The organism is Flavobacterium aurantiibacter, from assembly GCF_002251775.1.
GTDB lineage: Bacteria > Bacteroidota > Bacteroidia > Flavobacteriales > Flavobacteriaceae > Flavobacterium > Flavobacterium aurantiibacter.
In genome coordinates, this window is the sequence record NZ_NOXX01000197.1 from 1 (window position 1) to 46,431 (window position 46,431).

Consider the following 46,431-nt stretch of genomic DNA (forward strand, 5'->3'; position numbering starts at 1 on the left):
CCACTTTTGCGCAGCGACGACTCGTTTGCCGGCGCGCCCAAAAAATTAAAAACAAAACTTTTTAGTATACTTTTCGTGATTTCCTGCCGATTTTAGCGACAAGCCTCAATAAAACAAGTAGTTAAAATACTAAAATCTCGTAGCTTTTTAACATTCAGAGAACTATTTCTGCAAAATCTAATTTCGATCGGGGACAAAACTGCAATTACAACGTTTTCGCTTTTAACAGATACCGCTTTTCGTTACATTTGTTTTTTCAAGACCTGTGAATATGACAGCATTAGAACACGCTTCAACCCTATCTTTCGAAGATTTCAAAAAAGCCGTTTTAGACGATTACAAATTGGCCGTTACCAGTCGCGAATGCAGCTTGTTAGGACGAAAAGAAGTGCTGAGTGGTAAAGCTAAATTTGGAATCTTTGGCGACGGTAAAGAAGTTCCGCAGCTCGCTTTAGCAAAAGCTTTTCAGAATGGCGACTTTCGCTCGGGATACTACCGCGACCAAACGTTTATGATGGCCATTGGTGTTTTGAATATTGAAACTTTCTTCGCTGGATTGTATGGAAATACCGACCTAAACCTAGAGCCGATGAGCGCCGGGCGTCAGATGGGCGGCCACTTTGCTACACACTCGCTCGACGAAAACGGGAATTGGAAAAAACTCGCTGAACAAAAAAACTCTTCTGCTGATATTTCGCCAACCGCGGGTCAGATGCCGCGATTACTCGGATTAGCAGAAGCTTCAAAATACTACCGCCAATTAACCGACTGGGACGAAGCTTCGAAATTTTCAAACCAAGGAAATGAAGTTGCTTGGGGAACCATCGGAAACGCAAGCACATCGGAAGGTTTATTTTTCGAAACCATAAATGCCGCTGGAGTACTGCAAGTGCCTATGGTTATGAGCGTTTGGGACGACGAATACGGCATTTCGGTACACGCGAAACACCAAACTACCAAAGAAAGTATTAGCGAAATTCTAGCCGGTTTTCAGCGCACCGAATCGAAAAAAGGTTTCGAGGTTTTAACCGTTAAAGGTTGGGATTACGCCGCATTGATTAAAACGTACGAAGAAGCCGCACGCATAGCGCGAACCGAACACGTGCCTGTACTAATACACGTTCAGGAATTAACGCAGCCGCAGGGACACTCAACTTCCGGTTCGCACGAGCGTTATAAATCGGCCGAACGCTTAAAATGGGAACAAGAATTCGACTGTATTCGCCAGATGCGTTTGTGGATGATTGCAACCAATATTGCGAATCCTGAAGAATTAGACGCCCTAGAATCGGACATAAAAAAAGACGTTTTAGAAGGTAAAAAACAAGCTTGGAAATCGTTTTTAGATCCGATTAAAGCTGAGGTTCAGCAACTTTTAGAAATCGTAACGCAAATGCCTGGTTTGAGTCAGGAACTTATTGACAATATCGCCGATCTGAAAGCAACGCGCGAACCTATTCGAAAAGATATTTTAAGCTTGGCGCGAAAAATACTGCGTAAAACTGGCGCCAATAACGAGCAATTACGCGCGTGGACTGTTGCTTACGCAGAAAAATGCCAGTTGCTTTTTAGCAGTAATTTGTTTTCGGAAAGCGATAAAAACATTGCATCAGTCCCTGAAATTGCCCCGATTTTAGATGCTAATGCAGAAACTGTAGATGCACGAATTGTGCTGCGCGATAACTTCGACGCACTTTTTACAAAATACCCACAGGCACTTATTTTTGGTGAAGATTCGGGAAATATTGGAGACGTAAATCAAGGATTGGAAGGATTGCAGCAAAAGTTTGGCGAACACCGCGTAGCCGACGTTGGTATTCGCGAAGCTACGATTCTCGGACAAGGAATTGGTTTGGCGATGCGTGGTTTGCGACCTATCGCAGAAATCCAATACTTGGACTATTTGCTTTACGCGATTCAAATCATGAGCGACGACCTTGCTACCTTGCAATACCGTACCAAAGGAAAGCAAAAAGCACCTGTGATTATTCGTACTAGAGGTCACCGTTTGGAAGGCATTTGGCATTCAGGCTCACCCATGGGAATGATTATCAATGCGGTGCGCGGAATTCACGTTTTGGTTCCGAGAAACATGACCAAAGCAGCCGGTTTTTACAATGCGTTAATGCTCGCCGACGAACCTGCACTGGTTGTTGAATGTTTGAACGGCTATCGATTAAAAGAGCAACTTCCAGAAAATCCGGGTGAATACACAACACCAATCGGAATTGCAGAAGTATTACGCGAAGGAAAAGACATCACTGTTGTTTCGTACGGCTCGACCTTACGACTCGTACAAGCTGCAGCCACAGAACTTGCTGAACAAGGTATAGAAGTAGAAATTGTTGATTTACAATCGCTTTTACCCTTCGATTTAACGCACATTTGTGGAGCAAGTGTTTCAAAAACGAATCGTTTATTGGTTGTAGATGAAGATGTTCCGGGAGGTGCCTCGGCTTATATTTTGCAGAAAATAGTTGAAGATCAAAATGCCTATCGTTTTCTCGATTGCAAACCGCAAACACTAACGGCTAAACACCACCGACCTGCATACGGAACCGATGGCGATTATTTCTCAAAACCATCGGCAGATGACATTATCGAGAAAATTCTAGACATGTTAGCGGAGTAATATTATGAGACAATTTTTGCTTTTTGTTTTACTGCTTACTGGCATTTTTGGTTATTCACAAAATTCATTTCCAGAAAGTTGGATTGGAAATTGGAAAGGTGAACTAGAGATTATTGCGCCCGCGTCTGGTGCCGTGCAAGCAAAGTTTCCGATGGAAATAAAAATTGGAACTACTGATGAAGCAGGTGAATGGTCGTGGACAATTATTTACAATCACAAAGACGTGCGAAATTATCTGCTCCGCGCGAAAGATAAAAGTCGCGGTTTGTATGAAATCGATGAATTGAATAAAATCGTCTTAGATCTTGCTGTTTTCGGAAATACCACGATTAGCAGTTTCGAAGTTGATAAAATGCGTATTGTCGATTTCCACGAACTCAAAGACGGCAAAATGTACTTTTCTCTGATTTCCTACGATGAATCAAAAGCTAATTTATCGGGCAGCGGTACAGCCGAAATTCCGACGGTAAAAAGTAATGTGGTAACTGCGATGCAGCGCGCCGTTTTAGAACGAGAAAAATAGATTCAGTAGTAAGACGAGTCCGATTACTAGGATAATTAACGCCAAGATTTTCTTGAGGAAGAAAACGTCGGCTCGCGATTGAAAGCGCAATCCGATAAGCATTCCGACGAGTGTTAATGTCGTAAATGTGATCAGTAATTGCAGGTCGGGAATTAGCATCTGCGATAAATCGGCTATAAAACCGACTAAACATTGTACACCAACTAGCGTTAAGCTCATTGCTGTAGCTTCTTTGAATGTCAATCCTCCAAAGAAAAGTAAAGCGGGTACTATTAGAAATCCGCCGCCAGCGCCCAAAAATCCTGCTGTAAACCCGATTAGAAATCCGAGTACCAACAAAATTCGCGCTGATGTTCGCTGCGTTCGAGCGCCTTTATTATTTCGCAACAATAGCATAGCCGCTGCAAGCATTAACAACGAAAAGAGAAACACCAGCAAATCGCCCCGTTTAATGGAAAGACTTGCAAATAGCATGTTTTCAGGAATACTTGGCAAAACGTAAGACCGTGCAACAACGACACCTAAACTCGAAGGAATTCCGAATAAAAACAATTTTTTCCAAACGATATTTCCGGCAAACATTTGCTTGACACTTCCAACAATCGCTGGCACTCCAACGATAAACAGCGAATAAGTTGTTGCTAAAATAGGTTCTAGACCAAAGAAGAAAATTAGTGCAGGAAGCGATAGAATACTTCCGCCGCTACCGAGTAAACCTAAACTTACTCCGATTAAAACGGCGGCGATGTATCCTGCAATTTCCACTGTTAATATGCTATAAGCTCTTGAATTTGCATTCTAAAGCGCGATTTTGGTAAATACTGATCTTCTAACACTTTGGTGAACGGAATCGGCGTTTCCAAACTGCCCACACGCATTACGGGAGCGTCCAGATATTGGAAACAATTTTCCATAATCATTGCCGATAAATCGCTTGCAAAACCGCCAAAAATAGAATCCTCTTGAAGAATGATGCAACGAGACGTTCGCTTAACCGACTCGAAAATCGTTTTTGTATCGAGCGGCTGTAAGGTGCGTAAATCAATAACTTCAATATCTGTTAGTTGCAGTTCATCGATAATTTCCAAAGCCCAATGAACACCGGCGCCAAAACTTAAAACGGTAAGTCTGTTTCCGCTGCGGAGTGTGGCTGCTTCTCCGAAAGGAATGGTGTAATAGGATGTCGGTACATCTTGATAAACAGATCGATACAGTAATTTATGTTCAAAGTAAATTACAGGATTCGGATCAGCGATCGAGGTGTTTAATAATCCTTTTGCATCGTATGGAAAGGCAGGATACACCACTTTAAGTCCCGGAGTTTTTGTAAACCAAGCTTCGTTAGTTTGCGAATGAAAAGGTCCAGCCTGAGTGCCTCCGCCGCAAGGCATGCGCACCACAACGTCGGCATGTTCGCCCCAACGATAGTGCGATTTCGCAAGTAGATTCACAATCGGATTAAACCCTGTGGAAACAAAATCGGCAAATTGCATTTCTACCACCGCTTTGTATCCGTTAATACTTAAGCCCATGCCGGCACTTACAACGGCGCTTTCGCAGATGGGCGTATTTAAAATTCGTTCTTTTCCAAATTTCGCAACAAAACCGTCGGTTATTTTAAAAGCTCCTCCGTATTCGGCGATATCTTGTCCCATGATAACCGAATTCGGAAAACGTTCGAACGACTGCGACAAACTTTCAGAAATGGCATCTACAAAACGAATGTTTTTCATTTCAGCTTCCGGTGCTGTAACCGCCAGTTCAAATGGTTTGTAGACATCGTCTAATTCTTCTTCCAAAACCGCTTCAAAATCAGGTTCCGAAATAGCAGCTTGCCAATTGGTATCGATTTCAGATTTTAAAGCTGCTGTGATTTCTGCTTCTAAATCCGGATTTAAAACAGCATTATCTGTGAGGTATTTTTTAAAATTAGCAACCGGATCTTTCGCGGCCCAAGCATCCATTAGCTCTTGTGGTACGTATTTGGTTCCGCTCGCTTCCTCGTGTCCGCGCATGCGAAACGTCTTAAATTCGAGCAACACCGGACGCGGATTCTCCATCATCGAGTGCTTCAAATCTTTCAACAAATGGTAAATATCTAAGATATTGTTTCCATCGACAATGTAGCTTTCCATTCCATAACCTACACCGCGATCGGCTAAATGTTCGCAATTGTATTGTTCGTTGGTTGGTGTAGACAATCCGTAGCCGTTGTTTTCAATAACGAACATAACGGGAAGCTTCCAAACAGATGCAATGTTCAAGGCTTCGTGAAAATCGCCTTCCGAAGTTGCACCTTCACCGGTAAAAACTGCGGTTACTTTCTTCTCTTTGCGAAGTTTGTGCGCAAGAGCAATACCGTCGGCAATACCCATTTGCGGACCCAAGTGCGAAATCATTCCAATAATTTTGTGATCTTGCGTTCCGAAATGGAAACTGCGGTCGCGTCCTTTAGTAAAGCCCGAGCGTTTTCCTTGCCATTGTGCAAATAACTTTTGCAGCGGAACTTTACGCGTAGTAAACACTCCTAAATTTCGGTGCATCGGCAAAATGTATTCATCTGCATCTAAAACCGACGCAATTCCCACGGAAATAGCTTCTTGACCAATGCCACTAAACCATTTGGAAACTTTACCTTGACGAATAAGAATGAGCATTTTCTCCTCAATCATTCGCGGAAGCAATAAACTTTTATAAAGGGAAATTAATTCTTGATCGCTGAGCGTTTTTCTATCGAAGTGCATAGGGTTTTGAGTCGTTTTTTAACGAGCGTAAAAGTAGGTATTTTATCCACTTCAATCGATGTAGTTAACACGGTAAATTAGCGATTTTTTATGCTGACCGATTGAAAAACTCGGTTGCTGATGCTGCTTCAAATACTGAAAATACTATCTTTGTTTAAGAGCTTCGGCTCGATTATCGAAATTTTTAAAAGACTATGCAAAACATTCCAAGTGTTGACCTGCGTGATTTCCTTTCGGAGAACCCGGAACGCAAACAAAAATTTGTAAATGAAATCGGAAAAGCTTTTGAAGAAATTGGCTTTGTTGCCTTAAAAGGGCACTTTTTAGACGATCGTTTGGTAGACGATTTATACAGCGAAGTTCGACAGTTTTTTGCACTTCCCGTAGAAGTGAAAGAAAAGTATGAAATTCCTGGAATTGGCGGACAACGCGGTTATGTTTCCTTTGGAAAAGAACACGCAAAAGGAAGAAAAGAAGGCGATTTAAAAGAATTCTGGCACTTTGGTCAGTATGTCGATGAAACTTCACGCTGGAAAGATGAATATCCAGACAACGTGGAAGTTACAGAACTTCCTAAATTCAATGAAATCGGAAAAGAAGCCTACAAAATGCTTGAAAAAACAGGCGTTTATGTGCTTCGCGCTTTAGCTTTGCACTTAGGACTCGACGAAAAGTATTTTGATGAATATGCTTACGAAGGCAACTCCATTCTTCGTCCGATTCACTACCCACCTATTACTAAAGAACCTGAAAATGCGATACGTGCAGCTGCGCATGGCGATATTAATTTGATCACTTTACTGATGGGTGCGCAAGGAAAAGGCTTGCAAGTACAAAACCACAACGGCGAGTGGATCGACGCTATTGCAGAAGACGACGAACTTGTGATTAATGTGGGTGACATGCTCTCGAGACATACCAACAACAAACTGAAATCAACGATTCATCAAGTGGTAAATCCGCCGCGCGAATTGTGGGGAACATCAAGATATTCCATTCCGTTTTTCATGCATCCAGTTAGCGATATGAAACTGAATTGTTTGGAAAATTGCATCGATGAAAACAATCCAAAACTTTACGAAGATATTACTGCTGGCGACTTCCTGAATGAGCGTTTGGTAGAATTAGGATTGATCAAAAAATAATGTAAAACTTAATCGAAAAAGAGTGCGAATTAGCGTTCGCACTCTTCTTTTTTATGGACTTACAAGAACAACTCAAAAAACTGTTTCCCGATCACCAACCCTTACCCGAGGAAAAATCGGAACCTGAAAGCATAAGCATTCAATTACAAAAAGAACCGCTGATTTGTAAATACGAAAAGCGGAAAGGCGCGGCAACCACGCTCATTGAAGGCTATGAAGGCAGCGAAGCCGAATTAAAAATTTTAGCCAAAGAACTCAAAACATTTTTAGGCGTTGGCGGAAGTGTAAAAGATCATGTTATTATCGTTCAAGGCGATTACCGAGATAAGATAATGCAAAAACTAAAAGAAAAAGGATTTAAAGTAAAACGTGTAGGAGGATAATTATGATAGCAAACTCAGAACTAATATTAAATCCGGATGGCAGTGTGTATCACTTAAATTTACTGCCCGAACATATTGCAGACACATTTATTTTTGTGGGCGATCAGAACCGAGTGGAAAAAATTACACGGTATTTCGATCACATTGAATTCTCAACACAAAAACGCGAGTTTAAAGCACAAACCGGAACATACAAAGGCAAACGAATTACAGTTTTAAGTACAGGTATTGGTCCGGACAATATCGATATTGTGCTAAACGAACTCGACGCTTTGGTAAATGTCGATTTACAAACACGTACCGTAAAAACCGATCTTAAAAAACTGAAAATCATTCGCGTAGGAACTTCCGGCGCTTTGCAGCCTGATATTGCCGTGAACTCCTTCGTGGTATCGCGCTTTGCCGTTGGAACCGACAATATGTTGCGTTCTTACGTTTTGAATGATCAAATTTTGGAAGATTTATCCGACCGTTTCGTTCAACATACAGCTTGGGATTTGCAAAAAGGAAAACCGTACGCGGTAAGTTGCAGCGACGAATTGCTTTCTTGGTTCGATAATCCAAAGTTTAAAAAAGGAATTACGGCAACGGCAGGTGGTTTTTACGGACCGCAAGGACGCGAAGTTCGCTTAACGCCAGCCGATAAAACCATCAACGAAAAATTGCAAGGTTTTGAATATGAGAGCATTCCCATGACTAACTTAGAAATGGAAACTGCAGCGATTTACGGACTTTCGGCCTTATTCGGACATGAAGCTTTATCACTCAACGCCATTATTGCTAATCGAGCAAACGGTACTTTCAGTGAAAATCCGGAAGAAGCTATCGAAAATTTGATTCAAGAAGTTTTAGCCGTACTCGCCAAGCAATGAAAAAAGTAACGCTCGCTGGAGTTCCCGAACACTTTAATACGCCTATTTTATTGGCATTAGAAGACGGCGCTTTCGCAGAACAAGGTATTGATTTGCAATTTACTACTGTTAAAGAAGGTACAGGAAAAATGTGCCAAATGCTCGATTCACGAGAAACCGATTTGGCAATTCTTCTCACCGAAGGAATTTGCAAACACATTTTGAACGGCGGTGAGGCAAAATTGGTTCAGTGGTACACCAAAACGCCACTACTTTGGGGCGTTCATGTAGGATATGCATCAAAATTTCAAACGGAAACCGATTTAAAAGGAACTGTCGCCGCAATTTCTAGAAAAGGTTCAGGTTCAGAATTGATGAGCTTTGTACACGCCACAAATATGGGCTGGGATGAGACAAACCTGCGTTTTGAAATCGTTCATACGATAGACGGAGCCGTAACCGCTTTAACTGACGGAACTGCCGACTACTTTATGTGGGAACAATTCATGACACAACCATTGGTCGATCAAAAAATCTTCAGACGATTAGGTGTTTGCGCATCGCCTTGGCCTTGTTTCGTGATTGCCGTAAATACCAAATTTGCTGCTGAAAATCCAACCGATTTACAAACTGTTTTAGCTGTCATCAATCGTTATACATCGACTTTTAAAAATCGACCTACTGCTGAAGCAGATATTGCGAATCGCTTTCATTTAGATTTGGAACAAGTGCGCGATTGGCTTCAGGTAACCGAATGGTCGCAGGAGCAAATTACTCTCGAAACGTTAAACAAAATTCAAAATCAACTCGTTTCATTTAACATCATCGATAAAAAAGGTACATTTGAGGATATGGTAATTTCTTAAATCGAGCGCAGCTGATGTCCACTTCCGTCAACATCAATTTTCAACAACTGAAAAGCAAGCTGCAACTTCCCAAGCCGTGGGATTCGATTATTATTTTCGTGCTCAACATCTTACTCACAATTCCCGTGTTTATTATTGTGCATCAGAATATTATCGATCCGCAATGGCCGTTTCATCTCGATCAAGTTTTTCTCTTCCTCATCATTGTTATCCTTTTTCAATTGTTGCTTCGCGCGCTGCGAACCATCATCATTATTGCCATTTTTGTTTACTTACTTATTCTACTTTTTGGTACTGTAATCGGCGGTTACGGTTTTAACGCTGTTGCAGAAGATTATCGCGCAATGATGTACAGCATGGCCGATAATCCGAATCCGCAAGATGTGATTATCGCTAAACTTCTCCCCTTTCCAAATAAATCCCAGATTTTAGAATCCATTGAATTTAACAATCCGAAAGTTCGAAACTTCGCACTTTACGCCACCACGAAGCATTTTAAAGACGTGAAAGGATATCACAAAGACCGAAGAATGATTCAATGTTTCGCCGTTTTTAAAGAAATTCGAAACCGCTGGAATTACGTTAACGACCCAAAAAACACCGAGTACATTGCACGTGCCAGCGAATCGCTCGTACATTTTTCGGGCGATTGCGACGATCATGCCATTTTGATGGCGGCTTGCATTCGTGCTATTGGTGGAACACCGCGATTGATACATACTGGCGGACATATTTATCCTGAAATGCTTATCGGAAAAAAAGCCGATCTTGAGCAAGCGAACTATCTAATCAAAAATGTATTGTTTGCTGAAGAATCGCGAAATAAAGAAATCCATTATCACGTCGACGAACGCGGACAAATTTGGCTTAATCTCGATTACACGGCACGCTTTCCCGGCGGACCTTTTATGTCTGAAGAAATTCTTGGCGCGCTAACACTGAATTAAGTGCACTTATTGCACCCACTTAATTGGTTCTTTTCCGAGCGAAACCAAGATTTCATTGGTCTTGGTAAAATGCTTGTGCCCAAACCACTTGCCGTTATTTGCGCTTAATGGCGAAGGATGTCCGGCTTCTAAAACAAAATGTTTCTTTCGATCAATAAATTTGGCTTTCTTGCTCGCAAAGTTTCCCCACAGCAAGAATATAACTTGTTCCGTTTCCTCATTGATGATTCTAATGGTTTCATCAGTAAACTCTTCCCATCCTTTCCTAGAGTGCGAGTGCGCAGTTCCTCCGCGAACCGTTAGTGTGCTGTTGAGTAACATCACACCTTGCTTGGCCCAATGACGTAAGTTTCCACTTTTTGGAATGGGAAGTCCGGTATCACTGTGTAATTCTTTAAAAATGTTTACCAAAGAAGGCGGTGGTGGAATTCGATCGTTTACCGAAAAACACAATCCGTTTGCCTGACCTTCTCCATGATACGGATCTTGGCCGATGATAACCACTTTAATTTTGTCGATCGGACACAAATCGTAGGCCGCAAATATTTCTGCTTCAGGTGGATAACAGTGGTAAATTCGGTAATCGCGCTTGAGAAAAGTAAGCAACTGTACAAAATACGGTTTTTCAAATTCGTGCTCTAACTTTTCGCGCCACAGCGGATGTATACTCAACTTCATAATTTTGGTTTCCGATTAACTTAAACTGATGCTAATGCTTTCTTAAAAGAGCATAAAGTTATTAATTGCATCGCCGTATCTTTGTTAAAAAATACGAGGAAACGCGAATGCTATCTATAAGCCCAAAAACCATAACCGATTTACAATTTCCAACCATACTCGAAACACTTGCCGAGAAATGCAATACCGAGATCGGAAAAGAGAAAGCGTTGCAAGTTACACCAATTGCTGATAAACTCGAGCTGCTAAAAGCTTTACAACATACATCAGAATACCGCTCCTCGTTCGATAACAACAACGCCATTCCCAATCACGGGTTTGAAAGCATTGTGTCTGATTTAAAAATGCTACATATCGACGGCAGCATGCTGGAAGTAAGCAGCTTTCGAAAGTTTTTGTCGATTTCAGAAACAGCGGCAACATTAGTAACTTTTTTAAAGAAATTCGAAGACTATTATCCGGAATTAGCAGCAAAAGCCAGTGAAATAACTATTTCAAAAGACATCGCGAAACTTATTGATAATGTGATTGATAAGTATGGCGAAATTCGCGATAATGCTTCACCGGATTTGGTGGAAATTCGCCGGAATATGCAACAGGTTCGCGGAAAAGTGAATCAGAGTTTTGGTATGGCGCTCACCCAATACAACAGTTTGGGATATTTAGACGACATCAAGGAGAGTTTTGTGGATAATCGGCGCGTACTTGCCGTGTTATCCATGTATCGAAAAAAGGTAAAAGGTGCCATCTTAGGAACGTCCAAAACCGGCAGCATTTCTTACATTGAACCCGAATCGACTTACAAATACTCGCGTGAATTAGCCAATTTAGAATTTGAAGAACGCGAAGAAATCCGACGAATTTTACTGTTACTCACCGCTCAGTTGCGCCCTTTCGGGGAAGTTTTAGGTGCGTATCAAGACTTTTTGAGTGATATCGACGTGATTGCTGCCAAAGCCAAATATGCACGTAAAATCAATGGCATTCTACCCGAAATCGATAATACGAGTCGGCGTGTTTACTTTCGCGAGGCCTACCACCCTATTTTATTTCTGAATAATTTGGCTGAAAAGAAAGTTACGTATCCGCAAACTTTTGAGTTGACGCAAGAGAATCGAATCATCGTTATTTCAGGTCCGAATGCAGGAGGAAAAACCATTTCCTTGAAAACAATTGGTTTACTGCAATTGATGTTGCAAAGCGGATTTTTGATTCCCGTGCACGAACGCAGTTCTACATTTTTATTCGATCGAATTCTAACAGATATTGGCGACAATCAATCCATTGAAAACCATTTGAGTACGTACTCTTACCGACTCAAAAACATGAACTACTTTTTGCGTAAATGCAATAAGAATACGCTGTTTTTAATCGATGAGTTTGGAACTGGTTCCGATCCGGAATTGGGTGGTGCGTTGGCCGAAACTTTTCTGGAAGAATTTTACCATCGAGATGCTTTTGGAATCATCACTACGCATTATGCCAATTTGAAAATGCTCGCCAATGAACTTCCCGAAGCAACAAACGCCAACATGCTTTTCGATGAGCAATCGCTGGAGCCAATGTTCAAATTGGTTATCGGTCAGGCCGGAAGCTCGTTCACCTTTGAAGTAGCTCAGAAAAACGGCATTCCATACGGTTTGATCAATCGTGCGAAAAAGAAAATCGAATCTGGGAAAGTTCGTTTCGACAAAACCATTGCTACGCTTCAAAAAGAGCGCTCAAAAATGGAGCAAACTGCGCAGAGTTTAAAAGAAGTTGAATTGAAAAAACGCGAGGAAAGCGAAAAGCTCGAATCGATAAACGCGCGTATCAAACAAAAGCTCGAAAGCTATCAAGAATTGTACGACCAGAATCAGAAACTGATCTACATTGGTCAGAAGGTCGACGATTTAGCGCTTAAGTACTTTAACTCCAAGAATCGTAAAGAACTTATTGGCGAATTGGTACGTTTGGTTGAAGTAGAGAATTCGAAACGCAAGAAAATTGCGCCGAAGATTTTACAAGTCGAAAAGAAAAAGCAGGAAAAAACAGCCGCCGAAGTTGCCGTGAAAGTAGACGAGATTCGAAAGGAAAAGAAAGCGAAGAAAGAGAAAGAAATCGTTGAAAAACCAAAAGCTGTTTTAAAAATTGGCGATCGCGTACGTATGCACGACGGTCGAGCAGTTGGGGTAATAGACAGTATTGAAAAAACCAAAGCCACAGTAAATTACGGTGTCTTTACCTCGAAAGTGGCAGTTGATTTGTTAGAATTGGTAGAAGCAAAAAAATGAGCGAAAGTGTAGTTTCAAGAATTCCGCAAGGGAAAAAGTTAATCTTGTTTGACGGTGTTTGCACCTTATGCGATTCGGCTGTTCGATATGTCATTACTCACGACAAAAAAGATGAATTTCGATTTGCTTCGTTACAGTCGGATTTTGGACAACAAATTTTAAAGCACATCGGCATTGACAATCGGCAGATAGATAGCATTGTTTTATACGAGCCTCATGTGGCGTATTACTACAAGTCGGCCGCAGCGCTGCAAATCGCAAAAAATCTGGGAGGTATTTTCTCCTTGGCGGGAATATTCCGCATTATACCCACGGGATTAGCGAACATTGTTTACGATTACGTGGCCAAGAATCGATACAAATGGTATGGTAAAAAAGAAGTTTGCGGGATCGACGACGCCAACTTACGTTACAAAATAATAGCTTAAGGTGCGTTCGATTAATCCTTTTCCCATTTACCAACAACTGCTGTAGCTAGAGCGTTTCCTAAGACATTAGTGGCGCTGCGGAACATGTCGCAAAAGTGATCGATGGGTAGGATAAGTGCAATGCCTTCAACAGGAATATCGAACATACCACAGGTTGCTGCCACAACAACTAAACTTGCTCTCGGAACTCCCGCAATACCTTTACTGGTGAGCATTAACACCAACAGCATGGTTAACTGCGTGGGTGTATCGAGGTGAACGCCGTAAACTTGTGCTATGAAAATCGCTGCAAAAGTCATATACATCATGCTGCCATCGAGGTTGAACGAATAACCCAAAGGCAACATAAACGAAACGATTTTGTCTTTGATGCCGAAACGCTCGAGTTCTTCGGTTAATTTTGGAAAAACAGCTTCGCTACTTGTGGTGCCAAACGCAATAAACAAAGGTCCGGTGATGCGTTGCAGCAGCTGCTTCATTTGGGTGCCTAAAAACAAGAAACCGATTAGGAGCAATACTACCCACAAACTGCCGATTCCGACCATAAATGAGCCAAAGAACTTTGCATAAGTTAGCATGAGTTCGCTGAAATCGCGTACGGCAAATACGCCGGCAATCGCTCCAAAAACGCCGATTGGTGCGAACTTCATGACGTAGTTAACCATTTTAAGAACGATGTGTGAAGCCGTATCGAGTGCTTTGATGATCGGTTTTGAATAATCGCCCAAGGAAGCCGCTGCGAGTCCGAAGAAAATTGAAAACACAACGATTTGCAAAATTTCGTTCGTTGCCAAGGCTTCGAACAAGCTTTTTGGTATGATGTGTTCGATAAAGTGTTGTGCAGAGAAATCGGCTGTTTTTGCTGATACTTCGGACGCAGAAGCTGTATCGATATTTCCGAGTGTTAATCCGGCGCCGGGTTCGAGTACGTTAACCCAAATCATACCAATTAGCAATGAAATGAGTGAGGCAGTAAAAAACCAACCCAGTGCTTTACCACCAATACGACCAACCACTTTGATGTCGCCCAACTTAGCAATACCTACGATTAGCGTGGTGAAAACAAGTGGTGCAATGATCATTTGCACTAAGCGGATAAAAATCGTTGCCAAGATTTTGATGTAACTACTAAAATCTTTGGCTGCAATTGGATCGAAGTTTTGGTGAACGAAGATTCCCAAACCGATACCGGCAATCATTGCGATAAGAATTTGTACGGTGAGATTAGCGAAAACGCTCGGCTTTTTTTCTTGTGTCATGATAGTTTGGTTACGATTGCAACAGCCCCGATTGCAGCGAAAAGCGCGCAAAGCCTGTTTTTACAGCTTGCCGATTTTTGCGGGCGACCGAAGGAAGCCTAAAAAAAGCGCTGCAAGCGTAAAAAAGGGGCTGCGCACTTGTAGCGAAAAGCGGGAATAGCTGCCTCATTATATGGAAGATTGTATTTTTTGTAAGAGATAAAAATCGGCTAAAACTAGTGCGGTCATAGCCTCGACGATGGGAACGGCGCGGGGAACGACGCAAGGATCGTGGCGACCTTTAGCTTCCAATACCACTTCTTCGCCCAGGGCGTTTATCGTTTTTTGATCTTGCATGATGGTTGCAACGGGCTTAAACGCTACGCGGAAGCAAATATCCATACCGTTAGAAATTCCGCCTTGAATCCCGCCGGAGTGATTGGTAATGGTAGTTCCGTCGGTCAGAAAAGTATCGTTGTGCTCAGAACCAAACATGCTTGCTGCTTGAAAACCGCTGCCGATTTCGAATCCTTTTACGGCATTTATGGACAACATGGCGCGACCAAGAGCAGCGTGTAATTTGTCGAAAATCGGCTCTCCGAGTCCAGCCGGGACGCCCTTTACAATGCAATCGATGACGCCGCCAACGCTATCGCCTTTTTGTTTGAGATCGGTTAATAATTCGAGCATTTGTTGGCTTAGTTCGGGAACGGGGCAACGAATTTCGGACTGATCGACCAGGGATCTTGTGACGTAATTTTGGTACGAATCGGTTTTAATGGAACCGATTTGCGACACGTAAGCGGTTATCTGCACGTTTGGCAAGAGTTGTTCGACTAGGGCACCTGCGGCAACGCGTACGGCGGTTTCACGAGCGGAACTTCGGCCACCACCACGGTAGTCGCGAAAACCGTACTTTTTATCGTAGGTGAAGTCGGCGTGTGAAGGTCGGTATGCGTCTTTAATCTTGTCGTAATCAACCGATTTTTTGTCGGCATTAGGAATGATGAAACCGATGGGAGTTCCGGTGGTTTTCCCTTCGAAGATACCGGACAGGAAAGTAATGGCGTCGGACTCGTTTCGTGGGGAAACCCACTGGCTTTGTCCGGGTCGGCGTCTATTTATCTGATTTTGAATAGCTTGAAAATCGATTGTCAGACCAGCCGGAACGTGATCGAGAATACCACCGATGGCTTCGCCGTGCGATTCGCCGAAGGTAGTAAGCGTGAGCAGAGTTCCGAAAGTATTTGCTGCCATGTTGAAGATTTGGTCAAATATAAGGAATACGGTTGTGAAGTAGATTTGAGATTGGAATTTGGTAGAGAAATTACGGATAAAACGGGTGTAACGAACATAGTTGTTCTTGGTTGGATACCGGTCTTCACTCTTTTGCGTTCTTGAATTTTCTTCTTTTCCTACTTTCTCACCAACTTAGTTCCGTGGACCACATAGGCACAGAGGTGACATAGTTAAGTAGGGAAAGAATTTGCGGACTTTGCTGATGTGTGACAATATTAATTAGGTAAAGTTTCTTATTTCTATTTCCATTTTTTTACTTTTTTGAATTTTTTCACCCTTGCACTCTTTCCGTGTGAACGGGCGGAACGATATCCTTTTTGGCGATTGTAATTTCCACAAAAAATTTGCCAAAAAGATAAAGTGGAGCACGTGACGGCGCTAGCACTTTTTTTAATTAAAGTAAATCGTTGTGCGAAGCTGAAATCTTTTGACGTACAAAAATACGTTAAGCGCCGACACACCCAAAAAAACTAAAAAACTCTTTTAGACAAGACTGGATTTGTTAATTTTTTCTAATCCAAATTCACCAAAACGTCTAAAAAGTGCGTTTAAGTTGTATTTTCGTCGCATGAATGAAGCGCTTTTAGAGAAATTACGTACACAGCTCGCCAATCCTGGGAAAATTGGTATTGTAACCCATAAAAGTCCCGATGGCGATGCTATGGGCTCATCGCTCGGTTTATATCATTTATTGAAGCAATTCGGACATAAAATCGAAATTTTCACACCCAATCGCTATCCCGAATTTTTAGCATGGATGCCCGAATCGGAACGCGTAGTTGTTTTCGACGAACAAAATTCAGCTGCCACGGCACTGTTAAACAGCTGCGATACCATTTTTACGCTCGATTTTAATGCATTTCACCGTGCAGGCGATATGGAACACGCACTGAAAAACAAATCGGCGTTTTACGTGATGGTCGACCACCACCAAATGCCCGATACATACGCACAAATCACGTTTTCAGACACGGGTTATGCATCGACTTGCGAAATGATATACGATTTGGCTGTTGGATTAGGTTGGCAAGAATACGTGAACAAAGACGTTGCCGCTTGTTTATACACGGGAATTGTAACCGACACCGGTTCGTTTCGATTTGCTGCAACAAAACCTAGCACACATTTAGCCGTTGCGTATTTGATGCAAACCGGCATCGATCACGCTAAAATCTATTCGAACATTCATGATAATTTCTCGGCCGACCGCTTGCAATTGATGGGGCGCAGCTTGCAGAATTTAAAGGTATTTCCCGAAAAGAAAACGGCATACACGAAATTGTCGCAAGCCGAGCTAGATGCGTTTAATTATGTTAAAGGCGATACGGAAGGTTTAGTAAATTTGGCCTTGTCGATAAAAGGCATTGTATTTGCAGCGATTTTTATTGAACACACGGATGAAAAAATCATTAAAATATCGTTTCGTTCGCAAGGCGATTTTGATGTGAATCAGTTTGCAAGAGCACATTTTAACGGCGGCGGGCATATCAATGCGGCAGGCGGAAAATCGAACGTTAGCTTAGCAGAAACGATACAAAAATTTGAAGAACTGGTCTTAAATTTAGACATATAATCATGAAAAAATACATATTGAGCCTCCTAATCCTACTGGTTGTATCGGCCTGTTCGCAGCAACAAGCTCGAATGCCCGTTTCGCGAACTTCGGGAACTTTTATGCGCGAGTCGGTTGAACGCAATAAAAAACTCGTTGGTCGAGAGGAAGCGGCTATCGATTCGGTAATCAAAAGCAATCCGAAGATTAAATACCTCGCGAGCAGCAAAGGATATTGGTACTTTTATGAAAATAAAAACCAAAACGATACGCTTAAACCCAAGAAAGGCGATGTTGCGTATTTCGACTATTCTATTTCCGATTTAAACGGCAACGTGATTTATTCAGAAGTTGAGCTGCGTCCGCAAACATATGCTGTGGATAAACAAAATATATTAATGGGCCTGCGCGACGGCATAAAACTGATGAAGAAAAAAGAAGTGGTAACATTTTTATTTCCTTCGCACATGGCATACGGTTTTAGAGGCGATACCAAAAGAATTGGTCCAAATACAACCATTGCTTGTACCGTAATGCTACACGATTTTAAACCTGAAACACAAGTAAACACTAATCCAAATACTCCAAAACAGTGAAGAAACTAATTTCTTTTGCACTTTTATTTACGCTGTTTGCGTGCACTGATAAGTACGCTGATTTAGAAGACGGCATATACGCCGAAATTACCACTACAAAAGGCGTAATTGTAGCGACCTTGTTTTACAAAGAAGCTCCGGTAACTGTTGCTAATTTTGTGACTTTAGCCGAAGGAACCAATAAATTTGTTGTAGGCGACAAGAAGGGTAAACCTTTTTACGACGGACTTAAATTTCACCGCGTGATTCAAAACTTTATGATTCAAGGCGGCGATCCGCTTGGAAACGGCAGTGGCGATGCTGGATATATGTTTAAAGACGAACAAGTTCCGTTTAGTTTCGATAACGGTGGTTTACTAGCGATGGCAAACTCAGGACCAGGAACCAACAGTTCACAATTTTTCATCACTCATGTAGCAACACCTTGGCTTGATGGCAAACACACCATTTTTGGTAAAGTAGTTGGCGAAGGTATGGATGTCGTAAACAAAATTGTTCAAGACGACGGAATTATTGGGATTAAAATTATCCGTAAAGGCGAGTCTGCTAAACGTTTCGACGCCGTTTCAGAATTTTCAAAATACATGGCAAATGCGGGCGATGAGGCAAAAAAACGTGCCGAGTTAGAAGCTGCAAATAAACTTCGTTACAAAAAAGAATTCGCCGCCGTAATCGAGAAAACGCTTCAGGAATTCGCTAACGCAAAAGCAAAAGGCAAAAAATTACCTTCGGGCGTACAATATTACATTGTAAAATCATCAACGGGAGAGAAACCGAAAGCGGGCGACGTAATCAATATTCACTACGGTGCGTATTTCAGCGATGGCATACTTTTGGATTCGAGTGTTGAAGAGGTCGCAAAGAAATACGGCATGTTCGATCAGAATCGTAAAATCCAAAACGGCTATACTCCTATTCCGTTTCAGTACGGAAATAAAGTGGGCTTGGTTCCTGGCTTTATTGAAGGTGTGGAACAATTGAAGTACGGCGAAAAAGCAATTGTTTTTGTTCCTGCGGCTTTGGCATATGGAGCAGCTGGAAAAGATGTAGTTCCGCCAAATACCGACTTAGTTTTTGAAATTGAAATTGTAAAATAAATTCAACAACGGGACAAATCCTGAAAATCCCGGCAATCGCGAAAAGAGTAAGGGAGAAAATTAAACTATGAAATCAAGTATCTTAAGTTTATTACTCATTTTTTCATTTAACCTTTATGCTCAAAAAGGTGGTAAACCCGGCGTAAAGAAAGCACCTGCAAAAACAACGGTTGCTAAAAAAGCAGTAACTCCGACACCAGCCGCTGGCGATGGATTATTTGCAGACATAAAAACAAACAAAGGAACAATTACCTTAAAGCTTGCCTACGATAAAACTCCCGTAACCGTAGCTAATTTCGTAAGCCTTTCAGAAGGAACGAATACTTGGGTAACCGACGAAAAACTAAAAAATAAACCTTTTTACGACGGACTTAAATTTCACCGTGTTATTAAGGATTTTATGATACAAGGTGGCGACCCGACAGGAACGGGTAGCGGAAGTCCGGGTTATAAATTTAAAGACGAAATCACCGACTTAAAGCACAACAAAGCGGGTATTTTATCGATGGCAAACAGCGGACCGCGCACTAATGGAAGTCAGTTTTTTATTACTCACAAAGAAACGCCTTGGCTCGACGGAAAACACACGGTTTTTGGCGAAGTTCAGGTTGGACAAGACGTTGTGAATAAAATCGAACAAAACGATATTATCGAAAAAGTAAAGATTCGTCGCGTTGGAACAGCTGCTAAATCATTTGATGCCGTTAAAGTGATGAGCGATTATTTTGCTTCGAAACCCGACGAAGATAAGAAAGCTGCGGAAGCCGAAGAAGCAGCTCGCAAGCAGCAAGAAGAAATTCGCAAACAAAAACAGGCACAAGAAGACGAGAAAAAACGCGTGTACCGCGAGCAATACAAAGACTTGATCTCGTCGACAGCACAGCGTTTAACCGCTTTGAAAGCAACGGGTTCTAAAACCGAAAGTGGCGTAACCTATGTGATCACTAAAGGGAACGGCACAAAACCCACGGATACTGAAAGCGTTTTTATACCTTTTACGGGTTACTTACCCGACGGGACTATGTTTGAGTCGAGCGACGAGCAAACAAGTAAAACTTGGGGTAAATTCGATGAAAATAGAGCTAAAATGAATGGCTATCGTCCGATTGAACTCACCTTAGCGCAAGGCGGACTCATCCCAGGATTGATGGAAGGTTTGAAAATGATGAGTTTTGGCGATAAAGCCACATTCTTCATTCCAGCAGAATTAGCATACGGAAGTCGTGGTGGCGGAAACGTTATCCCTCCAAATAGCGAAGTAATTTTTGAAGTGGAATTACTCAAAGAAGCTCCAAAAAAATAATAAACACCACATTACAACGAAAAATGGCTGTCGGTTTTTTCCAACAGCCATTTTTTATTCGCCAAACCGAATAGCTTAACGCTTCGGAAAAACAAATTCATCGTTATCACTAACTGCAACGCCGATTTCTAATTTAGAAACCGTACCAAATTCGGCTACCAAATTAAAACTCACTCCCTCGAATACAAGTAATTCGGTTAAATCCAAACGTTCTGCAAACGGCTTTACCTTAGTTTGTTGCTGTAATAAATCGGTTGCTTCTTTCAAATTCATACCTATAAAACTGATTTCATGAACTACAGCTTTCGGATTTGCAGTAATTACATAACACAATTTGAAATCTTCCAGTTCGTAAAATGCCAAACGCAACTGCAGCTGATTGTAGATGTAAATTAAATCATTATCGTCGTCGGTGTAACTGTAATCGGGCGTTCCGTAAAGATTTTCCACTTCTGCGGGAAGCATCCCAAAGACCAAATCGCCTACTTTCTTTCCTAAAATAATTTCCATATTCAATTGTTTTCACAAAGGTCGGTTATGATTTCTGTAATTCTCCTAAATTCTGGGAAAAATTAAGATCTAAAGTTCTATTTTTGGGCTTCGATCAGCAATCATATACGATGTCGTTTAAACATCCCGAATTTCTATACTTTCTCGGATTTTTAATTGTACCCATACTGGTGCATTTGTTCCAGTTACGACGTTTTAAGAAATACTATTTCACAAACGTAAAACTGTTGCAAGAACTTTCTATTCAAACAAGAAAGAGCTCTACTTTAAAAAAATACTTGCTTTTAGCGAGTCGATTATTGCTGTTGAGCTTTCTCATCTTTGCCTTTGCACAACCCTATTTTGAGAATGAAAATACGCAAGCAGCCGACAACGAATTAGTACTCATCGTAGATAATTCTTTTTCCAACGGAGCTGAAACCAAAAAGGGAAGCGTTTTAGAATACAACATCGCAGCCATTTTATCTGCTTTGGATGAAAATCGAAAAATATCTTTGATTACCAACGACGAAGCTTACTTTAATACCGATATCAAAACCATCCGAAAAGAAGTACAAAAAATTACCACTTCTGCCCTACCGTTCGACTTAAATGCTGCGATATCGCGCTCAGCCGACGAAGTAAAAGGTGCCAAAGACATCGTTGTTTTTACAGACGGTTTATCGGAATTGAAATCACCTAAAACCGACGGAAATCAGCAGTTGTACTTCCACATTCCAAAAATTGAATCGGAACAAAACATAGCGATTACTAACGTTGAACTTACCGAAACACAAGAAGACTTCTATAAAATTGCCATCGATTTGCAAAAATTTGGCGAAGGCGAAGCTTCCACTGCACTTCAAGTTTATAACGGAAATCTTGCAGTGGCAAAATCCGTTGTAAAACTCAATGCAAATACGCAACGAGTAAGCATTACTTTGCCTAAACTGCCCTTCTCCGGCTACGTTCAAATTACAGACAATGCACTGGCGTACGACAACAACTTTTACTTTGAAATTGCCGCGCCACAAAAGTTTAAAGTATTGCTGGTTGGCGAAACTGAACGTAACGTTTCGCTGCGCAAAATTTTTGGAACGACAGAATTCGACTTGACAGAAACCGATATTCGCGGTTTAGATTACGCCGTTATCGGAAAACAGCAGTTGATCATTCTAAACGAGATACCCGAATTCACGCCCACTTTAGTCGCAAATTTGTTAGAAGCCGTCGAAAATGGCGTAAATCTGAGTATTGTACCTCGAGAGACACTAAGTGTCGACGCTTACAAAGTAATTCTCGAAAAACTCCAACTTTCAGCGACTGTTTCCTCAAAATCCAAGAAATTAGTTACCGGAATTACCTTTGAAAGCGAATTATTCCAAGGTGTTTTTGAAAAGAAAATCGATAATTTCCAATATCCTTTCGCTAATCCGTCGTTTACGATCAGCGGACGAACTTTGCCGTTACTCACCTTTGCCGACGGATCTGCATTTCTACAAGCCGTTAAACTCGGTCAAGGACACGTATTCCTTTTCAATGCAGGATTATCGAGTCCGAATTCAAACTTTTACCAATCGCCTTTGGTTGTCGTAACGTTCGATCGGATGGCAACAGGCAACAACAGCGCGGGAATGCAGCAGTTTGAGATTTTTGGAGAACAGGAGAAAATTGTCGACTTGAATTTGGAAACCGATCAGGTTGCCCACATTTTGAATCGTGCCGAAAAATCGTACGATTTCATACCAAAACAACGCATTAACGGAAAAAAATTATATCTCAATTTTGGAGAAGCGCCAACAGTTGCAGGCAACTACGATTTATTGTTTGAAGGAAAAGCCATCGACAAAATGAGTTTTAACTACAAACGTAACGAAAGTGATGTGAGCGCTCGGTTCGATATTCCGGCCGCTGCAAAAGAAATAGATTCGTTTGAACAATTGCTGTCCGAATTTTCTGCAGCTCGCGATAACAGCGGTTTTTGGCGTACTTTGGCACTACTTGCTTTCTTGTTTTTAATCTGTGAAATATTGATTCAAAAGTTTGTAAAATGACGATACTTCTCAAAAATGTTACCTGTTACGATTCGCGAAGCTCGTTGCACTTGAAACGCACCGATATCCTTATCAAGGAAGGAATAATTCAGCAGATTAGTTCGCAAATTGATGCTTCCGCAGACCGTGTCATCTCAGGCGATAATCTGGGAGTGTCTGTGGGTTGGTTTGATACTTCAGTTCAGTTTGGTGAGCCCGGTTTTGAAGATCGCGGAACCATTAAAAATGGTTTACAAGTCGCTGCAAAATCTGGATTTACCGGAATCTTGTACGAACCAAACAACAATCCGGTCATAGATACACAAGCGCAGGTACTTTTTGCTTTGGGTAAGTCGGCTAACGAGCTTACGCAAATGTATCCGATTGGTGCGCTTACGGTTGAGCAAAACGGGAGAGATTTATCGAACATTTACGAAATGCATTTGGCAGGAGCTGTAGCGTTTGGCGATTACAAAAAAACACCCGACGATGCCAACGTACTTAAACTAGCCTTGCAATACACCAAAGATTTAAACACTGTGGTAATTTGTTACTCACTCGATAAGAAATTAGCAGGTAAAGGTTTCGCTTCCGAAGGTGTGGCGGCAACGAAACTCGGCTTAAAAGGCATTCCTGCTTTGGCAGAAAGCGTTGAAATTAGTCGAAATATAGAAGTATTGCGTTACGCAGGAGGCAAACTGCACTTCCCTACAATATCTACAGCAGAAAGCGTAGCGGTAATTCGTCGGGCTAAAGCAGCAGGATTGGCTGTAACGTGCAGTGTTTCGATGAATAACATCATGATGACGGAAGATGATTATTCCGACTTCGACAGCAACAAAAAAGTAATGCCTCCGCCACGAAGTTCTGCAGATCAAGCGGCACTTATCGATGGGTTAAAAGACGGAACAATCGATTGTATCACCACCGATCATGCACCGAGAACCTTGGAAGAAAAAATGGTGGAATTTGAAATTGCATTACCGGGAAGTATCGGTTTAGATTATGCTTTCGGCTGTTTACATACGAAGTTAGAAACCGAACTCCTTATCGATAAATTAACAGCAGGACGCGCGCTATTTGGCATCGCAACACCCCAGATAAAAGAAGGCGAAAAAGCCAATCTAACGATTTTTGAAACTGCTGGAACGGTACAGGTAGGCTCAGAGAATTTGTACAGCTCTTGTAAAAATGCCGCGCTACTCGGATTTGAAACCAAAGGAAAAGTTGTAGGAAGTATCAATAATAATCAAGTTGTAATTCATGACACCACAAGAAATTAATTCAGGAAAAACGGCGGCCATTATTAGTTATATCGTATTTGTTGGTCCGCTTATCGCAATGTCGATGAACGCAGAGGATAAAAATCCGTACGCAAGTTTTCACATTCGCCAAGGACTTGGTTTAACGATCACGTTTATTTCCTTGGGTGTGATTATTTCGAATTTCGAAAGTTTACAAATTGCTACGGCCTTGTGGATTTTTATCAGCGTACTCATGTTTTACGGAATTTTCAGTGCTTCATCGGGAAGCATCAAACCGCTGCCACTGCTGGGAAGTTTGTTCCAAAAATTCTTCAAAAAACTATAAAATGACCGAACTCTACACCTTGGAGCGCGCTGCCACAGAAAAAAACGAAAATTCTCGATTAATTTTTCTGATTCACGGCTACGGAAGTAATGAAGAAGATTTGTTTGGCTTCGCCCCCGAATTACCTGCCAACGACCATATTATCTCGCTTCGTGCGCCCTACGACTTGTATTACGGAAGTTTTGCTTGGTATGCAATAAATTTTGATGCCAACGAAAATAAGTTTAGCGATTTAGTGCAAGCGGCGCAGTCTCGCGACTTACTAAAAGAAACAATCGAACGCTATCAAGCTTCTCATGGCTTTTCGGCAGACCGAACGGTGGTAATTGGTTTTAGCCAAGGAGCGATTTTATCGTATGCCCTAGCGCTATCTTATCCTGAAACAGTACCCAATATTGCTGCGTTGAGTGGCTATTTGAATACGGAAATCGTTTTAGAAACGAAAGAGAACAGTTTCGAAAAAACACGAATTTTTGCTTCGCACGGAATTGTAGATCAAGTCATTCCCATTGATTGGGCTCGAAAAGCTCCCGAAAAATTAACTGCACTCGGAATTCGTCATGAGTTTCACGAATATGCCGCCGGACATGGCGTTGCGCCTCAAAATTTCTTTGACCTTTTAGATTGGTTGAAAAAAGTTTAAGAAAATGAATTCCATCAAAACAATTTTGCTTGCTAGTACATTTGCAAGATTGTCGCATTAGATGTAAAATTTACGGTTTTTCCGTAATGAAATGTTCGTTTTTTTCGCGAGCTTCGCCTTAACGGGAAGGGGAATAACGGGTTTATCCCTACGAAAACCCAAACAATAAATTTTACGGAAAAACCGCATGTTTCATCAATTTTTGAAATTTTAACATTTCAACTCTTTTGTGCACGTTTCACAAAATAAAAAAGCGGACACTCCTTATCAGAAGATCCGCTTTTTTTAGTTGATTATGGACGCTTATTTGCTGTAAAGAAGCGATTCGGCTGTTTCGAAATCTACGGTACCATCATCGTTAATGAAGTATTTAATAATGGCTTCGCCCCAAAGATCAGTATTGTTAAAGTCGACAATAATCCAGCGGTGGTTCAAAACTTTCACCTTATTGATTAAGAATTTTTTTCCGTCGATTGGCTCGTATCCGGTGTATGGATTTCCTGTTGGCTTGTCGTTGTATGAAATCAGTTGCTCTTTAACGAACGGAATTAATTTTTCCGGAGCGATAAAACTACCATCGGGTTTTTCGAAATAGTTTTGTGCATTCTGGTTGTTTTCCAATGCGAAATAATTGGAATCAGCCGAAGCATCTTCTAATTTCTTGATTTTCTCTGAAGATCGCTTTTCCACCTTCGTTAATTGATCCTGATTAAACTTTACCTGTTTTGATAAAAAAACGTAGGTAAATACATTGAATAACACCGATAAAATAAAGAGATACAAGAAGATAGATTTTTTCATAAAATTTCAATTTCGAGGTTGTCGTATGCTAATTCTATAGATTTAGGAAGTGTTTTTGACACACTTTCGTGGAATCCCAAATGGTGACTGATGTGCGTAAAATAGGTTTTCTTGGGTTGTATTTGTTCAATAACGGCAAGTGCTTCATCTACGTTTAAATGTGTGGGATGTGGCTCTTGTCGAAGCGCATTGATAATTAGTACATCCAAATTCTTAAGCTGTTCTAGCGCTTCTGCAGAAAGTGTTTTCACATCGGTCATGTATGCTACTTTTCCAAATCGGAAGCCTAAAATGGGCAGATTTCCGTGTTTAGCTTCGATTGGAAGTATGTCGATATCCCCAATTTTAAAAGCTTTGCCGGCTTGGATGATATGTACTTGAACCTCGGGCGCACCGGGATAGCGGTTCTCTTCATCAAAAATATAGGCAAAACGCGAACGCAAATTTTGATTTACTGCCTCCGAAACGTAAATAGGCAATGCACCTTTCGAGAGCGAAAACGGACGAATATCGTCGAGACCAGCGGTATGATCGGCGTGTTCGTGAGTAAATAAAATGGCGTCGAGCTTAGCGGTTTGCGATCGCAACATTTGTTGACGAAAGTCTGGACCGCAATCGATTACCAAAGTAGTTGTTGCTGATTTAACACGAATGGATACACGTAGGCGCTTGTCTCGAAAATCTTCACTTAAACAAACAGGATGCGTGCTTCCAATTACTGGAATGCCTTGCGAAGTCCCTGTTCCTAAAAAATAGACGTCTAATTTCGGATTCATCGACGGCAAAGTTATTAATCTGTTTCCGTTTTGGCACGAAATATGTTCAATTGTTATTGCTAATTAAATGCTAACTTTCGGGCAAAATAGCAGGAATCACCAAGCTTTTATTATAATTTTGTGCTAAATCGCAACAGCAATGGACACCGGAATAAAGTTAAAAGGAGACAAGGTCATTGAACAAGTACCTTCGATAAAAGATAAGGCGCTACGCATTAACTTAAACGAAAACATCTACGGAACTTTTGCAGAAATCGGTGCCGGCCAAGAAACAGTGCGTCACTTCTTTAGATCGGGCGGCTCTTCTGGAACGATTGCTAAGGCGATGTCGGCGTACGACAAAGACTTTTCCGATGCGATTTACGGTGTTGAAGCCGACGGTCGTTACGTAACCGAATCGCGATTAAAGAAAATGCTGAATCACGAAGTTGATTTGATTGAACGCCGTTTGAGTCGCGAAAAACATCCGAATAAAATTTTCTTCAGTTACGCAAACACGGTTGCAACCATCGATTTTGCGAAGCAATATAAAGGACACGGTTGGGTTGGTATTCGGTTCCAGATTGAACCCGACGAAGATTACAATGAAATCATCATTCACATTCGTTTTAAGGAAACCGATGCGCGCTTGCAGCAAGAAACTTTAGGAATTTTAGGTGTGAATTTGATTTACGGTGCATTCTATAAATACAACGATCCGAAAAGATTACTTCGCTATTTGTACGATCACTTGGATAAAGATCAGTTGGAAATTGATACGATAAACTTCAGCGGACCGCGTTTTGCCAATGTTGATAACCGTTTAATGAGTTTGCAGTTGGTGAAAAACGGCATGACCGATGCGGTGATGTTCGGACCCGACGGAAACAACATTTTGCCAGCAGCAATTCTTTACAAAAAAAATATTCTCGCTTTACGCGGAAGTTTCCGACCTGTAACGGTAGTAAACATGGATATGTACAAAAAGTCGTATCAAATGTTTATTCAGGAGAATAAAGTAGATGAGAAAAATACGTTGGTAGTTTTCGAAATCACTTTATCGAATTTACGTTCCGACGGCGAAATCGACGAACGCGACTTTATGGATCGCGCCGAGTTGCTCTGTTCGCTCGGACAAACGGTAATGATTTCGAACTTCCAAGAATACTATAAAGTTGTTGAATATTTTAGCAACTACACTAAAGCACGTATGGGCTTGGCCTTAGGTGTAAACAACCTGATTGATATTTTCGACGAGAAATACTACCGCCATTTGAGTGGAGGAATTTTGGAAGCTTTCGGAAAATTGTTTTATCGCGATTTGAAAGTGTTTCTGTATCCAATGTTGGGCGAAGATGGAGAAATCATCAATTCGGAAAATTTAAAAGTGCATCCGCGCATGAAAGAATTGTATAAGTTCTTCAAATTCAATGGAAAAGTAGTTGATATCGACGATTTCGATCCGCAGAATTTACAGGTGTTTTCACGCGAAGTATTGAAAATGATTGGCCAAGGGAAACCGGGCTGGGAACCGATGTTGCCACAAGGTATTGCCGAGCTCATTAAAAAGCACCGTTTATTTGGTTACGATCCGAATAAAGTGCTGGTTTCGTAGTGAACTCCTATTTCGAATGCCGTTTTCTCGATTTGAAATGATTGAAAATCGAGATTAAATAGAATGTCTGTAGAAACAAGAAATAAAAAAACCCGATTCATTTTTTGAATCGGGTTTTTATTTGAAACACAGCTAACTATTTAAGAATCTGCGCCGCGTGTGCTTTTGTTTTTACGTCGGAGATCACGTCTTCGATAAGGCCCTGCTCGTCGATTAGGAACGTAGTTCTATGAATTCCGTCGTAGGTTTTTCCCATAAATTTCTTTGGGCCCCAAACGCCAAACGCCTGAATTACCGCTTTATCTTCGTCGGCAATTAGTGGAAAAGGCAGGTGGTACTTGTCTTTGAACTTGGCTTGTGCTTTCGCAGAATCGGCACTAACGCCTAACAATTCGTAGCCACGTGCTTGCAGGTGTTCGAAGTTGTCGCGCAAATCGCAGGCTTCGGCGGTGCAGCCCGGTGTATCGGCTTTTGGATAGAAGAAAACCACGAGTTTTTTTCCTAGGTAATCGGCGGCTTTGTGTACGTTGCCGTCTTGATCTTTACCTTCAAATTGGGGCACTTTATCGCCTTTTGTTAATGTAGTCATTCGGTTTAATTTTGTTAATTTGATGAATTGATCTTGTGAACGATTTTTGGTTTAGGAGGCCCGGCCTTGATGGACGCGAAAACCCCGCACATTTTACCGCTATGAAGCCAGCGTAAAACACAGCGACCTAAGAAGCTCGTGTTTTTGCCTGGGCTGAATTGCGGGAAAATGGAGGAATTGCAGCAAACAGCAAGAAAAGCCGCCAAAAACCTGTCTAAAATTATTGAAATGAATAAATCTGAACGCGTTTCATTCGTTATAAATACGTTAAAAGAATTGTATCCGGAGATTCCGATACCGCTTGACCACACCGATGCGTACACCTTGCTGATTGCGGTTTTGCTGTCGGCGCAGTGTACCGATGTTCGTGTGAACCAGGTAACGCCCATTTTGTTTGCCGAAGCCTCGACGCCGGAAGCGATGATACGTTTGGGACAGGACCGCATAAAGGAAATTATTCGTCCGTGCGGATTGAGTCCGATGAAATCGGCTGGTATTTTTGGCTTGTCGCAGATTTTACTAGAGAAATACAATGGCGAAGTTCCGCAGAGTTTTGAAGCTCTGGAAGCGTTACCGGCAGTTGGACATAAAACGGCCAGCGTGGTGATGTCGCAAGCCTTTGGCGTTCCCGCATTTCCCGTTGATACGCACATTCATCGACTGATGTACCGTTGGGGATTTTCGAACGGCAAGAGTGTGATACAAACTGAACGCGATGCTAAACGATTGTTTCCTAAAGAATTATGGAACGATTTGCATTTGCAGATTATTTGGTACGGACGTGAATACTCGCCCGCACGTGGCTGGGATTTGGAGCGCGACATCATTACCAAAACTATTGGTCGGAAAACGGTGATTTCGGACTATTACAAGTCGAAAAAGACGTAATATACCGTGAATGCAATTCGATTTTGAAAAGCATTTTCATAAAAAAATCCGGACTAAACCGGATTTTCACATTTTTTAGTTTGCTATGATTTCTAGCTGCACATTTCCTACTTTTTTCATAGTCAGTGCTTTGGAATAATTGAGCAGAAACCGTACCGTCTCAGGTTTCGGATGCATGGGTTTCACAGTAATTTTTTTTTGCGCGTAGATTTTTGCCATAATTGTGTGTTTGTCTGTTTAAAACAGAACGCCACAAATACGGCAATATTGTCTAATTCGTCAAAATAATTTGATGTTTTTCGATGAGCTTTCGCAAATTCATTAGCGCGTAACGCATGCGACCGAGCGCTGTGTTAATGCTAACACCCGTGTTATCGGCAATTTCTTTGAAACTGAGGTCTTGGTACATCCGCATCATGAGCACTTCGCGCTGATCGGCAGGCAGTTCGAGGATGAGTTTCCGCAAGTCGCCTTCGATTTGCTCGGTAATGATTTGGTTTTCGATGTTTAGATCGGCTTCTTTTATGGTATTGAACACCGAATATTCGTCGGTATCGCGTACCATTGGCATTTTTTTATTTCTGCGGAAGTGATCTACAATGATGTTATGAGCAATACGCATGACCCAAGGTAAGAACTTCCCTTCTTCGTTGTACGAATCGGATTTTAGCGTTTTAATGACTTTGATAAACGTATCTTGAAAGATATCGTCGGACACGTCTCTGTCGTTAACTTTCGAGTAAATGAAACCGTACAGTTTTGATTGGTGTCTGTTAATAAGGATTTCGAGTGCCGATTCGTCGCCAGCAACGTAATTCCGAATCAAAAGGGCGTCGGGGAGTTGAACAGTAGCCATAACATACTTCTTTTAAAACGTGAGCAATTTTTAAAACTAAAAGTATTGTTATTGTATAGGCGTCTGTTATTTTGATGTTAATTATGAACCAAATGTAAACACATTTCGAAATGAAATGCAAAAAATATCTTGATTTTTAACATTTGCAAACAATTTTAACGTAATTCAACCAAAACTGTAACCAAATATGTAATTAAAACCCGAATATCTTACATATTTTAAGATGCTAAATTTTATATCAAGTTGCGTCTGTTATCAATTGTTTAGTAGAATAAGCCTTCTGCCTTTCATATCTTTGCGTAAAATTAGCTTTTATGCACGCCGACATTGCCGAATTAGACTCCAAGCACAACATTATCATCAAAGGTGCTCAGATGCACAACCTTAAAGATTTAAGTGTTGGTATTCCGCGAAACAAACTTGTAGTTATCACCGGATTATCTGGAAGCGGAAAATCGAGTTTGGCGTTTGATACGCTTTACGCGGAAGGACAACGGCGCTATGTAGAGAGCTTGTCGTCGTATGCGCGTCAGTTTCTTGGTCGACTCGACAAGCCAAAAGTCGAATACATCAAAGGTATTGCTCCGGCGATTGCCATTGAACAAAAGGTAAATACCACCAACGCCCGATCGACGGTTGGAACCAGCACCGAGATTTACGATTACATAAAACTATTATTTGCTCGAATTGGCAAAACGTATTCGCCTATTTCGGGTGAAGAAGTGACTAAAGATACTGTAACTTCGGTGATTGAACGCGTAAAAACGTTCGAGAATGGGAGTCGATGGTTGTTGTTATCGCCGCTTTTTATCGAGAAAGGTCGCACGGTCGAGCAGAAACTTTCGGTATTGCTGCAACAAGGATTTGCCCGTATGCTTGCTGATGGGAAATTGCTCCGTATTGACGAGGTTTTAGAAACGAAAACCAAATTTGAAGTAGGCTTTTTGGTTGTTGACCGAATTGTAATCAACAAAGAAAACGAGGATGATGAAGATTTCTTAAATCGTTTAGCCGACGCCATTCAAACGGCTTTCTATGAAGGAAAAGGAAAATGTACATTGGCATCGGCAGATGGCGACGAACGCTATGTGTTTAGCAACAGTTTCGATCGCGACGGCATGACGTTTTTAGAACCTAATGTGCATTTATTTAGCTTTAATAATCCGTTTGGTGCTTGTCCGAAATGCGAAGGTTTTGGCAGTGTTATTGGCATCGACGAAGATTTGGTGATTCCGAATGCATCGCTTTCCATTTACGAAAATGCTGTGTACGCTTGGCGTGGCGAAAGCATGAGTTGGTACCGCGATCAATTGGTAAATAATGCCTACAAGTTCAATTTTCCGATTCACCGTCCGTATGCGCAACTCAGCGACAGCGAAAAAGAACTGCTTTGGAAAGGCAACAAATACTTTGTAGGTTTAAACGATTTCTTCAAGGAATTGGAAGAAAAGAACTACAAAATTCAGAATCGGGTAATGTTAGCGCGTTACCGCGGAAAAACCAAATGCCCCGATTGTAAGGGAACGCGATTGCGCAAAGAAGCAGCGTATGTGAAGATTAATGGAAAATCAATCTCTGATTTGGTAAACGTTTCGATTAAGGATTTGATTCCCTTTTTTGATGGTTTGCAATTGAGTGCCTTCGATGCGAAAGTTGCCGAACGTTTGTTGATTGAAATTAAGAGTCGACTTAGATTTTTATCGGATGTTGGTTTGAGTTATTTGAATTTGAATCGCAATTCGGCTTCGTTATCGGGTGGCGAATCGCAGCGTATCAATTTGGCGACGTCTTTGGGAAGTTCGTTGGTAGGTTCGATGTACATTCTAGACGAACCAAGTATTGGTTTGCATCCGAAGGATACCGAGCGGTTAATTAAAGTTCTGTTGCATTTACGCGATTTGGGAAATACCGTGATTGTAGTAGAGCACGACGAAGACATCATGAAAATGGCCGATGTGATTATAGATATCGGACCTGAAGCAGGTTCTTTGGGAGGAACGTTGGTTGCTCAGGGAACGTTCGATGAAATTTTGAAATCGAATTCGCTAACGGCTCGTTATCTAAATGGCGATTTAGAAATTGAAGTGCCAAAAAAACGTCGAAAATGGTCGGCGTATATCGATATTTTAGGAGCACGAGAAAACAATATAAAAAATGTTGACTTTCGTTTTCCGCTGGAAGTGCTTACCGTAATTACGGGTGTTTCTGGTAGTGGAAAGAGTACTTTAGTAAAGAAAATTCTGTATCCGGCGATGCAGAAGAAGTTGGAAGGCATTGGCGAAAAAGCGGGTAAGTTTGGCGAATTGCAAGGACATTACCACAAAATTCAGCATATCGAGTACGTGGATCAGAATCCGATTGGAAGAAGTTCACGCTCGAATCCGGTAACGTATATAAAAGCCTACGACGAAATACGCGATTTGTATGCGAAGGAAAAATTGTCGAAGATTCGCGGCTATCAATCCAAGCATTTTTCATTTAACGTCGACGGTGGTCGCTGCGAAACCTGCAAAGGCGAAGGCAGCATCGAAGTAGAAATGGTGTTCATGGCCGATGTTTCGCTGCCCTGCGATGCTTGTAAAGGAAAACGCTTCAAAAACGATATTTTAGAAGTGAAATTTGCCGACAAGAACATCGATGATATCTTAACAATGACTATCGACGAGGCGGTGCAATTCTTCGATGAGAACAAGCAACCTAAAATCGTGCAGCGTTTACAACCGTTACAAGATGTTGGTTTGGGTTATGTGCAGTTGGGACAATCGTCGTCGACATTATCTGGTGGTGAGGCGCAACGTATTAAACTGGCCTCATTTTTAGTAAAAGGAAGCACAAAAGAAAAGGCATTGTTTATATTCGATGAACCAACAACGGGTTTACATTTCCACGACATAAAAAAGCTACTGAAATCGTTCGACGCGCTAATCGAAAAAGGACACTCGATCATTGTAATCGAGCACAATTTAGATTTGATAAAATGTGCCGATTGGGTAATAGATTTAGGTCCGGAAGGCGGCGATAACGGCGGAGAATTATTGGCTGTCGGTACGCCAGAAGAGGTTGTGAAGAACAAGAAATCGATTACAGCGAAGTATCTGAAGGAGAAGTTGTAAATGGATTCCAGCCACTAATTTCTCCGAAAACAGTCGAATGAGAATTGTATTTACGATGAAAATATCGCTGTGGAAACCCAGTTATATTTTCGGCGCTTAGGCAGTAGTTTGTGAATTTCCTGCAAAAAGAGAAAATTGGAATAAAAAATGTTTTAATCTTGAATATGAAAAGTAAAAAACATGATGTCACTTATTAATCTTTTCAAAAAATCAACACCGAAAGATACGGGATTACGAGGAACCACTGAGGGTCGCTTGTATGTAGATAAAAAAGTTTTCTACAACAGAAAAGAAGTTAGGGAAGCCATCAAAAGTTTAAAAGAATCCGTCGTTATTAAGGAGCAGATTGAGGCACATAAATGCCGATAAAGCTCATTCTAAACCACCTCCGGCTTCGCCAAACGCCAATACATTAAAGGTGTAAACAACAATAAAGGAGCTGCGAAATACCAACTTTCCAAATCCTCAATTTTAAATATGCCTAAAACAAAGAGGATGCAATATATAATTAGGCAGTTGGTGCACAAGTAAAACACGAGATGGAACAAAAAATGTGTTGGAAAACGCTTGAATTTGAGCTGTAAAAGTAAAAACAAGAAAGCTAAAACCGCCGCAATTGTACAAGTGTAAATGAATTCAAATAACAGAGTTAATCCTCTAAACATGCCGGCAGGTTCGGTGTAATAATTGAAGAACATATACACACACCAAAAATAAATTAGCAATAGGGAAATAGCTGCATGACGATAGAAAAGAACTGGTTTTATGATTGTGTTTTTTCAAGCGTATACAAGCTTTATGCCAAACCTTATGCCAGCGGATTGAGCTGTGCGCCACTTGTTCCGATTTTGGGAAGTTGATCGACAACCTTATCTGAAATTTCCTTTTGTAAAATGTGCAACAACTTATTCTTTACAAAATGATTGTGCACCACCAAGCCAATGGTTCGATACGGAATCGGATTCGAAAAGCTACTTAAATGCAAACGTTCAGCTTCAGGAAAATCGGTTGTAGCCAAATACGGTAAAAATGTCGCCGCTTTATTAGCCTTCACAAAACGCAACAAACCATCTATCGAACCGGCTTTGTACTCAAAATTTAACTTCGAAGTCAGCAAGCGATCGCGTTGATCACAAATTTGCAAAACCTGCGTTCGCATACAATGCCCCTCCTCCATCACACATAAATTATTCAAATCGATACTCTTAGCAGCTACTTCGGCGCAACCTACTTGCTCGGCATCGTAAAATAAAAATGGCTCGTCGTACAGCGGATATTCGATAATTTCTTTGTCGTTTATCGGAGTAGATAAAATGCCGATGTCCAAGGCACGCGATTTTAACTTACGAATGATTTCCGCTGTCGTCTCTTCACGAACAATAATATTCAGGTTCGGAAACTTCCTCGCAAAGTCCTGTAAAAATAGCGGAAGCAAAAACGGCGCAACGGTAGGAATTACCGACAAACTCAAAGTTCCGGTAATTTCACCCTTTAATTCCTGCGTCAGTTCTTTAAAAGCTGCAATATTCTTTGAAATGACTTGCAGTTGCTTCACAATTTCCAAACCTTCGGTAGTAAGCTGCACCGGTTTCTTTTTGCGATCAAAAATCTTTATGCCAATTTCATCTTCAAATTTGGAAATCATGGTGCTCAATGTCGATTGCGTCACAAAGCACTTCTCTGCGGCTAATTCAAAATGCTGGTACTCGTGAACCGCTAAAACGTACTGAAATTGCTGAATATTCATCTACTGCATCAATAATGTTATTGAAAATATCGTTTTTATAGAACAAACATACTAATTACTTTTGAACTGTTAAAGATCTTAAACCACTGACATATGAAAAAATTCTTCACATTAACAAGCATTCTTATGGCATTCAGCATGCAAGCGCAGGAACGCGCGGAAGGCGGAAAATGTCCGTTTGGTTTCGACAATCCGGGCAAAGCAGCTGCAACTACCGAGGCAGCGCCTACTCCACAAAACGGTTATACAAATAAAGACTGGTGGCCGAGTCAGCTCGACTTAAGTGTCTTGCGCAAAAATTCGGAACTCTCTGATCCGATGGGCGCGAACTACAATTATGCAAAAGCATTTAAATCGCTCGATTATCAAGCTTTGAAAAAAGACATTAATACGTTAATGACTTCTTCGCAGGAATTTTGGCCTGCCGATTTTGGAAGCTACGCCGGTTTATTTATCCGCATGGCGTGGCACAGTGCAGGAACGTATCGTACGGGCGACGGTCGTGGCGGTTCGCGTGCCGGACAACAACGCTTTGCACCACTAAACAGCTGGCCCGATAATGCCAACTTAGACAAAGCACGTCGATTACTTTGGCCGATCAAACAGAAATACGGAAACAAGATTTCGTGGGCCGATTTGATGATACTCGCCGGAAATGTGGCGCTCGAAAACGCCGGATTTAAAACCTTCGGATTTGCAGGTGGTCGTGTAGACGTTTGGGAACCTGAATCGCATGTGTATTGGGGACCAGAGAAAAAATGGTTAGACGACAAGCGGTATAGCGAAGGTCGCAAACTTGAAAATCCGCTTGCAGCCGTTCAAATGGGATTAATTTATGTGAATCCGGAAGGTCCGAACGGAAATCCAGATCCGGTACTTGCGGCAAAAGACATTCGTGAAACCTTCGGACGAATGGGAATGAACGACGAAGAAACCGTTGCACTTATTGCCGGCGGACACACCTTAGGTAAAACGCACGGTGCGGCAGACTCAAAAAATGTAGGTGTAGAACCAGAAGCAGCCGGTATTGAAGCACAAGGCTTGGGCTGGCAGAACAACTACAAATCAGGAAAAGGAGGCGATGCCATTACTTCTGGATTGGAAGTTACTTGGACAAAAACGCCTAACAAATGGAATCAGGATTATTTCCAAATTCTATTCGGTTATGAATGGGAATTAACGAAAAGTCCGGCCGGAGCGCACCAATGGGTAGCCAAAACCGAAGATTTAGTGATTCCGGATGCGTTCGATAAAACGAAAAAGCACAAACCATACATGTTAACCACCGATTTGTCGATGCGTTTCGATCCGGAATACGAGAAAATCTCACGCAAATTCATGGCAAACCCAGACGCATTTAACGATGCATTTGCACGCGCTTGGTTCAAATTAACACACCGCGATATGGGACCGAAAACTACCTACCTCGGACCAGAAGCACCCTCAGAAGATTTAATTTGGCAAGATCCGATTCCGGCGGTAAATCACAAATTAGTTACGGCAAAAGACATTTCCAAACTAAAAACCACCTTGTTAAACAGCGGTTTAAACTTGTCGGAAATGGTGCGTACTGCTTGGGCATCAGCTTCTACATTTAGAATTTCAGACCGTCGTGGTGGTGCCAACGGAGCGCGCATTCGCTTAGAACCACAACGCAACTGGGAAGTGAACAATCCCGCACAGTTGAAAAAAGTACTTGCAGTGTACGAACGCATACAAGCCGATTTCAATGCAAAATCGAAAGATGTCAAAGTATCTTTAGCAGATATCATTGTGTTGGCGGGAAGCGCTGCTGTAGAACAAGCTGCCAAAAATGCTGGCTATACTGTGGAAGTACCGTTTGCTCCCGGACGTATGGATGCTTCGCAAGAACAAACCGCAGTAGCTTCGTTCGATGTTTTAGAACCAATTGCCGACGGATTTAGAAACTACAGCAAAAAACAATACACGGTTCCAACAGAAGCTCTATTGATTGATAAAGCACAACAGTTAACGCTTACTGCGCCCGAAATGACTGTCTTGGTGGGAGGTTTACGCGCTTTGAACGCAAACTACAATGGAAACAAAAACGGCATTTTGGCAAACACCAAAGACCAATTAAACAACGAGTATTTTGTGAAATTGTTAGAAATTGGAACCACTTGGACGGCAACCGACGATACGCAAGAAATCTTTGAAGGCCGTAACAGCAATACAAAAGCGTTAAAATGGACAGCGACTCGCGCCGATTTGATCTTCGCATCCAACTCAGAATTACGCGCTTTAGCCGAAGTGTACGCCAGCGACGATTCCAAAGAAAAATTCGTGAAAGATTTCGTTGCTGCTTGGACGAAAGTGATGAATTTAGATCGTTTTGATTTGCAATTCAACTTCTAACATCTATTCAGCGTAAAGCGGTTTGCGGCTTTGCGAAGAAGCGGATTTCGGAGCTCAAAACTGTCAACATAGCACAAAAGTTGATGCGAGGTAGAATGTTCAATTAACCACTGAACCCGCTTTTTTGCAAAACCGCTGTTAGCACTTCGCCCTTCTTTTCTGTCGTATTTGTTCGTTGTCATTTCTTGTCTGTCTTAGTGCGTTGGCTTGGTGGCTCTTTTGCAAAACTTGGCTTTAGCTTTGCTTTGTGCGGTTTTGCAAATGTGCAACCAAAAGCGTTGGCTTTTACTTCAATATTACTTTCCTAAATGTCATAGAAATCCTTAATCGTCTTTCTGTTTTCACGCCTCTAAAGTTGTCAGTTTTTCGCTGTGCGATTCCATGTGTCCAGTTATATCGTGCCTCTCCACTTAAAACTACAAGACTGCCTGATTCAAGCATTACTTCTACTTTCTGTTTTGTCCGAAGATTGATAAAATCCATAACACAAGAAGAGCCTAAACTAACTGATATAATTGTGTCGCCAAAGCATGGTTCACAGTCAACATGATTTGCGATACCTTGTCCAGGTTCGTATTCGTTAATAATTAGCTGGTCGGGCAATTCACTTATGTGTTTTTCATCAAATAGTCGCTGCGCCATTGTCATAGCCCAGCTTGGCAATTTTCCAATGAACATTGAATAGTCAATTGACCGTGCTTTGTAGTCATATTTATAGCCATAGTGTTGCACTCTGCGTTTTATGTCAGAAAGCCATGGTTCTGAATTAATAGACTCAATAAATCTTTTTACTTCCAACTTATCAATGAAGTTCGGAATATAAGTCAAGCCGTTAATCATTGATATATCATTCATGATATTTGGATTACAAAGTCCTTGTTGCGTTGCTAAACTATCGGGTGCTTGGCTAAATAAATCATACATAATTTTAAAATTTTAATACCTCGAAATAGATGGATTCGTGAACTGGTGGATAGAAGCTATTTCTTTGATTATTGTATTTAATTGTTACTTTTTCTGAAAGCAATAAATCATGCTTTAGTAGTTTCTTTTTGAATAGTTCATACTTAATATTTTTCGTCTCATCCGTTGTGTTTTGGAAAAGTAAAAATCTTGGGAGAGAACTATAAGTATTCAATAAGTTATTTATTTCAGTTGCTAATAAATCTATCTTCAAAGTCGGACTTGCAAAGAGATAACATGTGTTTATTAGAATTGAATTTGCATTGCTGAAATCGTTATTTTTGATTTCAGTAATGCTTTTTATGAAATCGTTATTAGTACATTCCTTATAAACAGAATTAGTCATAAAATCTGCTGCTGCTGCTAACATTGAATTATAATAGTCAACACCGATATAGTCAAACTGTTGTTTTGAACTTTTGGTAGATAGTAAATAATCTGTTAAAGCAATTCCTGATGTTGCAGGTCCACAGCCGACATCAATAAATTTCAAGCAACCTTCTTTTGAAACAAGCTTTTTTATCCATGCACATCTTTCAAAAAGATACAGCGATGAATAATAATGCTTACGCATATTAAAGTAACAATACAGTTTTACAATATCAGCAGGTTGAAGCTTTTTATAAGGCTTATCAAAATTAGCTTGACCGAAATTGATTACTTCTGAACGGATTGTAAAAGTATCTAACCCTAGTAAAATGTTATTCCATACTGTGGAATCATGATATTTAATATAGTCAATAAATTTTTCGTTAAAAAGTTGTTCGGTAAAGCGAGAAGGTGTAAATATTTTATCAACATTTTCGTGTAGCTCAATTCTATAGTCTAAAGCCCCTTTTCGTTTTTTATATTCACTTAAAATTGGAAATTTTTTGAGCAAATCAGGACTGTCAAACAATTCTTGAAAACCAGCTATATGGCTAAATTCAAAAAAGTAAGAATGTAAATCCGAAAGAACATCATCTGTATAATCTTCATTTTCATCAGCAATAGCTTTTGATATTTTCTCTAAATATTGCGGAAATCTTGTTAAATGGGAATTTGTTTGCCGATATTCAAATTTATATTGAAACCATGCTTGAAGCCTGTATTTGAGAACATTGTCTTGCAGATTAGTAATGCATGTTTGCACGAATGCGGTATTATTGGCGGACTTAAAATAAAATGCAAGAATTGTTACAAAAAATTGAATTCCTACAGTATCAATTCCATGTCTTCGTTTGGAATGAATATGTCTAATTAACTCAATACAATCTCTAGTTACTGATGGACTCACAACCAAATTACTGAAGAGCAATTTAATTTCGTCCCTGTTCTCAGAAACAAACTCATTTAACTCAGCTAAGTCAAATTGTAATGACTCTATTTTTAACTCTTCAAGTGTCATTATAATTCTTTATGTTTTTGTGACAAGGCGATTCTTTGTTTTATTTCATCTACGTCAATTTTATTTGCCCTAATAGCAACAATCAACTCTTCTTTTGAATAATACACAAATTTCAAAATAGATTTTGGGTTTCCGATTAATTCTTCTAAACCAATCAAATGTCTTTTCAAACCTAAACGATGACAAACCAGTCCAAACTCTGAAAATATAGTAATCTCATTTGGTAATTTTTTAAGTTGTACCTCTATATCCGATTTTAATATTCTCTGATAAAGTTTGCCAAATATCACAGTTGAATAACAATCATAGCCATCGATAGCAATATTGGTAGAACCTTGTTCTACTAATATGTTTTTATATATTGCTAAATCATTGGTCTTAATACCAAAAACTAAATTGAAAACAGTATCAATAATTCTATAATCGAATTCTGTTGTCAATTCAAATTTGATAGTTGGTTTAATGGGAACCTTGATGAATTTTTTAATTGTATCATCAAATATGGTAAGTCTGTCTTCTGAATTTCTAAGTTGTTTGTATCCAAAAAAGAAATTGAGTGTTGCAAATGCGTATTCACTAAACTTATTTACTTTAGAATTTATCAATTCTACTCTAGGGAGTTCAGGATTTTGGCTTGTTCCAAAGTTGCGTAAATAAGCAAAAACATAAAGAGCTAAACTGTTTTTAGACTGCAACCCTAAAATGTCTGTCATTACTTTTTTTCGCTCAAGGCTTTTTCTGAGAGCTGAAAAGATATTCTTTACTTGTTTTTCTTCACTAGGAAAAGAATTCGTTTTGTCGCAAAGCGATTCAAATTCATTTGTGTCTGCATCAGTAAAATTTGCGTAGTCATATACTCTATTAAAAAGCCAATTTAATAATGGACGATCGTTAGGGCATGAATTAGTAAACAACCACTTATAGTAATCTGATAAATTACCACTATCAACAATTTCTTTAGCAAAAGTTTCGTCTATTGCTTGAACCGCGAATAAGGAATGGTCTGAAAGAGACTTGTATTTTCCCGTCTGATTATAAGTTAACAAATTGAAGTTTCTTGCCCCGGCAATCAATCCCAATATTTTATCAAATTGTTTCAGTTTTGATTCTAATGTTTTGGGACTGATATTTAATTCATCATAGGTAATCTTTGATAAATTTGATGGATAGCCAACTTCAATTAAGGTTTCTGGAATAATACCTGCATCTCTAATAAGAGAATCGTCAAGTGTTTTTTTCTTGGTTTCAATATCTTGAACAAATAATTTTCTTATTCTGCTTACAGGTATAATTCCACTATAAAGTCCGAATTCATCCTTTACTGATATTAAGGTTGAATCAATTGCCGATGCATCTATATGAATAAGCATATGGTCTTTATTATTGGAAATAAAACCGTTTGAAATGAGTAAGCCATTCTCATTAATTGCTTGGGGGTCTGAAAATGCTTTTTGAGAACTGTATTTAGAGGGGTAAATACAGCCCGAAGAAAAATATTGTAACAGGTTGGATTTATGAACCTCAATGAAAATATCTTCTGATAAAGAAAATTTGCTTTTTGAACTGTTTACAGTTTCAGTTTTGTCATTAAGAGGTTTAGTTCTTACCTCTTCAGTATTGTCTAAATTTGTAATTTCAAGAGGAATTTCTGTTTCTTTTTTTGTTGGATTTAGAAATAGGTTTCCAGTAATTGTATCTTCTTGTGATGACTTCACTTTTGGTTTTTCTCCCTTAGGTTTTATTATTCTCTTTGCCATGATTATTATTTTTTAAAATGGTAAATCATCATCAAATAAATTAACTTGATTTTGATTGTTATTTGTATCGAAATTCAAAAGTTCAGGAATGTCATAGCACATGACATATAGAAGCGTTCTTGCTCTTGTTGCTCCAACGTAATAGTGATTTCTTGTTGCCCACATTTTTATTGAACCATCTGCATTTTTTTCCTCTATCCATGTGTTTTCATTAATTCTCTTTTTTCGTGGTTTTGAAAGTGCTCTTTCAGCATCATTAAAAAATGGCATAATAACAATATCAAATTCTAACCCTTTACATGAATCATAAGTGCAAATAAATGGAGTTTTCATTCTGTCAAACATTACTTGTTCTTCTGCTTGTGGCATTCCATTGTAGTAGTATGAAAATGTTCTGTTGTCGGGTGCATCAGGTTTACAGGAATATCCATTTTCAGGTCTTTCTAAATAGTTTTTAATGTCAACTACTTGATTTCCGTAGTTAACTAAAATGCCGATATTACTTGCAGGGTTTGCCTCAATTATTTCTTTGATTTTTGAAAGTTGTGCATCAGTTGAAAGATTATCCAATATTTCAGGATTTTCTCCATTTGGCAATTCACTTGTGTCAAGCTCTTGAACATTTACATCGTCAGGAACAAAACCTCTTGCAAATTCAAAAATCTCTTTAGTGTTTCTGAAATTTTGTTCCAACGGTTGAAGGTCTGTATGTTTCTGATTATTGAGTTTTTCTAGAATAATTGACAATGCTTCATCGGGTGGAAAATTGCTTTGCAAATCTTGTGCGTTGTCTGCACCACAAGTAACTTTTTCAGCTAGAAGAAAAGCTTTAGCAAAAACCGATGGTGTTAAATCTTGTCCCTCATCAAAAAATATTTCCGCATATTTTCTGCCACCTCTAGAGCTAATTTTACTAGAAAAATTTCTCCCAATAGTTTCTTCATCGTAGCTAGTTTCAAACCAACCATACCACTTATAAAATGAACTTACTTTGTTTTCAATTACTGATTTTATTGTCCGCTCGTCTAAATCACCAAAGAGTTCTTCTGCTTTGTTCCGTAAGATTCCCTTTATAGAAGCTAACAAAGTTCGATTGTATGTAAATAATAAGGCGTCTTGATTGTTTTTAACAGGAGTCAAAAATCTAAAAATGGTTACAGTGGTTTTGCCACTTCCGGGTCCGCCAGTAACTACAAGTGATTCATCATAATCATCTATCGCCAATCTTTGGGCATCAGTTAATCTAAGCGGTAATCTAAAAATAAAGTCAGGCATGGAATATTAAATTGCTTTTGATTTTAATCTTTTTTCTGTTAATTTTAAGGCATTGTAGGCTGATGGTTCTTGCTCTAATGTGTTTAATAATTTATCCGAAAGCCAAATAGTTAACAGCTCATCGTTAGCGACTTTTAAAACGCTCGCCAATCTTTCAACATGAGTTCTTGTTGCTTGCTTTTCGTCTCTCTCCATTTTACTTATGAAAGCAGTGTCAACTTCAAGAGCTGCTGCCAATTGTCTTAATAACAAGCCTCTCGCTTCTCTATAATTTCTAATGGTTTGCCCAAATGTTTTCTGATTGTTCATAACTGACTTGTTCAAATTGGTCAAATTTACGCTTAAAAAATTAATATATCTAAGAATGTTGAAAATTCATTTTTACTGTCGGGTGGTGGGTGGGCTTGGGGTGCGGTTGGGCAAAATTAAATGTGGTGTTTTTGTATCGGCAGATGAGTTGGCAAAACACCTCTTTTAATTTTGCGAAGCGTTGGCATTTTGTCTTTCATTTTCTGCTCGTTTGTTGTCGGTCGTGTCGGTCTTTTAGGGTGAGTGCTAACTCATTGATAGATCAGAAACCAACTGGATTTGAACTTTCAAATTCGGTTGGTTTTTTTTATTGAATAATAAGATATGAAGTTCTTACTTTGATGATAATTAAATGATTATCAATAAATAAACTACTGGCTTTTCATCTAAAGAACAGAGCTATTACTTTTATTCTTTATCGCAAACGAAAATCGATTTAAGAAAAAAATCGCTTTTGAAAATTACAAGCCTACAGGTAAATGATAAAAGTAGCGCCGAACACCTACGCAAATAAAAACCATGGCGGTATACGCTACGAAGAACGGTAAAATCAGCTGTTTGAAATCGAATACCAGCAAGAATGCAATAACGAAAAGCTGGAAACCCAGTCCGAATGTCGACACGAAAGTCATAAGCCAATTCGGAAAAATTTGTCCTTTATTGGCGTTCCGATCGAGTGCATAAATTGCTTTATCAAAAGCAGAATAAAACAATTTGTATAAGAAAAACAGCACATTAACGTGTTTTTGCGACTCGCCGGGTAAAGCAATGGGCGTTTTGTCTTCAATAACGCGACTTGTTGTATCGCCTGCAAATCGGTTTCGCAAAATAACGTAGTAGTAATTATAGAGCGTTCCTTGCAGTTGCAGACCTACAAAAGCAATGAGGCAAATCCAGATAGAAATTTCGGTGACGTACCAAATGGATAAGAAAATAAAAAAGTTCAAGATTATGTCGGCCACCGAATCGGTGTATCGGCCAACATACGACGGCGTTTGTTTTACGCGTGAAAGTTCGCCATCGGCCGCATCTAAAACAGACTTCACAATCAAGAAAAAAGCTGCTAGAAAGTAGTGATTAAAGATGATGCAATAAACAGCTATCAATCCGGCAATTATAAAACCGAATGTGACGTGAAGCGGCGTTAATGCTGTGTCTTTTAAGGAATTGGCAATGATTTTCGCTGCGGGTCGGCCGTAATCTGACAAATCAATAAATTTATGTTCCTGCGGTAATTTACTCATTCTGGTAAAGAGGTTTACGAAATAAAAAAAGCTTGTTTACGTAACAGGCTACTTAATTTTTGGCATACAAAAGCGAGTACTTGAAATCATGCAAAGTCGCTAAAGAAGCAGAAACAGCGGGACGAATTTCTCTAACGCATTTTCGTTGGCGAAATAAGCACTTTTTTACGACTTCCCAAAAATACCATCGACTAAAACCAAAAATTCGACGAAAACAATCGCTAGTGAGTTTATAGTCAATTTGTTGGTAAAAAACAAAGAACTTGAATATCGGCACAGCAACGCGAAGGTTTAAAATGATTCCCTGTTTTTAAGTCGGCCTTTTCCTAAAAAATGCGCCATTTTGTGCATTGAACGTTCGCTTCATTCTCAAACGACTTGTTAACGCTTGGTCAACGATTCGTAAAGAGTGGTAATTCAAATTGCTAAATATCAGTTACTTAAAAACAAAGTTTCGATAGTAGCATAATTTGGCACACGCATGCTGGTCAATTTCGGCATGTGCTTTGGATATTCGTATACAATTCAAATTTTGAATTCGAGAAAACCGAAAATCGAAAGAGTAGGAAGTTTTAAAATTTTAGAAATGATGAAAACTATTACTTTACACCTGTTCGTAGCTTTAACCTTGGGAACCCTGACAACGGCTACTGCTTTTAACGATTTTCCTTGCGCTGTCGAAAACGCGGAACCTTTTGTTTTCACTGAAAGAGGAATCGACTTTTACGTTTTTCCTGACGGGCAATTCGATTTCAATACGAGGCCAGAGACAACCGGCGATTATTACTATCGCAAAGCTGGAACCCGCGCTCAAGCTCGAGGCAGAAACCAGGTCGAGGTAAACTACGGCGTTCGCATTGAGCACGATGCATTCGGACGTGTTCGCAGAGTTGGAAACGTATTTATCAACTACGACGCCTTCGATCGTGTGAACCGCATTGGTACTGTGTATATGCGCTACAACCGTTTCGCGATGAGTCAGATTAGCGGTTTGCGAATTGAGTACGATCGCCGAGGAAACATCGTCAATTTTGTAGGCGACATTCGAAGACGCACCTACTACAACGGTTACGATTACGGCTATAACACCCATGAATACCAAGACGATACGTATTACTACTACCGCGCCGATGGTACTCGTGGAAAAATGAACACTAAAAATTAAAAGATCTTTAAATAGTTATGATTGGTTGATTGAGGAAGAGGCCTTCGGAAACGGAGGTCTTTTTTTTGGGAGATTTTGAGATTGAGAGATTTCGAGATTTAAAGATTGGCCTTCGACAAGCTCAGGCACCGAACAACGATACTTGGTTAGGTTGGGGAAATGAAACGTAAAAGGGTGAATTCATCGAAGTCTTAATACTTAATACTCCAATCTTGATACTAAAAATGCTTTGCGAACTTTGCGTAAATCTTCGTGTTCTTTGCGGTTAAAAATTCAACAAG

At 40.3% G+C, this 46,431-nt stretch carries 41 protein-coding genes; 23 read left to right on the plus strand and 18 right to left on the minus strand.

The window, feature by feature from the left end; all coding sequences use genetic code 11:
* Window positions 1-271: 271 nt before the first annotated feature.
* On the plus strand, window positions 272-2,632 hold the full coding sequence (locus tag CHX27_RS08560; protein ID WP_094486354.1) for an alpha-ketoacid dehydrogenase subunit alpha/beta: 2,361 nt from the start codon (window positions 272-274) through the stop codon (window positions 2,630-2,632).
* A 4-nt stretch (window positions 2,633-2,636) separates the two neighbouring features.
* Window positions 2,637-3,155 carry a hypothetical protein gene (locus CHX27_RS08565; RefSeq protein WP_094486355.1) on the plus strand — a complete coding sequence of 173 codons (519 nt, stop codon included), beginning with the start codon at window positions 2,637-2,639 and terminating at the stop codon, window positions 3,153-3,155.
* Here CHX27_RS08565 and CHX27_RS08570 read toward each other — a convergent pair.
* Together CHX27_RS08570 and CHX27_RS08575 are read right to left on the minus strand one after the other, a co-directional pair.
* Window positions 3,138-3,920: a sulfite exporter TauE/SafE family protein gene (locus tag CHX27_RS08570; protein ID WP_165764474.1), complete on the minus strand. Its 783-nt coding sequence runs from the start codon at window positions 3,918-3,920 to the stop codon at window positions 3,138-3,140. The two genes, CHX27_RS08565 and CHX27_RS08570, sit on opposite strands and share 18 nt — an antisense overlap.
* Before the next feature lie 2 nt (window positions 3,921-3,922).
* The gene (locus CHX27_RS08575; protein WP_094486357.1) at window positions 3,923-5,899 is read right to left on the minus strand and encodes an alpha-ketoacid dehydrogenase subunit alpha/beta; all 1,977 of its coding nucleotides are present in this window, start codon (window positions 5,897-5,899) and stop codon (window positions 3,923-3,925) included.
* Between the two features lie 194 nt (window positions 5,900-6,093).
* Here CHX27_RS08575 and CHX27_RS08580 point away from each other — a divergent pair, with 194 nt between their 5' ends.
* From CHX27_RS08580 to CHX27_RS08600, 5 genes are read left to right on the plus strand one after another with little or no spacing between them, the layout of a single operon-like run.
* A complete protein-coding gene (locus CHX27_RS08580; protein WP_094486358.1) occupies window positions 6,094-7,044 on the plus strand; it encodes an isopenicillin N synthase family dioxygenase in 951 nt (316 codons plus the stop codon).
* Window positions 7,045-7,097: 53 nt separating this feature from the next.
* Window positions 7,098-7,427, plus strand: a complete 330-nt coding sequence (locus CHX27_RS08585) for a translation initiation factor (RefSeq protein ID WP_094486359.1) — start codon at window positions 7,098-7,100, stop codon at window positions 7,425-7,427.
* A 2-nt stretch (window positions 7,428-7,429) separates the two neighbouring features.
* Window positions 7,430-8,299 (plus strand): nucleoside phosphorylase, encoded by an 870-nt coding sequence (locus tag CHX27_RS08590; RefSeq protein WP_094486360.1) that lies wholly within the window; start codon window positions 7,430-7,432, stop codon window positions 8,297-8,299.
* Window positions 8,296-9,144 carry a substrate-binding domain-containing protein gene (locus CHX27_RS08595; protein WP_094486361.1) on the plus strand — a complete coding sequence of 283 codons (849 nt, stop codon included), beginning with the start codon at window positions 8,296-8,298 and terminating at the stop codon, window positions 9,142-9,144. The genes CHX27_RS08590 and CHX27_RS08595 overlap by 4 nt, the downstream gene beginning before the upstream one ends.
* Before the next feature lie 14 nt (window positions 9,145-9,158).
* Window positions 9,159-10,091, plus strand: coding sequence for a transglutaminase-like domain-containing protein (locus CHX27_RS08600; RefSeq protein WP_094486362.1), 933 nt, complete (start codon window positions 9,159-9,161; stop codon window positions 10,089-10,091).
* Window positions 10,092-10,097: 6 nt separating this feature from the next.
* Here CHX27_RS08600 and ung read toward each other — a convergent pair whose 3' ends face one another.
* A complete protein-coding gene (gene ung, locus CHX27_RS08605; RefSeq protein ID WP_094486363.1) occupies window positions 10,098-10,769 on the minus strand; it encodes a uracil-DNA glycosylase in 672 nt (223 codons plus the stop codon).
* Between the two features lie 107 nt (window positions 10,770-10,876).
* On the opposite strand from ung, the gene CHX27_RS08610 reads away from it, so the two are divergent.
* Entirely contained in the window at window positions 10,877-13,042 is a 2,166-nt protein-coding gene (locus tag CHX27_RS08610) for an endonuclease MutS2 (protein ID WP_094486364.1), read from the plus strand.
* Window positions 13,039-13,470 carry a thiol-disulfide oxidoreductase DCC family protein gene (locus CHX27_RS08615; RefSeq protein WP_094486365.1) on the plus strand — a complete coding sequence of 144 codons (432 nt, stop codon included), beginning with the start codon at window positions 13,039-13,041 and terminating at the stop codon, window positions 13,468-13,470. Before CHX27_RS08610 ends, CHX27_RS08615 begins: the two co-directional genes overlap by 4 nt.
* Window positions 13,471-13,481: 11 nt before the next feature.
* On the opposite strand, the gene CHX27_RS08620 is transcribed toward CHX27_RS08615, so the two are convergent.
* Both CHX27_RS08620 and aroC read right to left on the minus strand, forming a co-directional pair.
* Window positions 13,482-14,729 carry a dicarboxylate/amino acid:cation symporter gene (locus CHX27_RS08620; protein WP_094486366.1) on the minus strand — a complete coding sequence of 416 codons (1,248 nt, stop codon included), beginning with the start codon at window positions 14,727-14,729 and terminating at the stop codon, window positions 13,482-13,484.
* 168 nt (window positions 14,730-14,897) lie between these two features.
* Window positions 14,898-15,965, minus strand: a complete 1,068-nt coding sequence (gene aroC, locus CHX27_RS08625) for a chorismate synthase (RefSeq protein ID WP_094486367.1) — start codon at window positions 15,963-15,965, stop codon at window positions 14,898-14,900.
* A gap of 610 nt (window positions 15,966-16,575) precedes the next feature.
* On the opposite strand from aroC, the gene CHX27_RS08630 reads away from it, so the two are divergent.
* From CHX27_RS08630 to CHX27_RS08645, 4 genes are all read left to right on the plus strand, one after another.
* A complete protein-coding gene (locus tag CHX27_RS08630) occupies window positions 16,576-17,580 on the plus strand; it encodes a DHH family phosphoesterase (RefSeq protein WP_094486368.1) in 1,005 nt (334 codons plus the stop codon).
* A gap of 2 nt (window positions 17,581-17,582) precedes the next feature.
* Window positions 17,583-18,155: a gliding motility-associated peptidyl-prolyl isomerase GldI gene (gene gldI / locus CHX27_RS08635; RefSeq protein ID WP_094486369.1), complete on the plus strand. Its 573-nt coding sequence runs from the start codon at window positions 17,583-17,585 to the stop codon at window positions 18,153-18,155.
* Entirely contained in the window at window positions 18,152-19,252 is a 1,101-nt protein-coding gene (locus CHX27_RS08640) for a peptidylprolyl isomerase (RefSeq protein ID WP_094486370.1), read from the plus strand. The genes gldI and CHX27_RS08640 overlap by 4 nt, the downstream gene beginning before the upstream one ends.
* 67 nt (window positions 19,253-19,319) lie before the next feature.
* On the plus strand, window positions 19,320-20,555 hold the full coding sequence (locus tag CHX27_RS08645) for a peptidylprolyl isomerase (protein ID WP_094486371.1): 1,236 nt from the start codon (window positions 19,320-19,322) through the stop codon (window positions 20,553-20,555).
* A gap of 75 nt (window positions 20,556-20,630) precedes the next feature.
* On the opposite strand, the gene CHX27_RS08650 is transcribed toward CHX27_RS08645, so the two are convergent.
* Window positions 20,631-21,065, minus strand: coding sequence for a hypothetical protein (locus tag CHX27_RS08650; protein ID WP_094486372.1), 435 nt, complete (start codon window positions 21,063-21,065; stop codon window positions 20,631-20,633).
* 83 nt (window positions 21,066-21,148) lie between these two features.
* Between CHX27_RS08650 and CHX27_RS08655 the strand changes: the two genes are divergently transcribed.
* The 4 genes from CHX27_RS08655 to CHX27_RS08670 are packed head-to-tail and all read left to right on the plus strand — an operon-like array spanning window position 21,149 to window position 25,310.
* The gene (locus tag CHX27_RS08655) at window positions 21,149-23,098 is read left to right on the plus strand and encodes a vWA domain-containing protein (RefSeq protein ID WP_133063443.1); all 1,950 of its coding nucleotides are present in this window, start codon (window positions 21,149-21,151) and stop codon (window positions 23,096-23,098) included.
* A complete protein-coding gene (locus tag CHX27_RS08660; RefSeq protein WP_094486374.1) occupies window positions 23,095-24,360 on the plus strand; it encodes a dihydroorotase in 1,266 nt (421 codons plus the stop codon). Before CHX27_RS08655 ends, CHX27_RS08660 begins: the two co-directional genes overlap by 4 nt.
* Window positions 24,341-24,667: a hypothetical protein gene (locus CHX27_RS08665; RefSeq protein WP_094486375.1), complete on the plus strand. Its 327-nt coding sequence runs from the start codon at window positions 24,341-24,343 to the stop codon at window positions 24,665-24,667. Before CHX27_RS08660 ends, CHX27_RS08665 begins: the two co-directional genes overlap by 20 nt.
* A 1-nt stretch (window position 24,668) precedes the next feature.
* Entirely contained in the window at window positions 24,669-25,310 is a 642-nt protein-coding gene (locus CHX27_RS08670; protein WP_094486376.1) for an alpha/beta hydrolase, read from the plus strand.
* 303 nt (window positions 25,311-25,613) lie between these two features.
* Here CHX27_RS08670 and CHX27_RS08675 read toward each other — a convergent pair whose 3' ends face one another.
* Entirely contained in the window at window positions 25,614-26,111 is a 498-nt protein-coding gene (locus CHX27_RS08675; RefSeq protein ID WP_094486377.1) for a hypothetical protein, read from the minus strand.
* A complete protein-coding gene (locus tag CHX27_RS08680) occupies window positions 26,108-26,887 on the minus strand; it encodes an MBL fold metallo-hydrolase (RefSeq protein WP_094486378.1) in 780 nt (259 codons plus the stop codon). Before CHX27_RS08680 ends, CHX27_RS08675 begins: the two co-directional genes overlap by 4 nt.
* 139 nt (window positions 26,888-27,026) lie before the next feature.
* On the opposite strand from CHX27_RS08680, the gene CHX27_RS08685 reads away from it, so the two are divergent.
* Complete coding sequence (locus tag CHX27_RS08685) at window positions 27,027-28,481, plus strand: TonB-dependent receptor (protein ID WP_094486379.1); 1,455 nt, start codon at window positions 27,027-27,029, stop codon at window positions 28,479-28,481.
* 136 nt (window positions 28,482-28,617) lie between these two features.
* Here the strand turns inward: CHX27_RS08685 and bcp are convergent, their stop codons facing one another.
* Window positions 28,618-29,070, minus strand: coding sequence for a thioredoxin-dependent thiol peroxidase (gene bcp, locus CHX27_RS08690; protein WP_094486380.1), 453 nt, complete (start codon window positions 29,068-29,070; stop codon window positions 28,618-28,620).
* Between the two features lie 228 nt (window positions 29,071-29,298).
* On the opposite strand from bcp, the gene CHX27_RS08695 reads away from it, so the two are divergent.
* Window positions 29,299-29,958: an endonuclease III domain-containing protein gene (locus CHX27_RS08695; RefSeq protein ID WP_094486393.1), complete on the plus strand. Its 660-nt coding sequence runs from the start codon at window positions 29,299-29,301 to the stop codon at window positions 29,956-29,958.
* Between the two features lie 75 nt (window positions 29,959-30,033).
* Here CHX27_RS08695 and CHX27_RS15545 read toward each other — a convergent pair whose 3' ends face one another.
* Both CHX27_RS15545 and CHX27_RS08700 read right to left on the minus strand, forming a co-directional pair.
* Window positions 30,034-30,177: a hypothetical protein gene (locus tag CHX27_RS15545; RefSeq protein ID WP_165764475.1), complete on the minus strand. Its 144-nt coding sequence runs from the start codon at window positions 30,175-30,177 to the stop codon at window positions 30,034-30,036.
* Window positions 30,178-30,229: 52 nt separating this feature from the next.
* Window positions 30,230-30,814 (minus strand): RNA polymerase sigma factor, encoded by a 585-nt coding sequence (locus CHX27_RS08700; RefSeq protein WP_094486381.1) that lies wholly within the window; start codon window positions 30,812-30,814, stop codon window positions 30,230-30,232.
* A 314-nt stretch (window positions 30,815-31,128) separates the two neighbouring features.
* Here CHX27_RS08700 and uvrA point away from each other — a divergent pair, with 314 nt between their 5' ends.
* Both uvrA and CHX27_RS08710 read left to right on the plus strand, forming a co-directional pair.
* Window positions 31,129-33,927: an excinuclease ABC subunit UvrA gene (gene uvrA / locus CHX27_RS08705; protein WP_094486382.1), complete on the plus strand. Its 2,799-nt coding sequence runs from the start codon at window positions 31,129-31,131 to the stop codon at window positions 33,925-33,927.
* 180 nt (window positions 33,928-34,107) lie between these two features.
* Complete coding sequence (locus tag CHX27_RS08710; protein ID WP_094486383.1) at window positions 34,108-34,296, plus strand: hypothetical protein; 189 nt, start codon at window positions 34,108-34,110, stop codon at window positions 34,294-34,296.
* Window positions 34,297-34,735: 439 nt separating this feature from the next.
* Here the strand turns inward: CHX27_RS08710 and CHX27_RS08720 are convergent, their stop codons facing one another.
* Window positions 34,736-35,674 carry a hydrogen peroxide-inducible genes activator gene (locus tag CHX27_RS08720; protein WP_094486385.1) on the minus strand — a complete coding sequence of 313 codons (939 nt, stop codon included), beginning with the start codon at window positions 35,672-35,674 and terminating at the stop codon, window positions 34,736-34,738.
* Between the two features lie 93 nt (window positions 35,675-35,767).
* Here CHX27_RS08720 and katG point away from each other — a divergent pair, with 93 nt between their 5' ends.
* Window positions 35,768-38,050 carry a catalase/peroxidase HPI gene (gene katG / locus CHX27_RS08725; protein ID WP_094486386.1) on the plus strand — a complete coding sequence of 761 codons (2,283 nt, stop codon included), beginning with the start codon at window positions 35,768-35,770 and terminating at the stop codon, window positions 38,048-38,050.
* A 285-nt stretch (window positions 38,051-38,335) separates the two neighbouring features.
* On the opposite strand, the gene CHX27_RS08730 is transcribed toward katG, so the two are convergent.
* From CHX27_RS08730 to CHX27_RS08755, 6 genes are all read right to left on the minus strand, one after another.
* Complete coding sequence (locus tag CHX27_RS08730; RefSeq protein ID WP_207758951.1) at window positions 38,336-38,974, minus strand: alpha-ketoglutarate-dependent dioxygenase AlkB; 639 nt, start codon at window positions 38,972-38,974, stop codon at window positions 38,336-38,338.
* A 4-nt stretch (window positions 38,975-38,978) separates the two neighbouring features.
* Window positions 38,979-40,400 carry a hypothetical protein gene (locus CHX27_RS08735; protein WP_094486387.1) on the minus strand — a complete coding sequence of 474 codons (1,422 nt, stop codon included), beginning with the start codon at window positions 40,398-40,400 and terminating at the stop codon, window positions 38,979-38,981.
* Entirely contained in the window at window positions 40,400-42,157 is a 1,758-nt protein-coding gene (locus CHX27_RS08740) for a hypothetical protein (RefSeq protein WP_094486388.1), read from the minus strand. Before CHX27_RS08740 ends, CHX27_RS08735 begins: the two co-directional genes overlap by 1 nt.
* A gap of 12 nt (window positions 42,158-42,169) precedes the next feature.
* Entirely contained in the window at window positions 42,170-43,432 is a 1,263-nt protein-coding gene (locus tag CHX27_RS08745; protein ID WP_094486389.1) for a DNA/RNA helicase domain-containing protein, read from the minus strand.
* Window positions 43,433-43,438: 6 nt separating this feature from the next.
* Window positions 43,439-43,741 (minus strand): helix-turn-helix domain-containing protein, encoded by a 303-nt coding sequence (locus CHX27_RS08750; protein ID WP_094486390.1) that lies wholly within the window; start codon window positions 43,739-43,741, stop codon window positions 43,439-43,441.
* A gap of 461 nt (window positions 43,742-44,202) precedes the next feature.
* The gene (locus tag CHX27_RS08755; protein WP_094486391.1) at window positions 44,203-44,985 is read right to left on the minus strand and encodes a CDP-alcohol phosphatidyltransferase family protein; all 783 of its coding nucleotides are present in this window, start codon (window positions 44,983-44,985) and stop codon (window positions 44,203-44,205) included.
* A 586-nt stretch (window positions 44,986-45,571) separates the two neighbouring features.
* On the opposite strand from CHX27_RS08755, the gene CHX27_RS08760 reads away from it, so the two are divergent.
* A complete protein-coding gene (locus CHX27_RS08760) occupies window positions 45,572-46,150 on the plus strand; it encodes a hypothetical protein (protein ID WP_133063444.1) in 579 nt (192 codons plus the stop codon).
* Window positions 46,151-46,431: the final 281 nt, after the last annotated feature.

Coding starts and splice junctions, on each gene's coding strand:
- CHX27_RS08730 (WP_207758951.1), bottom strand. CDS start 38,974: ATGTATGATTTATTTAGCCAAGCACCCGATAGTTTAGCAACGCAACAA.
- CHX27_RS08650 (WP_094486372.1), bottom strand. CDS start 21,065: ATGGAAATTATTTTAGGAAAGAAAGTAGGCGATTTGGTCTTTGGGATG.
- CHX27_RS08590 (WP_094486360.1), top strand. CDS start 7,430: ATGATAGCAAACTCAGAACTAATATTAAATCCGGATGGCAGTGTGTAT.
- CHX27_RS08665 (WP_094486375.1), top strand. CDS start 24,341: ATGACACCACAAGAAATTAATTCAGGAAAAACGGCGGCCATTATTAGT.
- uvrA (WP_094486382.1), top strand. CDS start 31,129: ATGCACGCCGACATTGCCGAATTAGACTCCAAGCACAACATTATCATC.
- CHX27_RS08670 (WP_094486376.1), top strand. CDS start 24,669: ATGACCGAACTCTACACCTTGGAGCGCGCTGCCACAGAAAAAAACGAA.
- ung (WP_094486363.1), bottom strand. CDS start 10,769: ATGAAGTTGAGTATACATCCGCTGTGGCGCGAAAAGTTAGAGCACGAA.
- bcp (WP_094486380.1), bottom strand. CDS start 29,070: ATGACTACATTAACAAAAGGCGATAAAGTGCCCCAATTTGAAGGTAAA.
- CHX27_RS08760 (WP_133063444.1), top strand. CDS start 45,572: ATGATGAAAACTATTACTTTACACCTGTTCGTAGCTTTAACCTTGGGA.
- CHX27_RS08645 (WP_094486371.1), top strand. CDS start 19,320: ATGAAATCAAGTATCTTAAGTTTATTACTCATTTTTTCATTTAACCTT.
- CHX27_RS08660 (WP_094486374.1), top strand. CDS start 23,095: ATGACGATACTTCTCAAAAATGTTACCTGTTACGATTCGCGAAGCTCG.
- CHX27_RS08585 (WP_094486359.1), top strand. CDS start 7,098: ATGGACTTACAAGAACAACTCAAAAAACTGTTTCCCGATCACCAACCC.
- CHX27_RS08710 (WP_094486383.1), top strand. CDS start 34,108: ATGATGTCACTTATTAATCTTTTCAAAAAATCAACACCGAAAGATACG.
- CHX27_RS08695 (WP_094486393.1), top strand. CDS start 29,299: ATGAATAAATCTGAACGCGTTTCATTCGTTATAAATACGTTAAAAGAA.
- CHX27_RS08735 (WP_094486387.1), bottom strand. CDS start 40,400: ATGACACTTGAAGAGTTAAAAATAGAGTCATTACAATTTGACTTAGCT.
- CHX27_RS08700 (WP_094486381.1), bottom strand. CDS start 30,814: ATGGCTACTGTTCAACTCCCCGACGCCCTTTTGATTCGGAATTACGTT.
- CHX27_RS08745 (WP_094486389.1), bottom strand. CDS start 43,432: ATGCCTGACTTTATTTTTAGATTACCGCTTAGATTAACTGATGCCCAA.
- CHX27_RS08565 (WP_094486355.1), top strand. CDS start 2,637: ATGAGACAATTTTTGCTTTTTGTTTTACTGCTTACTGGCATTTTTGGT.
- katG (WP_094486386.1), top strand. CDS start 35,768: ATGAAAAAATTCTTCACATTAACAAGCATTCTTATGGCATTCAGCATG.
- CHX27_RS08630 (WP_094486368.1), top strand. CDS start 16,576: ATGAATGAAGCGCTTTTAGAGAAATTACGTACACAGCTCGCCAATCCT.
- CHX27_RS08750 (WP_094486390.1), bottom strand. CDS start 43,741: ATGAACAATCAGAAAACATTTGGGCAAACCATTAGAAATTATAGAGAA.
- CHX27_RS08575 (WP_094486357.1), bottom strand. CDS start 5,899: ATGCACTTCGATAGAAAAACGCTCAGCGATCAAGAATTAATTTCCCTT.
- CHX27_RS08610 (WP_094486364.1), top strand. CDS start 10,877: ATGCTATCTATAAGCCCAAAAACCATAACCGATTTACAATTTCCAACC.
- CHX27_RS08615 (WP_094486365.1), top strand. CDS start 13,039: ATGAGCGAAAGTGTAGTTTCAAGAATTCCGCAAGGGAAAAAGTTAATC.
- CHX27_RS08720 (WP_094486385.1), bottom strand. CDS start 35,674: ATGAATATTCAGCAATTTCAGTACGTTTTAGCGGTTCACGAGTACCAG.
- CHX27_RS08740 (WP_094486388.1), bottom strand. CDS start 42,157: ATGGCAAAGAGAATAATAAAACCTAAGGGAGAAAAACCAAAAGTGAAG.
- CHX27_RS08595 (WP_094486361.1), top strand. CDS start 8,296: ATGAAAAAAGTAACGCTCGCTGGAGTTCCCGAACACTTTAATACGCCT.
- CHX27_RS08580 (WP_094486358.1), top strand. CDS start 6,094: ATGCAAAACATTCCAAGTGTTGACCTGCGTGATTTCCTTTCGGAGAAC.
- CHX27_RS08680 (WP_094486378.1), bottom strand. CDS start 26,887: ATGAATCCGAAATTAGACGTCTATTTTTTAGGAACAGGGACTTCGCAA.
- aroC (WP_094486367.1), bottom strand. CDS start 15,965: ATGGCAGCAAATACTTTCGGAACTCTGCTCACGCTTACTACCTTCGGC.
- CHX27_RS08685 (WP_094486379.1), top strand. CDS start 27,027: ATGGACACCGGAATAAAGTTAAAAGGAGACAAGGTCATTGAACAAGTA.
- CHX27_RS08620 (WP_094486366.1), bottom strand. CDS start 14,729: ATGACACAAGAAAAAAAGCCGAGCGTTTTCGCTAATCTCACCGTACAA.
- CHX27_RS08600 (WP_094486362.1), top strand. CDS start 9,159: ATGTCCACTTCCGTCAACATCAATTTTCAACAACTGAAAAGCAAGCTG.
- gldI (WP_094486369.1), top strand. CDS start 17,583: ATGAAAAAATACATATTGAGCCTCCTAATCCTACTGGTTGTATCGGCC.
- CHX27_RS08755 (WP_094486391.1), bottom strand. CDS start 44,985: ATGAGTAAATTACCGCAGGAACATAAATTTATTGATTTGTCAGATTAC.
- CHX27_RS15545 (WP_165764475.1), bottom strand. CDS start 30,177: ATGGCAAAAATCTACGCGCAAAAAAAAATTACTGTGAAACCCATGCAT.
- CHX27_RS08560 (WP_094486354.1), top strand. CDS start 272: ATGACAGCATTAGAACACGCTTCAACCCTATCTTTCGAAGATTTCAAA.
- CHX27_RS08675 (WP_094486377.1), bottom strand. CDS start 26,111: ATGAAAAAATCTATCTTCTTGTATCTCTTTATTTTATCGGTGTTATTC.